The sequence below is a fragment of the Aeromonas sp. R2-2 genome (assembly GCF_040908355.1).
In the GTDB taxonomy this organism is placed as follows: domain Bacteria; phylum Pseudomonadota; class Gammaproteobacteria; order Enterobacterales; family Aeromonadaceae; genus Aeromonas; species Aeromonas veronii.
In genome coordinates, this window is the sequence record NZ_JBFODQ010000008.1 from 1 (window position 1) to 55,396 (window position 55,396).

The 55,396-nt window shown below is 59.5% G+C and carries 54 protein-coding genes and 2 tRNA genes; 31 read left to right on the forward strand and 25 right to left on the reverse strand.

What is annotated here, in order from left to right:
- Positions 1-28: 28 nt before the first annotated feature.
- The 5 genes from rluB to AB5Z09_RS01460 all read right to left on the reverse strand — a co-directional run bounded on the left by rluB (position 29) and on the right by AB5Z09_RS01460 (position 4,113).
- Complete coding sequence (gene rluB / locus AB5Z09_RS01440; protein WP_005347347.1) at positions 29-952, reverse strand: 23S rRNA pseudouridine(2605) synthase RluB; 924 nt, start codon at positions 950-952, stop codon at positions 29-31.
- Positions 953-1,086: 134 nt separating this feature from the next.
- The gene (scpB, locus tag AB5Z09_RS01445; protein ID WP_368194478.1) at positions 1,087-1,659 is read right to left on the reverse strand and encodes an SMC-Scp complex subunit ScpB; all 573 of its coding nucleotides are present in this window, start codon (positions 1,657-1,659) and stop codon (positions 1,087-1,089) included.
- Entirely contained in the window at positions 1,643-2,512 is an 870-nt protein-coding gene (locus AB5Z09_RS01450) for a ScpA family protein (RefSeq protein WP_368194479.1), read from the reverse strand. Before AB5Z09_RS01450 ends, scpB begins: the two co-directional genes overlap by 17 nt.
- Positions 2,505-3,125, reverse strand: a complete 621-nt coding sequence (locus tag AB5Z09_RS01455; RefSeq protein ID WP_021231208.1) for an L-threonylcarbamoyladenylate synthase — start codon at positions 3,123-3,125, stop codon at positions 2,505-2,507. Before AB5Z09_RS01455 ends, AB5Z09_RS01450 begins: the two co-directional genes overlap by 8 nt.
- A 106-nt stretch (positions 3,126-3,231) precedes the next feature.
- Complete coding sequence (locus AB5Z09_RS01460) at positions 3,232-4,113, reverse strand: PHP domain-containing protein (RefSeq protein ID WP_064336955.1); 882 nt, start codon at positions 4,111-4,113, stop codon at positions 3,232-3,234.
- Between the two features lie 436 nt (positions 4,114-4,549).
- On the opposite strand from AB5Z09_RS01460, the gene AB5Z09_RS01465 reads away from it, so the two are divergent.
- The 9 genes from AB5Z09_RS01465 (at position 4,550) to AB5Z09_RS01505 (ending at position 14,420) form a co-directional block, all read left to right on the forward strand.
- Positions 4,550-6,181, forward strand: coding sequence for an anthranilate synthase component 1 (locus AB5Z09_RS01465; protein WP_368194480.1), 1,632 nt, complete (start codon positions 4,550-4,552; stop codon positions 6,179-6,181).
- Complete coding sequence (locus tag AB5Z09_RS01470; RefSeq protein WP_013723977.1) at positions 6,178-6,795, forward strand: aminodeoxychorismate/anthranilate synthase component II; 618 nt, start codon at positions 6,178-6,180, stop codon at positions 6,793-6,795. Before AB5Z09_RS01465 ends, AB5Z09_RS01470 begins: the two co-directional genes overlap by 4 nt.
- Before the next feature lie 10 nt (positions 6,796-6,805).
- Positions 6,806-7,834 carry an anthranilate phosphoribosyltransferase gene (trpD, locus tag AB5Z09_RS01475; protein WP_042054975.1) on the forward strand — a complete coding sequence of 343 codons (1,029 nt, stop codon included), beginning with the start codon at positions 6,806-6,808 and terminating at the stop codon, positions 7,832-7,834.
- Entirely contained in the window at positions 7,834-9,330 is a 1,497-nt protein-coding gene (gene trpCF, locus AB5Z09_RS01480) for a bifunctional indole-3-glycerol-phosphate synthase TrpC/phosphoribosylanthranilate isomerase TrpF (protein ID WP_368194498.1), read from the forward strand. The genes trpD and trpCF overlap by 1 nt, the downstream gene beginning before the upstream one ends.
- Positions 9,331-9,377: 47 nt before the next feature.
- The gene (trpB, locus tag AB5Z09_RS01485; protein WP_368194481.1) at positions 9,378-10,571 is read left to right on the forward strand and encodes a tryptophan synthase subunit beta; all 1,194 of its coding nucleotides are present in this window, start codon (positions 9,378-9,380) and stop codon (positions 10,569-10,571) included.
- Complete coding sequence (gene trpA / locus AB5Z09_RS01490; RefSeq protein ID WP_042032437.1) at positions 10,568-11,374, forward strand: tryptophan synthase subunit alpha; 807 nt, start codon at positions 10,568-10,570, stop codon at positions 11,372-11,374. The genes trpB and trpA overlap by 4 nt, the downstream gene beginning before the upstream one ends.
- 627 nt (positions 11,375-12,001) lie before the next feature.
- Complete coding sequence (locus AB5Z09_RS01495) at positions 12,002-12,934, forward strand: FRG domain-containing protein (RefSeq protein WP_368194482.1); 933 nt, start codon at positions 12,002-12,004, stop codon at positions 12,932-12,934.
- A gap of 288 nt (positions 12,935-13,222) precedes the next feature.
- Positions 13,223-13,798, forward strand: a complete 576-nt coding sequence (locus AB5Z09_RS01500; RefSeq protein ID WP_368194483.1) for a hypothetical protein — start codon at positions 13,223-13,225, stop codon at positions 13,796-13,798.
- 235 nt (positions 13,799-14,033) lie between these two features.
- Positions 14,034-14,420, forward strand: coding sequence for a hypothetical protein (locus AB5Z09_RS01505; protein WP_368194484.1), 387 nt, complete (start codon positions 14,034-14,036; stop codon positions 14,418-14,420).
- 46 nt (positions 14,421-14,466) lie between these two features.
- Here the strand turns inward: AB5Z09_RS01505 and AB5Z09_RS01510 are convergent, their stop codons facing one another.
- A complete protein-coding gene (locus AB5Z09_RS01510) occupies positions 14,467-14,997 on the reverse strand; it encodes a metal-dependent hydrolase (RefSeq protein WP_368194485.1) in 531 nt (176 codons plus the stop codon).
- A gap of 334 nt (positions 14,998-15,331) precedes the next feature.
- Between AB5Z09_RS01510 and AB5Z09_RS01515 the strand changes: the two genes are divergently transcribed.
- On the forward strand, positions 15,332-16,108 hold the full coding sequence (locus AB5Z09_RS01515) for a BPL-N domain-containing protein (RefSeq protein WP_368194486.1): 777 nt from the start codon (positions 15,332-15,334) through the stop codon (positions 16,106-16,108).
- 182 nt (positions 16,109-16,290) lie between these two features.
- Here AB5Z09_RS01515 and AB5Z09_RS01520 read toward each other — a convergent pair whose 3' ends face one another.
- Positions 16,291-16,440: a hypothetical protein gene (locus AB5Z09_RS01520; protein WP_005338159.1), complete on the reverse strand. Its 150-nt coding sequence runs from the start codon at positions 16,438-16,440 to the stop codon at positions 16,291-16,293.
- A gap of 443 nt (positions 16,441-16,883) precedes the next feature.
- On the opposite strand from AB5Z09_RS01520, the gene AB5Z09_RS01525 reads away from it, so the two are divergent.
- Complete coding sequence (locus AB5Z09_RS01525; RefSeq protein WP_110302752.1) at positions 16,884-18,983, forward strand: hypothetical protein; 2,100 nt, start codon at positions 16,884-16,886, stop codon at positions 18,981-18,983.
- Between the two features lie 77 nt (positions 18,984-19,060).
- Here AB5Z09_RS01525 and AB5Z09_RS01530 read toward each other — a convergent pair whose 3' ends face one another.
- The 7 genes from AB5Z09_RS01530 to AB5Z09_RS01560 form a co-directional block, all read right to left on the reverse strand.
- Positions 19,061-20,269 carry a NupC/NupG family nucleoside CNT transporter gene (locus AB5Z09_RS01530; RefSeq protein WP_101529789.1) on the reverse strand — a complete coding sequence of 403 codons (1,209 nt, stop codon included), beginning with the start codon at positions 20,267-20,269 and terminating at the stop codon, positions 19,061-19,063.
- A gap of 358 nt (positions 20,270-20,627) precedes the next feature.
- Positions 20,628-21,053, reverse strand: a complete 426-nt coding sequence (gene arsC / locus AB5Z09_RS01535) for a glutaredoxin-dependent arsenate reductase (RefSeq protein ID WP_219594519.1) — start codon at positions 21,051-21,053, stop codon at positions 20,628-20,630.
- A 75-nt stretch (positions 21,054-21,128) separates the two neighbouring features.
- A complete protein-coding gene (arsB, locus tag AB5Z09_RS01540; protein ID WP_005338173.1) occupies positions 21,129-22,193 on the reverse strand; it encodes an ACR3 family arsenite efflux transporter in 1,065 nt (354 codons plus the stop codon).
- A gap of 109 nt (positions 22,194-22,302) precedes the next feature.
- Positions 22,303-24,066, reverse strand: a complete 1,764-nt coding sequence (gene arsA / locus AB5Z09_RS01545; RefSeq protein WP_368194487.1) for an arsenical pump-driving ATPase — start codon at positions 24,064-24,066, stop codon at positions 22,303-22,305.
- Positions 24,067-24,093: 27 nt separating this feature from the next.
- The gene (arsD, locus tag AB5Z09_RS01550) at positions 24,094-24,462 is read right to left on the reverse strand and encodes an arsenite efflux transporter metallochaperone ArsD (protein WP_139396262.1); all 369 of its coding nucleotides are present in this window, start codon (positions 24,460-24,462) and stop codon (positions 24,094-24,096) included.
- Positions 24,463-24,466: 4 nt separating this feature from the next.
- The gene (locus AB5Z09_RS01555) at positions 24,467-24,835 is read right to left on the reverse strand and encodes a helix-turn-helix transcriptional regulator (RefSeq protein WP_236321604.1); all 369 of its coding nucleotides are present in this window, start codon (positions 24,833-24,835) and stop codon (positions 24,467-24,469) included.
- Between the two features lie 257 nt (positions 24,836-25,092).
- Positions 25,093-25,491 (reverse strand): META domain-containing protein, encoded by a 399-nt coding sequence (locus AB5Z09_RS01560; RefSeq protein WP_368194488.1) that lies wholly within the window; start codon positions 25,489-25,491, stop codon positions 25,093-25,095.
- 157 nt (positions 25,492-25,648) lie between these two features.
- Here AB5Z09_RS01560 and AB5Z09_RS01565 point away from each other — a divergent pair, with 157 nt between their 5' ends.
- Entirely contained in the window at positions 25,649-26,128 is a 480-nt protein-coding gene (locus AB5Z09_RS01565) for a hypothetical protein (RefSeq protein ID WP_201991688.1), read from the forward strand.
- A gap of 1 nt (position 26,129) precedes the next feature.
- On the opposite strand, the gene AB5Z09_RS01570 is transcribed toward AB5Z09_RS01565, so the two are convergent.
- On the reverse strand, positions 26,130-26,609 hold the full coding sequence (locus AB5Z09_RS01570) for a putative 4-hydroxy-4-methyl-2-oxoglutarate aldolase (RefSeq protein WP_005338188.1): 480 nt from the start codon (positions 26,607-26,609) through the stop codon (positions 26,130-26,132).
- A gap of 42 nt (positions 26,610-26,651) precedes the next feature.
- Complete coding sequence (locus tag AB5Z09_RS01575) at positions 26,652-27,059, reverse strand: DUF3293 domain-containing protein (protein WP_199416647.1); 408 nt, start codon at positions 27,057-27,059, stop codon at positions 26,652-26,654.
- Between the two features lie 396 nt (positions 27,060-27,455).
- Here AB5Z09_RS01575 and arcA point away from each other — a divergent pair, with 396 nt between their 5' ends.
- Positions 27,456-28,175 carry a two-component system response regulator ArcA gene (gene arcA, locus AB5Z09_RS01580; protein ID WP_005338193.1) on the forward strand — a complete coding sequence of 240 codons (720 nt, stop codon included), beginning with the start codon at positions 27,456-27,458 and terminating at the stop codon, positions 28,173-28,175.
- Positions 28,176-28,336: 161 nt separating this feature from the next.
- Here the strand turns inward: arcA and AB5Z09_RS01585 are convergent.
- Together AB5Z09_RS01585 and AB5Z09_RS01590 are read right to left on the reverse strand one after the other, a co-directional pair.
- A tRNA-Gly gene (locus AB5Z09_RS01585) sits at positions 28,337-28,411 on the reverse strand.
- Positions 28,412-28,426: 15 nt separating this feature from the next.
- A tRNA-Gly gene (locus AB5Z09_RS01590) sits at positions 28,427-28,500 on the reverse strand.
- Between the two features lie 200 nt (positions 28,501-28,700).
- On the opposite strand from AB5Z09_RS01590, the gene cydD reads away from it, so the two are divergent.
- The 4 genes from cydD to AB5Z09_RS01610 all read left to right on the forward strand — a co-directional run bounded on the left by cydD (position 28,701) and on the right by AB5Z09_RS01610 (position 33,124).
- Positions 28,701-30,470, forward strand: coding sequence for a cysteine/glutathione ABC transporter permease/ATP-binding protein CydD (gene cydD, locus AB5Z09_RS01595; protein ID WP_368194489.1), 1,770 nt, complete (start codon positions 28,701-28,703; stop codon positions 30,468-30,470).
- Positions 30,463-32,193 (forward strand): cysteine/glutathione ABC transporter ATP-binding protein/permease CydC, encoded by a 1,731-nt coding sequence (gene cydC, locus AB5Z09_RS01600; protein ID WP_368194490.1) that lies wholly within the window; start codon positions 30,463-30,465, stop codon positions 32,191-32,193. Before cydD ends, cydC begins: the two co-directional genes overlap by 8 nt.
- A gap of 163 nt (positions 32,194-32,356) precedes the next feature.
- Positions 32,357-32,728 (forward strand): Rcs stress response system protein RcsF, encoded by a 372-nt coding sequence (gene rcsF / locus AB5Z09_RS01605; protein ID WP_013723982.1) that lies wholly within the window; start codon positions 32,357-32,359, stop codon positions 32,726-32,728.
- 9 nt (positions 32,729-32,737) lie between these two features.
- Positions 32,738-33,124: a DUF488 domain-containing protein gene (locus AB5Z09_RS01610; protein ID WP_368194491.1), complete on the forward strand. Its 387-nt coding sequence runs from the start codon at positions 32,738-32,740 to the stop codon at positions 33,122-33,124.
- Positions 33,125-33,283: 159 nt separating this feature from the next.
- On the opposite strand, the gene AB5Z09_RS01615 is transcribed toward AB5Z09_RS01610, so the two are convergent.
- Positions 33,284-34,282, reverse strand: a complete 999-nt coding sequence (locus AB5Z09_RS01615; protein ID WP_368194492.1) for an NAD-dependent epimerase/dehydratase family protein — start codon at positions 34,280-34,282, stop codon at positions 33,284-33,286.
- 213 nt (positions 34,283-34,495) lie between these two features.
- Between AB5Z09_RS01615 and tsaA the strand changes: the two genes are divergently transcribed.
- Both tsaA and AB5Z09_RS01625 read left to right on the forward strand, forming a co-directional pair.
- Positions 34,496-35,200, forward strand: a complete 705-nt coding sequence (tsaA, locus tag AB5Z09_RS01620) for a tRNA (N6-threonylcarbamoyladenosine(37)-N6)-methyltransferase TrmO (RefSeq protein WP_042081000.1) — start codon at positions 34,496-34,498, stop codon at positions 35,198-35,200.
- Positions 35,201-35,488: 288 nt separating this feature from the next.
- A complete protein-coding gene (locus AB5Z09_RS01625) occupies positions 35,489-36,037 on the forward strand; it encodes a cytochrome b (RefSeq protein ID WP_042052684.1) in 549 nt (182 codons plus the stop codon).
- An 87-nt stretch (positions 36,038-36,124) separates the two neighbouring features.
- Here AB5Z09_RS01625 and AB5Z09_RS01630 read toward each other — a convergent pair whose 3' ends face one another.
- Positions 36,125-36,805, reverse strand: a complete 681-nt coding sequence (locus AB5Z09_RS01630; RefSeq protein ID WP_201944526.1) for a polymer-forming cytoskeletal protein — start codon at positions 36,803-36,805, stop codon at positions 36,125-36,127.
- Between the two features lie 199 nt (positions 36,806-37,004).
- Here AB5Z09_RS01630 and AB5Z09_RS01635 point away from each other — a divergent pair, with 199 nt between their 5' ends.
- From AB5Z09_RS01635 to AB5Z09_RS01655, 5 genes are all read left to right on the forward strand, one after another.
- Complete coding sequence (locus tag AB5Z09_RS01635) at positions 37,005-37,679, forward strand: response regulator transcription factor (protein ID WP_040066247.1); 675 nt, start codon at positions 37,005-37,007, stop codon at positions 37,677-37,679.
- Positions 37,679-39,064 carry an ATP-binding protein gene (locus AB5Z09_RS01640; protein WP_005338217.1) on the forward strand — a complete coding sequence of 462 codons (1,386 nt, stop codon included), beginning with the start codon at positions 37,679-37,681 and terminating at the stop codon, positions 39,062-39,064. The genes AB5Z09_RS01635 and AB5Z09_RS01640 overlap by 1 nt, the downstream gene beginning before the upstream one ends.
- Positions 39,065-39,247: 183 nt before the next feature.
- Entirely contained in the window at positions 39,248-39,736 is a 489-nt protein-coding gene (locus tag AB5Z09_RS01645; RefSeq protein WP_042009950.1) for a TIGR00645 family protein, read from the forward strand.
- An 85-nt stretch (positions 39,737-39,821) separates the two neighbouring features.
- Entirely contained in the window at positions 39,822-40,250 is a 429-nt protein-coding gene (locus tag AB5Z09_RS01650; RefSeq protein WP_236269570.1) for an N-acetyltransferase, read from the forward strand.
- Between the two features lie 112 nt (positions 40,251-40,362).
- On the forward strand, positions 40,363-40,611 hold the full coding sequence (locus AB5Z09_RS01655) for a DUF3297 family protein (protein ID WP_005338226.1): 249 nt from the start codon (positions 40,363-40,365) through the stop codon (positions 40,609-40,611).
- A gap of 124 nt (positions 40,612-40,735) precedes the next feature.
- On the opposite strand, the gene AB5Z09_RS01660 is transcribed toward AB5Z09_RS01655, so the two are convergent.
- Together AB5Z09_RS01660 and puuR are read right to left on the reverse strand one after the other, a co-directional pair.
- Positions 40,736-42,013 carry an FAD-binding oxidoreductase gene (locus AB5Z09_RS01660; protein WP_236269569.1) on the reverse strand — a complete coding sequence of 426 codons (1,278 nt, stop codon included), beginning with the start codon at positions 42,011-42,013 and terminating at the stop codon, positions 40,736-40,738.
- 45 nt (positions 42,014-42,058) lie between these two features.
- Positions 42,059-42,661 (reverse strand): HTH-type transcriptional regulator PuuR, encoded by a 603-nt coding sequence (puuR, locus tag AB5Z09_RS01665; protein ID WP_101529797.1) that lies wholly within the window; start codon positions 42,659-42,661, stop codon positions 42,059-42,061.
- A gap of 413 nt (positions 42,662-43,074) precedes the next feature.
- Between puuR and AB5Z09_RS01670 the strand changes: the two genes are divergently transcribed.
- From AB5Z09_RS01670 to AB5Z09_RS01690, 5 genes are all read left to right on the forward strand, one after another.
- On the forward strand, positions 43,075-44,538 hold the full coding sequence (locus tag AB5Z09_RS01670) for an NAD-dependent succinate-semialdehyde dehydrogenase (protein ID WP_368194493.1): 1,464 nt from the start codon (positions 43,075-43,077) through the stop codon (positions 44,536-44,538).
- Between the two features lie 124 nt (positions 44,539-44,662).
- A complete protein-coding gene (gabT, locus tag AB5Z09_RS01675) occupies positions 44,663-45,952 on the forward strand; it encodes a 4-aminobutyrate--2-oxoglutarate transaminase (protein WP_047440593.1) in 1,290 nt (429 codons plus the stop codon).
- A gap of 366 nt (positions 45,953-46,318) precedes the next feature.
- On the forward strand, positions 46,319-47,668 hold the full coding sequence (locus AB5Z09_RS01680) for an APC family permease (protein WP_005359067.1): 1,350 nt from the start codon (positions 46,319-46,321) through the stop codon (positions 47,666-47,668).
- 538 nt (positions 47,669-48,206) lie between these two features.
- Entirely contained in the window at positions 48,207-48,473 is a 267-nt protein-coding gene (locus tag AB5Z09_RS01685; protein ID WP_021230505.1) for a hypothetical protein, read from the forward strand.
- Complete coding sequence (locus tag AB5Z09_RS01690; protein ID WP_005350109.1) at positions 48,473-49,819, forward strand: APC family permease; 1,347 nt, start codon at positions 48,473-48,475, stop codon at positions 49,817-49,819. The genes AB5Z09_RS01685 and AB5Z09_RS01690 overlap by 1 nt, the downstream gene beginning before the upstream one ends.
- Positions 49,820-49,913: 94 nt before the next feature.
- On the opposite strand, the gene AB5Z09_RS01695 is transcribed toward AB5Z09_RS01690, so the two are convergent.
- A complete protein-coding gene (locus AB5Z09_RS01695) occupies positions 49,914-50,288 on the reverse strand; it encodes a hypothetical protein (RefSeq protein WP_005359057.1) in 375 nt (124 codons plus the stop codon).
- A gap of 249 nt (positions 50,289-50,537) precedes the next feature.
- Here AB5Z09_RS01695 and AB5Z09_RS01700 point away from each other — a divergent pair, with 249 nt between their 5' ends.
- Together AB5Z09_RS01700 and AB5Z09_RS01705 are read left to right on the forward strand one after the other, a co-directional pair.
- Positions 50,538-51,686, forward strand: a complete 1,149-nt coding sequence (locus tag AB5Z09_RS01700) for a sodium:phosphate symporter (protein ID WP_005338243.1) — start codon at positions 50,538-50,540, stop codon at positions 51,684-51,686.
- A gap of 174 nt (positions 51,687-51,860) precedes the next feature.
- Complete coding sequence (locus tag AB5Z09_RS01705) at positions 51,861-52,331, forward strand: FKBP-type peptidyl-prolyl cis-trans isomerase (protein ID WP_005347462.1); 471 nt, start codon at positions 51,861-51,863, stop codon at positions 52,329-52,331.
- 143 nt (positions 52,332-52,474) lie between these two features.
- Here the strand turns inward: AB5Z09_RS01705 and ggt are convergent, their stop codons facing one another.
- Both ggt and rdgC read right to left on the reverse strand, forming a co-directional pair.
- Positions 52,475-54,256: a gamma-glutamyltransferase gene (gene ggt, locus AB5Z09_RS01710; RefSeq protein ID WP_368194494.1), complete on the reverse strand. Its 1,782-nt coding sequence runs from the start codon at positions 54,254-54,256 to the stop codon at positions 52,475-52,477.
- 177 nt (positions 54,257-54,433) lie between these two features.
- Positions 54,434-55,345 carry a recombination-associated protein RdgC gene (gene rdgC / locus AB5Z09_RS01715; protein WP_005347467.1) on the reverse strand — a complete coding sequence of 304 codons (912 nt, stop codon included), beginning with the start codon at positions 55,343-55,345 and terminating at the stop codon, positions 54,434-54,436.
- Between the last annotated feature and the right edge of the window lie 51 nt (positions 55,346-55,396).

Genomic DNA, 55,396 nt, shown 5'->3' on the forward strand with positions numbered 1-55,396 from the left:
GGCGCGCAGTTCGCAACGGGTTGTCGGCTTACTTGCTGCCGGTACCGGAGTTGCGGGTAGAGGCTTGCGGCTTGCGACGGGCGGTGGTGGCGCGAGCGCGCGGCTCTTTGCCCTGCATCTCTTTGTGACGCTGCACGGCGCGACGGATCTGGGCGGCCTGCTTGTGACGGCTGGTTTTGCCATCCTGCTGCAGGTCGACCTTGGATTCGGTCTCCGGCGGCAGGTTGACCAGACCGCGCAGGTAGTTCACTTCCGGCAGTTTCAGCTCTTGCCAGCCGCCGCGCGGGATGCCGCGGTCCAGCTTGACATCGCCGTAGCGGATACGCATCAGGCGGCTCACCTGCACTTCCTGGGATTCCCACAGGCGGCGCACTTCACGGTTGCGACCTTCGGTCAGGGTGACGTTGAACCACTGGTTCAGACCCTCACCGCCAGCCGGTTTGATCTTGTTGAACTTGGCGGTGCCATCTTCCAGCTGCACGCCCTTGCGCAGACGCTGCAACATGGCTTCGGTGATCTCGCCAAAGACACGTACCGCGTATTCCCGCTCAACTTCGTGGCTCGGGTGCATCAGGCGGTTGGCCAGCTCACCGTCGGTGGTGAACAGCAGCAGACCGGAGGTGTTGACGTCGAGGCGGCCGACCGCGATCCAGCGGGCACCTTCCATCTTGGGCAGACGATCAAACACGGTGGGACGACCTTCCGGATCGTGACGGGTACACATCTCCCCTTCCGGTTTGTGGTAAGCCAGTACGCGGCAGATCACTTCCTCTGCGGCACGGGTCTTGACCTGGTGACCATCCACCCGGATCACGGCGTTCACTTCGACGCGATCCCCCAGTGTGGCGACCTTGCCATCCACACTGACCCGACCTGCGGTGATCAGGGCCTCCATCTCACGACGGGAGCCGTGACCCGCGCGGGCCAACACTTTTTGCAGTTTTTCACTCATCGGGGTTACCTGATTGTTGATCGCTGCCCACTGGTAAAAGGGGCAACGGGGTTAACTGTAACAAACGCCGGTTGGAGCACTCGCCACAGTTGAAAAATGTATATCTCGGTGACGTCGGCACGCTTGGGCGCCATTCACCGGACATCGCTCTCCCCGTCCACCGCAGAGGGAAACAGGGGTTGCAGTTCAGGCTCCAGCTCGGGGAGCTGCTCCAGACTCTGCAGATTAAAGTAATCCAGAAACTCTCTGGTGGTGGCGAGCAGCTCGGGGCGACCGGCCACCTCTTTGTGACCGATGCTGCGCACCCAGCCACGCTCTTTCAGGGTATTCACTATCTGGCTCGACACCGCCACCCCGCGGATCGCTTCGATCTCGGCTCGGGTGATGGGTTGGCGATAGGCGATCAGGGTCAGTGTCTCCATCACGGCGCGCGAATAACGCGGCGCCCGCTCGCTCCAGAGCCGCGAGAGCTCTTCGGCATACTCCTGACGCGCCTGAAAGCGCCAGCCGGAGGCGACCTCTTTGAGCTCGACGCCTCGCGAGCTGTAATCTTGCCTGATCTCGGCCAACAGCAGCTGAACATAGCGACTGGTCACCGGATAATCGGCCAGCACGCTGCTTTTCAGCTCGCTGACATTGAGCGGACGACCGGCCACGAACAGCGCCGCTTCAATCAGGGTCTTGAGTCGTTCAGTGGGCAGCGCCACGGTTGCCCTCCTCGCTCTGCTCGGCCAATGCGAAATGGATTGGGCCGAGTGGTTCTGCCTGCAGGATCCAGATCAGTTGCTCCTTGCACAGCTCCAGCAGGGCCAGAAACGTCACCAGAACCCCCATGCGCCCCTCTTCGGCGCGCAGCACCTGTTCAAGGCGCAGGGTCTGTCCCAGCGTGAGCATGGCAAGGATCTCCGCCATGCGCACCCGGGTCGGGATCTGTTCGCGGCGGATCTGGTGATGTTCGAAATGAGTCGCGCGTTTTACCACACTTTGCATGTAAAGGGCGAGCTCAACCAGCGAAACATCGGGCGCCAGTGGCTTGAGGGCACCAAAATCGGGGGGCAAGGCAGCGGCGATATAAATCTCCCGCTCCACCCGTGGCAGCTCATTGACCCTCTCTGCACCTACCTTGTAGCGCTCGTACTCCTGCAGGCGGCGGATCAGGGTCACCCGCGGGTCTTCTCCCTCCTCTTCATCCTCCAGCTCCGGCGCCTTGGGCAGCAGCAGGCGGGATTTGATCTCCGCGAGCCAGGCCGCCATCAGCAGATATTCGGCTGCCAGCTCAAGGTTGAGCCCCTGCATCAGCTCCACGTACTCCATGTACTGGGAAGTGATCTGCAGGATCGGCAGGTTGAGGATATCGAGCTGCTGGCGCCGGATAAGGTAGAGCAGCAGATCCAGCGGCCCCTCGAAGGTATCGAGGAACACCTCCAGTGCATCGGGCGGGATGAACAGGTCCTGGGGCAGCTCGTGATAGGGCTGCCCCAGGACTTTCGCGATGGGTTGGGCGGAGCCAGCCCCCGTCTCGGCGGAAGGGACTGTCACCGGTTCAGCGACATCACTCAAACGGGGTTGGATCTCCGGCGCCGCGACGACGCAATACCGGCTCGTCGTCAGAGAAATCGACCACTGTGGTGGGCTGCTCGCCCAGATAGCCGCCGTTGACCACCAGATCGATCTGCTTGCCCAGCTTGTCGAAGATCTCTTCCGGGTCGAACTCGGCCATCTCGGACTCCGGCAGGATCAGTGTGGTGGAGAGCAGCGGCTCGCCGAGGGCTTCCAAGAGCGCCTGAGCAATCTTGTTGTCCGGCACCCGGATGCCGATGCTCTTCTTCTTCTCGTTCATCAGGCGGCGCGGCACCTCTTTGGTCGCCTTGAAGATGAAGGTGTAGGCGCCCGGGGTGTTGTTCTTGATCAGGCGAAACGCGCTGTTGTCGACCTTGGCGTAGGTGGAGATCTCGGAGAGATCGCGGCACACCAGGGTGAAGTCGTGGTTGGCGTCGAGGCGACGGATGCGGCAGATGCGCTCCAGCGCGCCCTTGTCACCCATCTGGCAACCCAGCGCATAACCGGAGTCGGTCGGATAGACGATAACGCCGCCGTTCTGGATGATCTGTACCGCCTGACCGATCAGACGGGCCTGGGGGTTTTCCGGATGTACGTAAAAATGCTGACTCATAGCTTGTTCTCGCAATGGGGGCAGCAATACCTGCCCGCTCGTATGGTCACAGGTCAATCACCCATGACACTACCTTAACCTGTTTGTGGCTGCTTCGCTGGCGCCGTTACCGGCTCGCCAGCAGCTCGGCATGTTGCTCGGTGGTGAGCCCAAAGTGACCGGGATAGGCAAGCCAGACGGGCATCCCCTCTTTGGGCAGCCAGAGGTGGCGGCCCAGCTCGGTCCAGTTGGAGGGAAAGTGAAAATCCGATCCCACCGAGATATAGAGGTCGTGATCCTTGGCCCACTGGCCCAGATTGGCCCGCTCCTGCGGGCTCTGCTGGGGCAATGAGACTTCCATGGCATCGCCACCGGCCGCCTTGAAGGCCACCAGCAGCCGCTTGATCCACTTGGCGGTGAGATCGTAACGGCTGGGGTGGGCCAGCACCGCCAGCCCACCGGCGGCGTGAATGGCAGCGATGGCTTCGCTCATCTCGGGCCACTCGGCCGGGGCATAACCCTTATTGCCACGGCTCAGGTACTTTTTGAATACCTTTTGCATGTTGTCGGCCACCCCGCGTGCCACCAGCACTCGGGCAAAGTGGGCGCGGGTCACGGCGGCGTCACCGGCGAGCGCCTTGGCCTCTTCATAGGTGCCGGGGATGAGGCACTTCTCCAGACGACGCCCGATTTCCAGCGCACGCGCCTCACGGCGTGCCAGCTGACCGGCCAGAAAGTCGGTCAGCTGCGGATTTTTTTCATCCACCCCCAGCGCCACGATATGAATTTCGTGATGCTCCCAGCCGGTGGAGATCTCGACCCCGCTCACCAGTCGCAGCGGCAGTTGCTCGGCGTCGATGGTGCGGCGCACCTCATCAAGCCCGGCAAGGGTATCGTGGTCAGTAACCGCTAACACCTCGACCTGTTTTTCGGCGGCGCGGCGCACCAGTTCGGCTGGGCTCAGCACCCCGTCGGAGGCAGTGGTATGGCAGTGAAGATCGAATCTCATCAGGTTATTCCGCTCTCGTGGTCAGGTCACCATTCATGGCAAATCGGTGAAAGAAGGCTAAAAAGCGACTTGACTTGGCCGCGGCTTTATCGTTTTCTGTAGGCACTTCATTGCAAACATCTTTTTACAGGACTTTATCATGCAAACGACTTCCATCCTGACCATCTGGTGGTGGCACACTCCCTGACATGCGGGCGTGTGGTCGTTGCTGTACCTGTAATCTGACAGCAAATTAAGAACCCAAAGAAAAAGCCCGCTGACCCCAGCGGGCTTTTTTATTATCCGGCAAATGGACCTGTGATGAAACCGAGAATTCAGACAAGCAAGCTGACCTGGCGATGGCGCCCCTGAACCAGCCACCCCAGACCAATTAAATTTCTAAGGAATTCAACGTCATGAACATCGGTAAAACACATCACACGCAAGGGAACGCACTATGACAGCCACACATCGCCTTCCTCTGGGTGAATTCGATACCCTCAAACTCAACGCCCCCTATGTGGCCGATCCGCTGGCACTCTATACCCGCCTCTGTCAGGGCCGCCCCAACAACCTGCTGCTGGAATCGGTCGAGATCGACTCCAAGGCGGGCAAACAGAGCCTGCTGCTGGTGGATGCCTGCCTGCGCATCGAGTGCCGTGGTCGCACCGTGCGGGTTCGCAGCCTCAACGACAACGGCGCCCAGTTGCAAAGCCTGCTGGCCGAACGGCTGCCCGTGGTGGTGGCCCGCTCGCTGGTAGATGGCGAATTGCAACTCGACTTCCCTGCCTCCGATCGGGAGCAGGACGAAGATTCCCGCCTCAAGGGGAGCAGCGTGCTGGACGTGTTGCGCACCCTGCAGCGGGAGCTTGATTGCCAGCTCGGCAAAGAGGCACTGTTTATGGCGGGCAGCTTTGCCTACGACCTCATCGCCTCTTTTGAAGATCTGCCCGAAGTGCCACAGGGGAGCAACGACTGCCCCGACTACTGCTGCTATGTGGCCGAGACCCTGATCACCATCGACCATATCGAACGCACCACTCAACTGCTGGCCTGCATCTTTGGCGGCGATAGCGACGAAAGCCAGGTGGAAGACAGATACACCCGCCTAACCGAGCGGCTCACCGACTTCAAACAGATTTGCCAGCAACCTCTCTGCGCCGAACTGACCACCCAGCCCCTGACCGGTGGCATGAGCGTGGACAAGAGCGACAAACAGTTCTGCGCCGAGGTGGAGAAGCTCAAGGGCTTTATCCGCCGTGGCGATATCTTCCAGGTGGTGCCGTCCCGCTGCTTCTCCCTGCCCTGCCCGAGCCCCCTGGCCGCCTATCGCCGCCTCAAACAGACCAACCCCAGCCCCTACATGTTCTACGTGCAGGATGAGGGCTTCACCCTGTTTGGCGCCTCGCCGGAGAGCGCGGTGAAATTCTGCGCCGCCAGCCGCGATGTGGAGATGTACCCCATCGCCGGTACCCGCCGCCGTGGCTTCAACCCCGATGGTAGCATCAACCGCGATCTCGATGGCCGTATCGAGCTGGAGCTGCGTCAGGACGAGAAAGAGGTGGCCGAGCACCTGATGCTGGTGGATCTGGGCCGCAACGACATCGCCCGCATCTCGGAGCCCGGCACCCGCTACGTCAAGGAGCTGCTGAAAGTGGATCGCTACAGCCACGTGATGCATCTGGTCTCCAAGGTGGTCGGCACTCTGCGTTCCGACCTAGACGCCCTGCACGCCTATCAGGCCTGCATGAACATGGGCACCCTCACCGGCGCACCGAAGATCCGCGCCAGCGAGCTTATTCGCATGATGGAAGGCAAGCGCCGCGGCAGCTACGGCGGCGCCGTCGGCTACATCAACGGCGCTGGCGAGATGGATACCTGCATCGTCATCCGCTCCGCTTTCGTGAAAGATGGCGTGGCCCATGTGCAGGCCGGTGCCGGGGTGGTCTATGACTCCAAACCGCAAGCAGAAGCGGACGAAACCCGCGCCAAGGCGGCCGCCGTGCTGGCCGCCATCGCTGCCAGCCATGGCACCTCTGTGCAAGCCCTGAGCGCCCAGCAGGAGCAACATAAGGACGTGAGCCAATGAGTACCGGATCAACAGCCACTAATATCTTTCTGCTCGACAACTTCGACTCCTTTACCTACAACCTCGTCGATCAGTTCCGCTCCCTCGGTTATCCGGTGCGGATCTACCGCAACAGCCTGCCGGCGAGCCGCATCATGAGCGAAATCGCTGCCTGTGAAGGAGACGCCGTGCTGGTGCTCTCGCCGGGCCCAGGTGCCCCCCACGAGGCGGGTTGCCTCATCGACCTTATCAAGCTGGCCCGCGGTCAGGTGCCCATCCTCGGTATCTGTCTCGGCCATCAGGCCCTGTGCGAAGCCTACGGCGGCACCGTCGGTGCGGCAGGCGAAATTGTCCACGGCAAGCGCTCACTGATTGAGCACAACGGCCACGGCGCCTTCGCCGGTCTGCCGAGCCCGCTGCCGGTAGCCCGTTACCACTCGCTGGTCGCTACCTATGTACCGGAAGAGCTGACGGTGATTGCCCACTATCAGGGCATGCCCATGGCCATCGAGCAGCAGGATGAGCGGGTGCTGGGCTTCCAGTTCCACCCGGAATCCATCATGACCTCGGAAGGGGCCCGTCTGCTGACTCAGGCGCTCGCCCATATCACCCGTCCAGAAAGCAGTGTGCGGTAAGGAGACCAACATGCATCAACATCTCAACACCCTCTATCAGGGTCAGTCTCTGAGCCGTGAAAGTACCCGTGACGCCTTCGGCCAGGTGGTTCGTGGCGAAGTGGATCCCATCGTGCTCGCCAGTCTCCTGACCGCTCTCAAGATCAAGGGGGAGACCCCGGAGGAGATCGCCGGCGCCGCCGAGGCTCTCTTGGCTGAAGCGCGCGACTTCCCGCGTCCGGACTATGAATTTTGCGACATCGTCGGCACCGGTGGTGATGGCCTCAACACCATCAACGTCTCCACCACCTCGGCACTGGTCGCCGCCGCCTGCGGCCTGAAAGTGGCCAAGCATGGCAACCGCTCGGTCTCGAGCAAGTCGGGCTCAAGCGATCTGCTGGACAAAATGGGCATCAAGCTCGACATGAGCCCGGCGCAGGCGCGCCGCTGCCTGGATGAGCTTGGCATCTGCTTCCTGTTCGCCCCCCAGTACCACGCCGGGGTGCGCCACGCCATGCCGGTGCGTCAGGCCCTCAAAACCCGCACCCTGTTCAATGTGCTGGGGCCGCTTATCAACCCCGCTCGCCCCACCTATCAGCTGATGGGGGTCTATGCCCCCGAGCTGGTGCGTCCCATCGCAGAAACCCTGCTGGCACTGGGGCTGAAAACCGGTATGGTGGTTCACGGCGCCGGGCTCGACGAGATTGCCATCCACGGCCCGACCCAGGTGGCCCAGATCCGTGACGGCGAGATCCGCGAATTTCTGCTCACCCCGGCTGATTTTGGCCTCGAGACCTATCCGGTCAGCGCCATTCAGGGTGGTGAGCCTGAAGAGAACCGTGCCATCACCGCCGCCATTCTGGAAGGGCGTGGCACCCCGGCCCACAACGCCGCCATTGCCGCCAATGTGGCGCCACTGCTGCTGATGGCGGGCAAGGCGAAAGATCTCAAGAGCGCGGCGGCCGAGGTGCTGGCGGTGCTGGCGAGCGGCAAGGCAGCGGATCTGGCTGCTCGGCTCGCCACTTTGAGCCATCAGGAAGCGGGCCATCAGGAGGCATGATGTCAGCCACCACGTTGCACAACAGTCATTCAGAACGCCCGCAGGGCAAGAGCCAGCTTCGCAAGGATAACGAGATGTCAGACCTTATTGCCCCCCATGCTTTTCTGAACATGGCCTCCATCAGCCAGACCATTCTCGGCAAGATCGTGGCGGCCAAGCAGGAGTGGGTCGCCGCCCGCAAGCAGGCCCAACCGCTGGAGAGCTTCCAGAGCGCGCTGACCCCAAGCGATCGGGATTTCGTCGGCGCCCTCAAGGCAGGCTCCACCCGCTTTATTCTGGAGTGCAAGAAGGCCTCCCCCTCCAAGGGCTTGATCCGCGACGATTTCAGTCCGGAGGCCATCGCCGACATCTATGGCAAATACGCCACCGCCATCTCGGTGCTGACCGACGAGAAGTTCTTTCAGGGGGATTTCGCCTTGTTGCCGCGGGTGCGCAGCCGCGTATCGCAGCCGGTGCTCTGCAAGGATTTCATGATTGACCCCTATCAGGTCTATCTGGCCCGTCACTATCAGGCGGACGCCATCCTGCTGATGCTCTCGGTGCTCACCGACGAGGGCTATCGCGCCCTGTTCGCGGTGGCCAAGGAGCTGGGTCTGGGCGTGCTCACCGAGGTGAGCAACGAGGAGGAGCTGGCCCGCGCCATCGCGCTGGGGGCGCCGGTGATTGGCATCAATAACCGGGATCTGCGCGATTTGAGCGTGGATCTGAACCGCACCAAACAACTGGCCGCAGACATCCCAGCCGATCGGGTGGTGATCAGCGAGTCCGGCATCAACCACCGCGCTCAGGTAGCGGATCTGCGCCACCACGCCAAGGGCTTTCTGGTGGGCTCATCCCTGATGGCCGAGCCGGATTTGGAAGCGGCTGTGCGCAAGCTGGTACTGGGCCAGAACAAGGTGTGCGGCCTGACCCGCGCCGAGGATGCTGCCGCCGCCCATCAGGCGGGCGCGGTGTTCGGCGGTCTTATCTTTGTGGCCAAAAGCCCGCGCTATGTGGACATCCCCGCCGCCCGCGCCGTGATGGCGGGCGCACCGCTCTCCTACGTCGGGGTATTTCGCAACGCCCAGCCCGCCACCATCGTCAAGACGGTGGAGGCGCTGGGACTCGCCGCGGTGCAGCTGCACGGCGATGAAGATGCCGCCTATATCGAGATCCTGCGCCCACTGCTGCCAGCGGGCTGCCAGATCTGGAAAGCAATTGGCATCACAAGCGGCGAGCCGCTGCCCGCCCTCGACTACCCGGCCGATCGCCTGCTGCTGGATACCAAAGTAGGCAGCCAGAGCGGCGGCACCGGTCAGGCGTTCGACTGGGCCATGCTGGCCCATCTCGATAAAGCCAAGCTGATGCTGGCGGGGGGCCTTAATCCCGACAACGCCCTGCAGGCGGCGCAAGTGGGCTGCCTCGGCCTTGATTTCAACTCCGGGGTGGAGAGTGCCCCGGGCCAGAAGGATGCGCACAAGATAGCAGCCGCCTTCGACACACTGCGCAACCTGTAACGCAATCCTTTTTGATATTTCGATTTAGCTAATACAAGGAAGAAGCCATGACCCTGCTCAACCCGTTTTTCGGTGAATTTGGTGGCATGTATGTGCCCCAAATCCTTATCCCGGCCCTGCTCCAGCTGGAGAAAGCCTTTGTCGATGCCAAGGATGATCCGGCCTTTATCGCCGAGTTTCAGTCCCTGCTGACCGAGTATGCCGGTCGCCCGACTCCGCTCACCCTGACCCGCAATCTGACCAAAGGCACCAAGACCCGCCTCTATCTCAAGCGTGAAGATCTGCTGCACGGCGGCGCCCACAAGACCAACCAGGTGCTGGGTCAGGCGCTGCTGGCCAAGCGGATGGGCAAGAGCGAGATCATCGCCGAGACCGGCGCCGGTCAGCACGGCGTCGCCACTGCGCTGGCCTGCGCTCTGCTCGGCCTCAAGTGCCGGGTCTATATGGGTGCCAAGGATTGCGAGCGCCAGAAGCCCAACGTATTTCGCATGAAGCTGATGGGCGCCACCGTCATCCCGGTGCACTCCGGCTCGTCCACCCTCAAGGATGCCTGCAACGAGGCGCTGCGCGACTGGGCTGCCAACTACGAGTCGGCCCACTACCTGCTCGGCACCGCCGCTGGTCCGCACCCCTTCCCCACTATCGTGCGGGAGTTCCAGAAGATGATCGGCGAAGAGGCCAAGGCCCAGTGCTTCGAGAAAGAAGAGCGGCTGCCCGATGCGGTGATCGCCTGCGTCGGCGGCGGGTCGAACGCCATCGGCATGTTTGCCGACTTTATCGATGAGCCTTCAGTGCGCCTCATCGGCGTCGAGCCGGGTGGTCACGGCATCGAGAGCGGCGAGCACGGTGCGCCGCTCGGTCACGGCAGCAAGGGGGTCTTCTTTGGCATGCACTCCTACCTGATGCAAGACAATCAGGGGCAAATTCAGGAGTCCTACTCCGTTTCTGCGGGGCTGGATTTCCCCTCCGTCGGCCCGCAGCACGCCCATCTGGCCGCCATCGGCCGCGCCGAGTACCCCTCGGTGACCGACAAGGAGGCGCTGGACGCCTTCCAGGAGCTGGCCAAATCCGAAGGCATCATACCGGCGCTGGAGTCCTCCCACGCGCTGGCCCACGCCCTCAAGATGGCCCGCAGTGAACCGGAGAAAGAGCAGGTGCTCATCGTCAACCTCTCCGGCCGTGGCGACAAAGATATCTTCACCGTTTCCGATATTTTCGAGAAAGAAGGAACCTTGTCATGAACCGTTACGCACAACTCTTCTCCCGTCTGGACGCGGCCAATCAGGGCGCCTTTGTGCCGTTCGTGATGCTGGGTGACCCCACCCCCGAATTGTCACTGGCCATCGTCGATGCGCTGGTCGCAGGGGGCGCCGATGCCCTCGAGCTCGGCATTCCCTTCTCCGATCCGGTGGCAGACGGCCCCACCATTCAGGGCGCCGCTCTGCGCGCCTTTGCCAGCCACACCACCCCGGACGACTGCTTCGAGCTGCTCGGCCGCATCCGCGCCAAGTACCCGCAGCTGCCCATTGGCCTCTTGGTCTACGCCAACCTGGTCTATGTGCGCAAAATCGATGGCTTCTACGAGAAGTGCCAGCAGGCAGGCGTGGATTCGGTGCTGGTCGCCGACGTGCCGGTGCAGATGTGCGCCCCCTACAAGGCAGCCGCCGACAAGTTCGGCATCGACAGCATCTTTATCGCCCCACCCAATGGCGACGCCGAAACCCTGAAACAGGTGGCGGAGCTGGGCAATGGTTACACCTATCTGGTGAGCCGAGCCGGTGTCACCGGTGCCGAGACCAAGGCCGGCATGCCGGTTGAGGGATTGATCAATACCCTGCGCGAGTTCAACGCCCCCCCCGCCCTGCTCGGCTTTGGCATCAGCGAACCGGCTCAGGTGCGTGAGGCCATCGCCGCTGGCGCCGCCGGTGCCATCTCCGGCTCTGCCGTGGTGAAGATCATCGAGACCCACCACCAGAACCCGGAACATATGCTGACCCGCCTGAAAGAGTTTGTGGAAGGGATGAAGGCTGCGACCAACCGCTAAGGGATGGCATTAGTCAAATGCCATTTGCCGTGAGTGATCCGGCTGCGTATCCGCCTCACCCATAGGTGTATCGCTGCATCACCACATCAAAGGGAGCCTGACCGGCTCCCTTTCTTTTTATCTCGCTCGCACCCGCTTGCAGCTCTAGACGTCTTGCCCCCTCTCCCTCCGGGAGAGGGCTAGGGTGAGGGCGGCTTTGCATTCCCTGCCAAATGAGTTGTTCACACAGCCACGTCTCAATGACTAATTTATTGATCCAACACAGATTCCCACCAAAACACGCTTCTCAACGCACCACCCTCCCCCTTAAGATACCCGAATGACAATCAACCTCTCGGAAGAGCGCCATGACAGCGATTGTTGCTATCTCGCAGGTGAAAAGCAGCAAACTGGGAACTGTCACTCAGGGGCGGTAGCGTGATTTTTTGTAGGTTGACGCAGCGTGTAGCAAGGCCCAACAGGCGAGCATTATTGCGCCAACCAGATCGGGATAAACAAGGATGTGGTAGATCCGTAAAACAGATTTATAGATATATTCCGCGGTAAACGTTGGGCTTTACTTAGTTCAGCACCAACCTACTATTTTTAGCCCAACATACGAGATGTTAAATCTACATAGAGATAATTATGGAACAAGTAATAGCAAGTAGTTTAAATGAATACATAGATGCAGTTTTATCTTTTAAGCTAAATCCCGATGAAACAATATTTTTTAGAGGGGAACCGGATGATTTCCAAGAAACAGCGTTTCAACCATCAATATATCGTAATAGCATTATTAAAAATGAACACAAATTATATAGAGATATTCAAAGATTTAATGATGCTGAATTTTCTTCAGATCGTTCGACTCTTGATAGATTGAGTAGAATGCAACATTATCGTACCCCTACAAGACTGACTGATTTAAGTGAAGATGCATTAACCGCTTTGTTTTTTGCATTATTACATGAAGCCGATGCAAAAAATATAAAACCCATAGTTTATGTTGTTGCCATAAAAAATGATGAAATAAAATATTACGACTCCGATGCTGTCAGTGTTGTTTCAAATTTAGCTAAATCTCCAATAATCAACAACGATAATATTTATAAATCAAAAACAACATTAGCAAGAGATGCTTTAAAGGCAATAGAAGATAAAGAGGTGAACCCATTTCAATCGTTTAACGAAAAAGAATCTGTTAAATATCTTCTCCATGATATAAAAGAAGATAAGGGATACTTTGAAGGCAAGGTAAATCCTAATCATATATTTTCTATTTTTTGCGTCAAACCAAAACTATCTAACTCACGATTAAATGGCCAGAAGGGCGCTTTCTTAGTTTATGGTTTGAATAAGTCTGATATAACTAAAAGTCCATCATTCATCAAGCGCGTCGGGAATTATTGTTTCCTTGATGAAATTAAATCAATCAATCATCCAGTAGCACGAATTAAAAAAATAACTATTGGCGACAGAATTAATATATCAGATATAAATAAACTTGGTATAACGATGCCGTATATTTACACTGGTTTAGAAAAAATAGCTGATCATTTCAAAAAAATTTATGGCTAAATATAACAAAAATTAATGTGGGGGCATTACGTAACCCCAAAATTAACGAAATGTATTCTCAGAGAAATGATTAGAATAGACAGGTATCGTTCTGGTTTCTTTAAATAACACTCCTTAATAGTCGCGAGGGATAAAAGTTAAATTTTTCTGAAATTTATTATGCTATAAAATCCAACTTCGCTCGATAGAATCTGGGACACCTACCTTTCTGAGCAAGGCGCAGCATAGCCAACATTCAAAAAGATGAGTGTCCCGGCTCTGCTGGTTAGCAATAAAGGATTGTAAGACTTGAACTATATAGAAAGATTAATAAATGCGGTTGACTACACACGCAGCTTAGGATTGAAGGTTGAAAAATCTCCGATACCGCTAGGTAAAAAGATTGAGCATTCAACTATGCAAGATATATTTCAACTATGTGGTGATGCGTTATACCACTATGGCTATCAAACTTCAGAAGATTTAGCTAGTCAATGTACGCCGGTACATTTAATGCTAATGTCTCATCTTAAAAGCGACCTGAACATTGAAAGCTTTATCACTGTAGGTGATAGATATTGGGATGATTACATCTATTGTAAGATATCTAGAGATTATATAGAAAGTGAACTGAAGAAGCCGAATATTGATGGAGACATTAAGGCTCATGTTTGGTTGACCCTTACAGATGGTACGATTTTAGACTGTACTGCAGAGGCACATGCCGATCTCCTTTTCAAGCGCGGCCTACATCCTGCCCACAAATGCATAATGCTCGTTGATCCAATCCAAGAAGAAAGCGCCAAGTCGGGATATCACAGGCCTTATCTAATAGGAACTGATTTTTTAGAAAAGACAGGGATGTGTCGGATTGTACATCCATAAAAAAACATTGCAGCGAACAAGTTGCAAATCTGGGACACCCACATGTCTCAGCAAGGCGTAGCATACGCCAGAACACAAAAGATGGGTGTCCAAGTTTTTATTTGTTTAAAGTAGTCCCCCAACATATGGCATTTTTCACTCCATCATTGGGTTTTGTGTTTACGGTGCAATGATTTAGGTTAGGTGGTAGCGTTGCGTGCTACTTAACCCGGCGTTATGTGAAAATGGAGCGAAGATGAAGAAGTTACTAACGACAATTCTTGGGGTATTAGGGATGAGTGGAGAAAATGCAGATTCAGGAATGAATTTCTCTCATGTAGATTCTCGCGAAAAGGCAATGGCACTTGTTCAGGAAGGCAAGCTTTTCAAAATACTTTTATTCCCATCTGAATTTGGAGGTGAAGATATTCCTCAAAACTCTGTTTACGTGCCTGCTGGAATCCCAGAAATAAAAGACCAAATTATAGGAACACTTATTCGTTTTGTAGAACAAGGCTTTATCGATAACATGCAGGTTAATCCAGAGTACAAGGGAAATAGCTTTGTGCCATCAAAAATCAAAATAAGAACTTCGCATTCAGGTAAAGAGGGGGAATTTAACCCAACAATTGAAATTTGGTAAGCACATAACAAGTGCAGGTTGTCGAACAGGTACTACGTGTACAGATCTAGTTATCACCTGACACCTGCCATCCCATCAACACCAGCATCAATACAACCCCCGGCAGCCAGACCCAGTAGAGCTCGGAGAGGATCACCGCCTCACCTCGGTCGGTGAGATAGGCCTCCAGCTTGAAGGGGGCAACCCGGATCACCTGCCAGGGGGCGAAGAAACGCTCGTCACGCCACGGCCAGAGCCAGCCAACCCCTTTGCCGCCGGTGGTGAGGGAATCGAGCAGGCTGTGGGAGAGCAAAGAGGCCAGCAGAAACGACCAGACGGTGGCGGCGCTGGCCCGAAATTGGCGGTGAAACAGCATGGCCAGAGTGGGCAGGGCAAAGGCAAACAGCAAGGAGTGAGTAAAACCGCGGTGGCCAAAGACGTGGCCGTAGGCAGCCCCCAGTTTAAAGGCGAGCACATCGGCATCGGGCAGCATGGCGATGGCAACCCCTGCCAACAGCAGGCGCGGCGGGATAATCCGGCAACCAAGCCCGAGCCCAAGACAGAGAGGGACGGCGGCGTGAGTGACGATGGTGGGCATAGAGTGAAGCTCCAACTGAAAACGTGAGCCTACCCTACCCCCGCTCGGTGAAGTGAAGGTGAAGTGCCCCCTCTTATGTTGCTGTATTCCCCCTCAAATCCTTAGCCATCAGCCAGAAGAGGCGTCACACAGGAAAGCTGTTGCACGCGCTCCGAAGCAGGGGCCGAAATCCTGTGGTTTGTCCCTCTGTATTGGCTCGTTCGTTGTGTGTCGAACGCAGGCCCAATCAGCCTTGGCGCGTTAACTTGAAATGTTCATTTAACAGCGGCTGACATGCAGAACGGGATCGTGATAAGTAGTCTCTTCGATTCACATCACAGGGATAGTGGCAGCGATGAATGTATCAAAAAGTATCAGGCTGATTGCGAGCGTTATCAGCCTTTGGTTAATGACAGGATGCATGGCAGAGGCCGCCTCTGCGCAGCCGCAGCAAAAGCCGTACGCGCTGATCTATAACGGGCCGGTTTCTGATGGGGATAGCACCAAGGCGATTGCGGATGTGGTCAGGCAGGTGGGCTTGCCGGTCAGGTATCTCTCCAATATCGGGGCGCTGCCTGCAGAGCTTGATAATGCCAGGGTGTTTATCGTTGGCGGCACAGAGGACGATGTTGAGCCGCTCCTCAAGGCCTTCACCGCTGACGCGCGTTCGGCGTTAAAAACCTATTTACAGAATGGTGGCCGCTACCTCGGGATCTGTGGGGGTGCCTTTGTGGCATCCACCGGCTGGTCTGAAGAAGAGGGCTTTGTGCCGGCGCTGGGCCTTGTCCCTGCCACATCCGATGATTATGACGGCGACTTTAGCGCCAAGATCTTCCCGATCACCTGGCTTGGTGAAGAGCGCCAGATGTATTACCAGGCCGGCCCGCAATTTACGCCGGTGCCAAGCCCCGAGCAGGTCAAGGTTATCGCCCATTTTCAAAACCATCAGATTGCCGCGCTGATCAGCTCATATGGCAAAGGCAAGGTGGCGGTTTCCGGGCCACACCCCGAAGCCCCCGAATCGTGGAAAGAGAACGCGGTGGACGGCGACAAGATGGAGTCGAATATTCATTTAGCAGTTGGACTCGTCAACGAGTTGCTCTCCGAAGAGCCCGTCACCCATTCGAAATAGTCGCATCCCTACGCCCCCGGATTTGGCACCATTGCTCTGCCCGGAAGTCAGGGCAACCAATCAGCCGCTATCCATAAAAAAACCACCGACCTGCAAAAGGTCGGTGGTTTTTTTATCGGTGGTAGATAACGGGTAGCCGATACGAAGCGTTCGCTACCTCAACTTTCGCCCGGGAACGAGCACTACTCCTCCTGCTCCTCCGGTTGTCTCTCCTCACCCCGTATCTGTAGCAGCTCCTCGACCCTGGCTTGCCACTTGTCGTGGGCCTGTTTGCGCTCCTGCTGCATAAATGCTTCTCGCATGGTGTCGATTTTCTGGTCAAGTGTTTCCATCAGAGTGTCTCCTTGTGTGACCGCGTAAAGACTGGCTGACGGCGCGTTGGCCAACCTGCTCCCCTAATCTGACACCGCTAATGCCGTTACTGCCCAATCAAATAATCGATTGGAAATGCTAAAACCAATCTAAAAATTCTTTTTCGTGTTTATTCCACCACGTCAGCGCGAGGGAAACAGGCCACTCAGAGCGGGATAATCCGGCACGGGGTCAACACGTTGTTGAGTCTGGTAGTCCCCCTTTTCAGGGAAATGGGGCACCGTCACCTAATCCGTCCGTTGAGGAGTACCGGCTGATTTCCGGGGTGTTGCTGTGCCCATGATCACACAGTCACAACTCTCGCCCTCCTCTCACCGCGCCCCCGCTTTTTATCATCTAGAGTTAGCGGGCAGTCCAAAGCTGCTGATTTATATACATTCGCCGCCAAGAGGGATCTTTTTTCATGACCGAGCATATCGATCTGCTACCTATCAACACGGATGATGAGCAGGACGCAGGCAACCGTTACCTCTACTACACCGAAGGGGATCTGGCCCGCATTCTCGCCAATCTGGAACAGCTGCGCCACGCGGTGTTTCCGGCCGCCATCGGAGAGAGCGAAACGGGCGCCGCCGTGCCCCACAACTTTCCGTCCGTCTGTCTGGTGGGGCTGGGGCGCTGCGGCTCCAACATCGCGCAGGATGTGGCCTCGCTGGTCTACAACGCCCGCAGCTTTTATCTCAATGAGTTCAATAGTGAAGAGCAACGCAAGCGGGAGAAGGAGTTTGGTCCGGTAAGCTGGATCCGGCGCAATCTGCGGCTGCCAAACAACGGGGCTCGACCGGTCTTTCTGATCGAGCCTATGGTGATGCTGGGGGATCTGGACAAGGACATCGATGGCCGCATCCGCCACTCCAATCGCAGCGGCGAAGGTGGCTCCTTGCGTGACTATGCCAAGATGCGGGTGATGGACTTGTCGGAGATCCACGCGGGGGGCGCGGGTAACGCCCCCATCCTTGGCCAGTATCTGGCCAAGATCATCCTCAACAAGAGCCCTCACTACTTCGCCAACTCCGAGTGGCAGGCCATTCATACCTATCTGGTGGACTCCTGCGGCATCAAGGCCAACCAGTCCCGCCTCTATTTCTACATCTTCAGTGCCGGGGGCGGCACCGGCTCCGGCATGGCCTCCGAGTTCGGGCTGGCCCAGCAGTACTCCTACATGAGCAAGACCTTTTCGCCCCCGTCAGAAAAGGAGGAGCACCTCTCCCTCGGGGAGCACTTCATGTTCGATCCCATCTTCACCAGCGGCATCTGCATCCTGCCCAATATCTGTGATCGGGGTATCGAGATCTCGGAAGCGCTGCACATCAACGCCGGGCGCCTGCTGTGCAAGTATCTGGCCGAGGAGTGGGACTTCTCCTATCACTTCGACAACGAGCAGGCGTGCGATGCCAGCATGCTCAAGCGGATCAGGCCCTGGAATGCCATGATGCTGATCTCCAACGACATCATGCGCTACGCCGAAGAGAGCGACGATGGCGAGATCCAGCACGTTGACGTCAACACCATGGAGAAGTACGCCAACCAGTACATCTCACAGCAGATCTTCAACATCCTCACCGCCCAGGCCGTCACCACAGACTACGACGAGAACTACTTTCGCCGGGCGGGCATCGACATCAGCGAGACCATTCGACTCGATGCCAACGACCTCTTTATGAGTCTGGCGGGGCCGGTGGCGGTGGCGTATGCCGAGTCCATCTCCCCCCCCGGCGGCCTGTTTGACAAGGAGGACGGGCTCAATGTGGACGATCTCTTCACCCGTTCCATCGAGCTGCCCCACTTCAACAAGATGACCCAGGCCATCGAGGGGATCAGTCTGCTGCCCATCGAGGCGGGCAACTATCGGGAGTATCTGGACGACTATGTGAAAAGTGGCCATGACCCGGCCCACCTCAACGAGCTGCACTTCTTCAAGAACTGCTCATCGGTGGTGTCGATCATCTCCCTGCCCAAGGAGTACAAGCTCTCCTATATGGATCTCAACCGGCTCAAGTCTCACCTCAACGGACTCTTCCCCAATACCACCCTCAAGCGATATGCGCTGGTCATCGGGGCGTCGGCCAACATCTCCCTCACCACCCTGATCGTCAAGAGCCCCTGCCTGAGCGATGACTTCCTGACCCTGATCGTGGCCTTTATCAAGCGCTGCTTTGCCAAGGATCATTATCGCTTCGATGAACATCTGGACAAGGCGGTGATCGAGATGATCTGCAATGAGGAGTGGAACGATGCGCTGCTCGACAGCATGCTCAACGAGTTCGAGAACCCGGCCAAGATCCTCGATACCAACTGGTACGCCATCAAGCCCATGTATGAGAAGAAATATCGGGAGCTTATCCGCGAGAAGGAGAAGTTCGTCTCCATCAACGATATTCGCCTCAGCCGTGAATCGGTGAAAAAGGCGCTGCTCTATCTGCGGGAGATCTATCGCCACCGGGTCAGCAAGACCCGCATTCTCTCCCTCAACCCAAGGTTGGGGGAAGCGAACGCTCGCTAGCACCCTGCCCATAAAGCAAAGCGCCCGCCCCAGATGGGGCGGGCGTTTTTTTACTGGCACAGCCTGGCTTTATCTCATCAGAGGGAGACAAAGATCCCGGCCAGGGTGGCGCTCATCAGGTTGGCCAGGGTCGCCGCCAACACTGCCTTGAAGCCCATATTGGCCACATCGTGACGGCGTTCCGGCGCCATGGTGCCGATGGAGCCGAGCTGCACCGCAATGGAGCCCAGATTGGCAAAACCACAGAGGGCGAAGGTGATGATGATCTGGGTGTGGGCGCTCAGACCTGCCTTGATATTGGCAAAATCCAGATAGGCAACGAACTCGTTCATGATCACCTTCTGACCGATCAGGGAGCCTGCCGCCATCATCTCGCTGGCAGGCACGCCAATCAGCCAGGCCACCGGAGCAAACAGATAGCCCAGCAGCTGCTGCAGGGAGAGATCGGCCCAGCCGAACCACTCGCCGACTGTGGTGAGACCGGCGTTGATCATGGTGATCACGCTGACAAAGGCGAGCAAGATGGTGCCGATGGCCACGGCGATCTTCATGCCGCCCATGGCACCGCCCGCCAGCGCGTCAATGGCGTTGCTGTAGTCGCTCTTGTCGAGGGTGATCTCGGTCTGATCGCTCACCTGCTGCTGCTCCGGTACCAGCAGTTTGGCCATCAGCAGGCCACCGGGCGCCGCCATAAAGGAGGCGGCGATGAGGTATTTCAGATCCACACCCAGACCGGCGTAACCGCCCAGCACCGAGCCCGCCACCGAGGCCATGCCGCAGGTCATCACCGCAAAGAGTTCGGAGCGGGTCATACCGGCGAGGAAGGGACGAATAAGCAGCGGCGACTCCCCTTGCGACAGGAAGATGTTGCCGGTGGCCACCAGCGACTCGGCGCGGCTGGTGCCGAGCAGACGGTGAATGGCGCCGCCCAATACCCGGATCACCCACTGCATGATGCCGAAGTGGTAGAGCACGGCGATCAGCGCGCTGATAAAAATCACCAGCGGCAGCACCCGCACGGCGAAGATAAAGCCGTTGCTGGCCAGATCGCCAAACACGAAACGGATGCCGCTGTCGGCAAAGCCGAGCAGGGCGGAGACGCCATTGCTCATGGCACCGAGCATGATTTGTCCGGGGGGAAAATAGAGCACCAGCGCAGCAAAACCGGTTTGCAGGGCGAGCGCACCCAGCACGGTTCGCCAGCGGATGGCTCGGCGGTTTTCACTGGCCAGCCAGGCGATAAACATCAGGGCCAGCATACCGACCAGACTCAATAACAGTGTCATCTTGCACCTATGAAGAGAGGAGTTTCATATGGCAAGTCTGCAGACAGGCGTCGCGGGAGATCCGGCGGGAGAGGTGCCGACCCACGCGACACGCAGACCACAAACCTACAGGTTAGTGGCGGGTCCCATCCTGGGGTCATTCACGTTCCGGGTGACAGCATGTATCGGGTGACGCCAGCGCCGTCGCAGGGGGAGATGCGGCCGGGTGGCAGGTCGGGCGGCGATGGTACAGTGATCATCGTCACAGAAAAAGCGGTAAAACGATTGGCCGGAGTAACTTTTTCAACTTGTTCACACAACGAAACAGGGCCAGCGTGAAGCTGGCCCTGTTTCAATCCGTACTTGAGCGTTCAGATGATTACTTGAGGCGCTTGCCGCTCGCATCCACCACCTGCTCGCCATCCTCCTTGGTGAAGGCCCCTTTTTGCTGATCGGGCAGAATATCGAGCACCACTTCCGACGGACGGCACAGCTTGGTGCCAAGAGGCGTGACCACGATAGGCCGGTTGATGAGGATGGGGTGGGCCAGCATGGCATCGATCAGTTCATCATCGCTGAAACGATCTTCCGCCAGCCCGAGCGCCTCGTAGGGTGGCACGTTCTTGCGCAGCAGATCCCGCACCGGCATGGCCATGGCGGCGATCAGCGCCACCAACTGGTCACGGGAGGGGGGCGTCTCCAGATAGTGGATCACGGTGGGCTCCACGCCGCTGTTGCGGATCAGCTCCAGGGTGTTGCGGGAAGTACCACATTCCGGGTTGTGATAGATGGTGATTGCACTCATTTGCGTGTCTCTCATTAATCAAGTGAATAGAAAATGGATAGCATCAGTTCGCGGCCAGCTGTTAGCGGCCATCAGTTAACGGCTCAGCCCCGCTTCGTACCAGGGTTTGCTGGCGTTAACCACCCGCACCACCAGCAGCATGACCGGCACTTCGATCAGCACCCCGACCACGGTGGCGAGCGCCGCGCCGGAGTGAAAGCCGAACAGGCTGATGGCGGCGGCCACCGCCAGCTCGAAGAAGTTGGAGGCGCCGATCAGGGCGGAAGGACAGGCGACCGAGTGCTTCTCCCCCACCTTGCGGTTGAGCCAGTAAGCCAATCCCGAGTTGAACAGCACCTGGATCAGGATCGGCACCGCCAACAAGGCGATGACCAGCGGCTGCTCAATGATGGCGTTGCCCTGAAAGGCGAACAGCAGCACCAGAGTGAGCAGCAGGGCCGCCACCGACCAGGGCTGGATGCGGGTCATGACGCCGTCAAAATGGGCCTCTCCCTTTTTCAGCAAAGCCTTGCGCAGCAGTTGGGCGATGATCACCGGGATGACGATATAGAGCACCACAGAGGTAAGCAGGGTATCCCACGGCACTATGATGCTGGAGACCCCGAGCAGCAGCGCCACCAGAGGGGCAAAGGCAAACACCATGATGAGGTCGTTCACCGCCACCTGCGACAGGGTGAAGTAGGGATCGCCGTTGGTGAGGCGACTCCAGACAAACACCATGGCAGTGCAGGGAGCCGCCGCCAGCAGGATCAGACCCGCTACGTAACTGTCGAGTTGATCCGCCGGCAGCCAGTCAGCAAACAGCACGCGGATAAAGAGCCAGCCGAGGAAGGCCATGGAGAAGGGCTTGACCAGCCAGTTGATAAAGAGGGTGACCCCAATCCCCTTCATGTGGCCCTTCACCTGATGCAGGGCGCCAAAGTCGATCTTGAGCAGCATGGGGATGATCATCACCCAGATCAGCAGCCCCACCGGCAGGTTGACCTTGGCCACCTCCATGGCACCGATCGCCTTGAAGAGATCCGGCAACCCCTGCCCAAGCCCAATTCCCACCAGAATGCAGAGGGCGACCCAGGCGGTCAGATAACGTTCAAAAAAGCCGATGGCAGGCACGGCCTTGGCATCACATGTTGCAGACATCACAGCTCCCGATGCGGCGCAATTTCGCATCTTCTATTGGTTCAAAACACGGGTTTATAACAAGTAACGGCATATTCAAGCCGCCCCGGCAGCAGACCGGGGTGGCGACTCAATGGTGCTGGCAGAGGCGGCGCAGGGCATCGGGCCCTACCGGCTCCTCGGCGAGCAGCGGCACCACGGCGTAGCGGCTGGCGTGTTGCTGCTCGACCGCTTCGATATGGGGCAACTGGCGCTCGGCCCGCAGTTGCAGCAGCGGCGAGCTGACCGCAGCTTGCTGCAAGCTGTGGTTGATGAGCCAGCCCCAGGGCTCGATGCCAGCCCGGCGCAGATCGGCCTGCAGATTGGCCGCCTCCTGCACTGGCGTCGGCTCGGGCAGCGTCACGATCAGCACCTTGGTCTGTTTGGGGTCCTGCAACTGCATCATGGGGGTGGTGAAGTGCAGCCCCTTGTTTCCCATCTGGCGAGCGATCTCCCTGTGGTAGGCGCCGGTGGCGTCGAGCAGCAGCAGGGTGTGGCCGGTAGGGGCTGTATCCATCACCACGAAGCGCTTGCCCGCCTCGCGAATGATGCGCGAGAAGGCCTGAAACACGGCGATCTCCTCGGTACAAGGGGAGCGCAAGTCCTCCTCCAGCAGTGCCCGCCCCTGCTCATCCAGGGCTGCTCCCTTGGTGGCCAGCACCTGGGCGCGGTAACGCTCGGTCTCGGCGTGGGGGTCGATGCGGCTCACCTCAAGATGGGGCAGACTAGCTGCCAGCGTCTCGTTCAGGTGCGCGGCGGGATCCGAGGTGGTGAGATGCACCGGCAAACCGCGGCTCGCCAGCTCCACCGCCACGGCGGCCGCCAGCGTGGTTTTGCCCACCCCGCCCTTGCCCATCAGCATGATGAGGCCGTGACCATCGGCGGCCAGCTCGTCTACCAGCAAACTCAACTCGGGCTGGGCTGGCAGATGGGCTAACGTTGCCAGTGATACCTGCGCACCAGCATCCTGTGGTTGCAGTAGCAGCCGCAAACTGTCGAGCCCCACCAGATTGGTGGCCAGCAGCGGGATATGATCCTGCGCCAGCCCCTTTATCCCTTGCGGCATCTGGGCGAGAGCCTGTTGCTCGCGCTGCCAGAGCGCCATTGCCAGCGGATCTCCGGCAATGGCGCCTTCGGGGAAGAGGCCATTGATCACCAGTTGCTGATTCAACAAGCCGATGGCGGCCAGCTCCTCGTGGGTGCGAGCCACTTCCCGCAGAGTGGATTGCTGGGCGCGCGCCACCAGCACCAGACGGGTGCGAGCAGCATCAGCCAGGGCGGCGACCGCCTCGCCATACTGACTGCGCTGTTTCTCCAACCCCGCCAACGGGCCAAGGCAGGAGGCATCCCCCTTGCCCTGTTCCAGAAATTCGCTCCAGGCTCCCGGCAGTTGCAGCAACCGGATGGTGTGACCGGTAGGCGCCGTATCAAAGACGATATGGTCATACTCGGCCAGCAGCGTTTGGTCGGTCAGCAGGGCGGTGAATTCGTCAAAAGCGGCGATCTCGGTGGTGCAGGCGCCGGAGAGCTGCTCCTCGATGCTGCGCACCACGCTCTCGGGCAACTTGCCGCGTACCGGCCCGACAATCCGCTCCCGATAGGCTTTGGCCGCCGCGGGGGGATCTATCTCCAGCGCCGACAAACCGGGCACAGCGGCGATGGCGGTGACGCGATTGCCGATCTCGGTGGCAAACACCTGCCCCACGTTGGAGGCAGGGTCGGTGCTGACCAGCAGTACGCGCTTGCCAATATCACAAAGAGCCACCGCACTGGCGCAGGCCAGCGAGGTCTTGCCCACCCCGCCCTTACCGGTGAAAAAGAGAAACGGCGGTGGATTGGTCAGAAAATGGTACATAGCCTCTCCCGAATGGTGCGTCACGACTCAGCAGCAACCGCTGCCAGAGCAGCAGCCGCCCTTGACGATCCCCTTGATGGCCGCTTGCGGCGCAGGCAGCCCGGCATAACGGGCCAGCTCGCTGCGGTTCGGGTAACGGCCGGTCAACACCACCTGCCCCTCTACCAGCACCAGTGGCAACCCCTCCTCCCCGGCGTGAGTCAGAAAAGCGCTGACGGCAGGCGTCTCGGCAAACTGCATCGGCTGCTGGGCCAGATTGAAACGCTCGATGACAACTCCCTGCTCCTTGGCCCAGGCAAGGTCGGCTGCGAAGGTGACCAGTGCCTGATCAACCTCGGTACCGCAGACACCGCTGGAGCAGCAGAGGGCGGGATCAAAAATCTGAATGGAGGACATGGCATTACTCCTTGTTGCAGCAGGGCTGCGTAGGCAGAACATGGGGGGAGCAGGCTGACTCGGCACGCATCACGCCGCACGCCTCGGGATGACCGGCGCAGCACTCCTCGGTGAGGTAGGCGATCACATCCAGCATCAGGGGAATATTGGCGCGGTAGCGCAGAAAGCGCCCCTCCTGCTCCACCGACAGCAGACCGGTGTTGAGCATCGCCTTGAGGTGAAACGAGAGGGTATTGGGGGCAATATCGAGCTCGCTGGCCAGTTCACCGGCGACCCGCCCCTCCAGCCCGGCCTTCACCAGCAGCCGCCATACATCGAGCCGGATGCCGGATGCCAGCGATTCAAAGACCTTGGTGGCCATCTCTTTGTTCATCTTCACTCCCCTTGGTGCGACTTTTCATTTCAACTATACAAGAATTATTGAAATGATCAAGATACGTACCAAACCGAAGATACGAGATTCTGGTATCAAACCGGGCTGACTGGAGAATCGACGAGTGAACAACAGTAGCGGACGACCACGCAGGGTTCATCGCAGATAAACAGACGCCCTCCAGAGGGAGGGCGTATCAGAGCGTTTGATCCGCCTGCACTGTCAGCGCTGTCGGGGCAATCAGACGAACGCGTGCCTTATTTGGCAGCAGACACGGCGTTAAAGGTGAGCAGGGCCGCCTTGTTGGCATCGCTCAGAGTCAGCTGGTTGCCGTTGATGGAGTAGGTTGCCACCTTCTCCAGCTTTTGCAGGAACTCGGTCTCTTTGCTCATGGCGTCGCCGATGCACATCATGCGAGTGGAGCCCATGGCACCCAGCGTCAAGACACCGTCACCCTGCTTGGTGATACCGCCAAAATAACGGTTGCAGCCGCCCTTGCCCGCCACCTTGCCGTCGACCACTTGCAGGGTGAAGGTATCGCCGGTGGCGCCTTGCAGCTGCCAGCTGGATGCTTGCAGTTGAGCCATGCTGGAACCTGTTGCCATTGCGCAGCCTCCCAGTGCCAGCGCGGCCAGCAGAGTCAGTTTCTTGTTCATGGATTCACCTCTTAATGATTAGAGCCATCAATACGGCAGCCTGTTTATCATGGCTGGCGCCCATGCAAAAGGATTTTATTGTGATCTCCCTTCACTTTACTACCAGCTGGCATGTGCCATGCTTAGGCTCAGTTCCGGACCCAGGGAGGGGAAACGAATGGTCAAATCACTCATCATCACACTGCTTGCAACCTGCGCCAGCTTGGCTGTTCAGGCCGCCGACTGGGCAGTGGTTCAGCCGCAATCCAACCCGTCTCTCTATGTCAAAAGTTACTCGGGTGTGCTGCTCAATGGCCATAGCCATCACAGCGACAGTTTTGATCTCTGGCTGGTCAATAGCGGCTATCAGTATCCGGTGGTGGATGATGTGACCCTCTTTATGGAAGCGGGCCCGGCGGTGGCGGATCAGAATCGCACATCCGGTTTCAATATGAGTTCGGGGGTACGCTACCAGCTCTCTCCGGCATTCAATATCGGCAGCCAGATCAAGCATCTCGATCTCAACAAGGCCAGCACCCTGCTGGAGCTCAACTCCAGCCTGCTGCTGACCCCCAGACTCTCCCTCACCGCCAACTACGGCGTCAGCGCCATCACTGCCGATCAGGCACTGAGTCTGGGGGTCGGTTTCAACTTCTGAATCAGATCAGCGGCGTGGCACTCACCACCACGCCGTTGCGATCCGCATAGACGTAATCCCCTTCGTGGATGGTCACCCCGGCAAAGCTGACCACGGCCCCCAGCTCTCCCAATCCCCGCTTCTCGGTCTTGACCGGACAGGCCGCCAGCGCCTTGACCCCGAGCGCCAGTGTCGCCAGGGTGCCCACATCCCGCGCCGCGCCGTGGATCAGGATCCCCTCCCACCCCTGCTCCACCGCCTTGACCGCCAGTTGATCGCCAAGCAGCGCACGGCGCAGCGAGCCGCCGCCGTCGATCACCATCACCTTGCCGTGACCGGGGCGGGTCACCAGATCCCGCACCAGGCTGTTGTCTTCATAACAGGAGAGCGTTACGGCGCGACCATAAAAGAGGGCCTTGCCGCCAAAATCCTGAAACACCGGGTCGGCCACTTGCAGCAAGTCGCCATGTTGATCGCAGAGGTCGGGCAGGAGATCCAGCATGATTTGATTCCTTTCAGATGCATGAAGGTGTTCATTCTTTCATCAGGCAAGGTTTCTGGCAATCCAGAAGGATTCAATATTGCCCAGACAAACTGCTGATTTATCCGTCAATACTGGTGTCAGCCAAAGCTGGCCATCCTCCACCCAGTAGATGGCGTTCTGGCCAAAACGCGCAGCCAGCTGACGGGCTTGTGGCAGGGATAGCGCCACCGCCAGCGATGACTCCTGCCAGCGTTCGTCCGGGTCAGATCCCCAAAATGGCCCCACCACGGGCACCTGCAAATCCACGGTCAGATGGCGCCACAGCACCCGTTCCCGCCGTATATTGCATCGTTCTGTGACCCACTGGCTGGCCGGATTCCAGGCTGTGATGATGGCAAAAGCAGACCAATCTGGTGGCTCAAATGGCGCGATAAAGCAGATTTTCTTGTAGTTTTCCCACAAATTCATGTCAATCACATGTTACATTCCATTACATTTTGTAGGGGCGAAAACCCGGTTCAGGCCAAGTATGATGCTGCTGTACCAGGGTTTGACCTATATCAAATCAGAGTTAAAAAGTTGCTATCTGACGGCAAAGAGTGTTGTTATGCTCCTGTTAACTGATAAAATGCGGCCACTTTCGTAATGGACGACCTTTCCAGGCTCTGCTCGACCAGACTTGTCGGGAACCTATAAGTGGCACAGGGATACTTGCCGGTACTGATGCCTAATTCGCGATATTCCGACCTGACTCTCATACCCAGGATGACGTAATAAATTTTCAGGATCAGTCAGGAAATCGGTTTGAAACGCCAAAGAGTGTTAAATTTAAGATAATTAACTGATAAGAATCTGGGAATACTCATGCAAACACCACACATTCTGATCGTCGAAGACGAGCTGGTCACACGCAATACCCTGAAAAGCATTTTTGAAGCCGAAGGCTACATCGTGCTCGAAGCCAACAACGGCGACGAGATGCATCAGGCCCTCACTTCCCACACCATCAATCTGGTGATCATGGACATCAACCTGCCGGGCAAGAATGGCCTGCTGCTGGCCCGTGAGCTGCGTGAGAACGACAACATCGCCCTGATGTTCCTGACCGGTCGTGACAACGAAGTGGACAAGATCCTGGGTCTGGAGATCGGCGCCGATGATTACATCACCAAGCCGTTCAACCCGCGCGAGCTGACCATCCGTGCCCGCAACCTGCTGAGCCGCACCATGAACGTGGCTGCCGGTGGCGAAGAGAAAAAGCTGGTTGAACGTTATCTGTTCAACGGCTGGGCGCTGGATATCAACAGCCGCGCACTGGTCAGCCCCACTGGCGACATGTTCAAGCTGCCGCGCTCCGAGTTCCGCGCCATGCTGCACTTCTGCGAAAACCCGGGCCAGATCCAGACCCGTGCCGAACTGCTGAAGAAGATGACCGGCCGTGAGCTCAAGCCCCACGACCGTACCGTTGACGTGACCATCCGTCGCATTCGCAAGCACTTCGAAAGCGTCAACGATACTCCGGAGATCATCGCCACCATCCACGGCGAAGGCTACCGTTTCTGTGGTGAGCTGGAGCAGGAATAAGCTCCCGCTACGCTGTTGATCTGAAAAGGCGCCTCGGGCGCCTTTTCTGTCTCTGCGGTTTGCCTTAAAGCTGAGAAACCGTGAGCGTGACGTCGAACGGCGCACAGGATAGATGAAAAACAAAAAGCCCACTCGCAGGAGTGGGCTTTTTGTTTTGAAGCTGGAGCGGGCAGCGGGAATCGAACCCGCATCATCAGCTTGGAAGGCTGAGGTAATAGCCATTATACGATGCCCGCCTGGCATCTGAAATTTGGAGCGGGTGATGGGAATCGAACCCACGTATGCAGCTTGGGAAGCTACCGTTCTACCATTGAACTACACCCGCGTCAGGGCTCTTACTATATGCATTTTGCCGCCGAGCGCAATGGCGCCTTTGCCACTTTTTCAATAAATCAATCTGTTCGGACAAGGATTGAACAGACGGTTGCTTTTTCAATCAAACATTTTCAACACAGATAATTTACAAGGTTGCCAAGGCCAAACGGCAAGGATAGTCTTGCGCCACTCGACGCGAGGATGGTGGTAATGGATAAAAAAACGCAAAAACGTCTCTATGGCTGGTTGCGCAAGCAATCGAGTCACGGTCGCCGCTGGATCACGATATCCATCGCTTTTGGCCTTGGCCAGGGCATTCTGATGGTGGCGCAAGCCTGGCTGCTGGCGACCCTGTTGCACGGCTTTATCATCGAAGGCTCAACGCCTGAGCAATCCATCACGCTCTTTATTACCCTGCTGCTGGTGACGCTTGGCAAAGCGGCGCTGGCCTACGGCCGCGAAGTGGCCAGCTTTAAGGCGGGCAGTGCGGTGCGCCAGACCATCCGCCAGCTGGTACTCACGCGCTTGAGTCGTCTCGGCCCTGCTTATATTCAGCGCCGTCCGGCCGGTAGCTGGGCCAGCCTGTTGCTGGAACAGATTGAAAACATGCAGGATTTCTTCTCCCGCTATCTGCCGCAGATGGCCATCGCCGTCTTTATTCCGGTGGTCATTCTGGTGGCCGTGTTCCCGGTCAACTGGGCGGCAGGTCTGATCCTGCTGGGCACAGCGCCCCTCATTCCCATCTTTATGATCCTGGTGGGTGTGGGCGCCGCCGATGCCAACCGCCGCAACTTCCAGGCGCTGGCCCGTCTCTCCGGTCACTTCCTCGATCGCCTGAAAGGGCTGCGCACGCTGCAGCTGTTTATGCGCACCCAAGCGGAAGGTGACGCCATTCGCGATGCCTCGGAAGATTTTCGCGAGCGCACCATGGAAGTGCTGCGCCTGGCGTTTTTGAGCACCGCCGTGCTGGAGTTCTTCGCCGCCATCTCGGTAGCGCTGGTTGCCGTCTACTTCGGCTTCTCTTATATCGACCATCTGAACTTTGGTAGCTATGGGGTCAAGGTCACCCTCTTTACCGGCCTGTTCGTGCTGTTTCTCGCCCCCGAGTTCTACGCCCCGCTGCGAGAACTCGGCGCCCACTACCACGCCAAGGCGCAGGCTATCGGCGCTGCCGAGCAGCTGCTTGAATTCCTCGAAGCCGAGGTGAGCGAGCCGGCCGCAGGTACGGCACCGTTCCATGCCGACAGCTCGGTCAAGGTAGAAGCCAAAGCCCTTGAAGTGCTGAGCGCCGAAGGCAAGGTACTGGTCGGCCCCATCGACTTCACCCTGGAAGCCGGTTCGCGCACCGCCCTCATCGGCGTCAGCGGCGCCGGCAAGAGCTCGCTGGTCAACGCCCTGCTCGGCTTTGCCCCCTATCGCGGCGAGCTCAAGGTCAACGGGCAGGAGCTCGCCACCCTCGACATGAGCCAGTGGCGCCTGCAACTGGGCTGGCTCTCGCAAAACCCGCAGCTGTTCCACGCCTCCTTGCGCGACAACCTGCTGCTGGCCAAGCCAATGGCCAGCGATGCCGAGCTGGAAGATGCCCTGAAACGGGCACAGGCGTGGGAATTTGCCATGGAGAAGGGGCTCGACTATCCGGTCGGCGATCAGGCCGGTGGCCTCTCGGTCGGTCAGGCCCAGCGCCTCGCACTGGCGCGAACCCTGCTCAAATCAACCCAGCTGATGGTGCTAGACGAACCGACCGCCAGTCTGGATCGCCACTCCGAGCGCGCCATCATGACCACCCTCGAGCAAGTGATGGCTGGCCAGACCCTGCTGATGATCACCCACCGCCTCGACCAGCTCACCAAGATGGACAATATCCTGGTGCTGGCCCGCGGCCAGCTGGTGGAGCAAGGCAACTTCCAGCAACTTAGTTCTGGGCAGGGGCCTTTTGCCCGCCTGCTCTCCCAACGTTCCGGAGGTTCTCTCGATGAGTGATCTGTTGCCGTTTCTGCGCCTCTATCGCCAACACTGGCTCAGCCTCACCATTGGTTTGCTGCTGGCGCTGGTGACCCTGGCCGCCGGCATGGGGCTGCTCTCCCTCTCCGGCTGGTTCCTCTCTGCCGCCGCCGTGGCAGGGATGACAGTTGCGACGACCCATGCCTTTAACTACATGACCCCTGCAGGCGGGGTGCGCTTCTTCTCCATCGTCCGCACCGCCGGTCGCTGGGGTGAGCGGGTCGTGAGCCACGACGCCACCTTCCGGGTACTGACCCGACTGCGGGTCTGGTTCTGGCAGAAACTATCGCCGCTCTCCACAGGTACCCTGGCCGGTTTCCGTCAGGCGGATCTGCTCAACCGACTGGTGGCAGACATCGATGCGATGGATCACGTCTATCTGCGGCTGATCACCCCCATAGGCGCGGCCCTGCTCAGCACCGCCGGACTGGTCTTCTTCCTGTCGTTTTTCGACAGTCGCCTCGCCCTTACCCTGGGTGCCATTCTGCTGTTTGGCATGATTGCCCTGCCGCTGGTGTTCTACTTCCTCGGCCGTCGCCCCGGTCAGGCGCTGATTGCCGAAAAATCGACCCTGCGTACCCGGATGGTGGATTATCTGGATGGTCAGGCCGAGCTGCAGATGTTTGCCGCCGCCCCCAAGGCGCTGGTTGAGCTGCAACAAGCCGAACAGGCGCTGCTCGTCGCGCAGGCCCGGATGGCCAAAGTGAGCGGGCTGGCCAACTTCTCGGTGCAACTACTGAGCGGCTGGACCCTGACCCTGATGCTCTGGCTGGCCGGTCATGGAGTGGCGGGCGCTGCGCCCGACCCCATTACCGCGTTGATGGTCTTTGCCACCCTGGCCAGCTTCGAGGCACTGATGCCGCTGGCGGGGGCTTTCCAGCACCTCTCCACCAGCCTCACCTCGGCACGCCGCCTGAACGAGATCCTGCAAGAGGCAAAAGCCCCCGTGTGGGGCGGCGAACAGACCCATGCCACCGCTGGCACGCTGCAGATCAATGACCTCTATTTTGGCTACCCGGGCAATCCCCAGCCGGTGCTGCGTGGCTGCACCCTGCAACTGCACGCTGGGGAAAAGCTGGCCCTGCTGGGCCAGACCGGCTGCGGCAAATCGACCCTGATGGGGCTGCTGACCCGTGAGTGGAGCCCGCAGGCTGGCAAGATCCTGCTGGGTGGCAAGCCGCTCACAGACTACAGCGAAGGGGCGCTGCGCGCCTCCATCTCGGTGGTGAGCCAGCGGGTGCATCTGTTTGCCGATACCTTGCGGGGCAACCTCAAACTGGCCGCCCCGACCGCCACTGACGAGCAGCTGATTGCTGTGCTGACCCAGGTCGGACTGGCCAATCTGCTGGAAGATGAGGCGGGCCTTGACGCCTGGCTCGGTGACGGCGGCCGCCCCCTCTCCGGTGGTGAGCGTCGTCGTATCGGCATCGCCCGCGCCCTGCTGCACGATGCACCGCTCTGGCTGCTGGACGAACCGACCGAAGGGCTCGACAGCCAGACCGAGCGGGAGATCATGGAGCTGCTGTTCCGGCTCGGGGCAGATCGCACCTTGCTGCTCATCTCCCACCGCCTGCTGGGGATGGAGCAGATGGACCGGATTGCCCTGATGGAAGAGGGACAGATCCGCCTCTGCGCCCCTCACAACGAGCTACTGGCGGATGATCACTACCGCAGCCTCTATCAGCGACTGGCTCCGGTTTGATATCAGGCTGATGGGGGTCACACCCTGACAACAGGGCGCAAAACGGGGCTGGTCGCCGCAGGCGGCTGGCCCCTATAATGTCCCCCTCATTATTCAACAAGATGCCGACATGGAGCGCCTGCGCATTTCTACTGTCCTCATCACCGACACAAGATACGAGACGATGAAACGCCTGATCCTGATGATGCCCCTGATTGCCTCCGGCTGTGCCAACTACGCCTTCAACAGCAATCTGGATAAAGAGAACTTCGACGAATACTTCAAACCCGGTAGCGTGCGCATCTATGAACAGGATGAGCTGGCGGACCTCAACTACCTCTACCTCGGCACCATCGAGGGTGAATCCTGCCAGGCCGACGCCAACCAGCCGGTGCCCAACGCAGGTGAAGCGCGCACCCTGGCCCGCCGTCGCGCCGCCGACATGGGTGGCAACGGCGTCACCATCGACAAATGCGCCGAGTTCAGCGACACCCCGGGCTGCCTGAAACAGGTGATCTGCTACGGGCAGGCGCTGAAAGTGGCCGAAGAGAAGTAACCCGCTGTCATGGCCCTCGCTATCGTTCGCCTTGGCAGCCCGCGCCTGCCCGATGAGGGGCTGCGGATCGGCACGGTGCGCCGCCCGCCCCGCGGCGTACCCAAGAGTGAATTTGCCAGCCAGCATTGGTACGATGTCTGGTTTCCCAACCTCGCCCCCAGCAGCGAGACCATGAAGCTGGGGCAGGCAGCCGAGACACCCGCCCAGTGGGCGGCGTTTGGCAAGCAGTACAAGACCGAGATGGCGCAACCTGCCGCCAGGCACGATCTGGCGCTGCTGGCCGCCCTCTCCCACACCACCAATCTATCGGTGGGTTGTTACTGCGCGCAGGAGTCCCGCTGCCATCGCACCATTTTGAAAGAGCTGCTAGTAGCCGCGGGGGCCGCCATTCGCTAACTCGGTGAGCGACAGCAATGTGATGGGGAATCGCGTCAGCCTGTATTCGGCAACCATCAGACATTGGATAGACAGAGAGGGCATCCCGCTGGATGCCCTCTCTCGTTGTATTCACACCTGCCGCGCCACGCTCGGCAGCAGCGGCTCGATGCACCTCTCCTATTGCAGACTGGGCTCCAGCAACTGCTGCCGCAGCGAAGTCTCCTCGGCCTGAGTCATGGCATTCGCCGCCCCCCCGGCGGCAGGCTCGATGGCCAGCCAGTGGGCAAGGTCGGCGGCGGTCTCCTCCAGCGGCCGAAAGTTCAATCCCTTAACGATGGCCGCCTCGGCGCTTATAGAGCCGTAACCGGCAAATTCCGCCTGCGCGCAGGGTAGCAGGGTGGGATAGCTCTGCCAGGGCTCGATACCGGCCGCCATCAGGGTCGACCAGGGCAACCACTCGGGCTGGATGGGGCGGGCGGGCTGCAACCGGGCGCTCAGCCGCTCCAGCCAGTCACTCAAGGTAATACCGGATTTGAGCAAGTTGAATGTGCCCCCCAACTGCTGCTCGGCCGCGCGCAACACAAACTCGGCGCAGTCGCGCACATCGAGATACTGCAAGCGATCCTCGCCACTGCCCGGCAGCAACCAGGGCCCGCCCTGCTGTACCCGCTTAATCCACCAGGCCATGCGACCGGTAGGATCATGGGGGCCGCACAGCACGCCCGGGCGCAGGATACAGAGCCGATCGTCCCAGCGGGCGCGATACTCCTGCTCGCACAACACCTTGAGTGGGCCATAATCAGTGGGCATTTCCCCTTCGGGGATAGCATGCAGCGGCGCCGACTCATTCATCCCGGGCATTGAGAAATCGCGATAGACGCTGATGGTGGAGATAAAGATCAGCCGCGCGCAGCGCCCGAGCAAGGCGGCCGAGAGGCTCGCTGCCTGCTCGGGGCGATAGCAGCAGGTGTCGATGACGAGATCCCACTGCCACCCGGCCTCTTGCAGGGCGCTCAGGCTCTTGTCCCTGTCGCCGGTGAGCTGCACCAGATCGCGCCAGTCCGGATGCTGGTGCAGGCCACGGTTGAACAGGGTCACTTCATGGCCCCAATCCAGCGCCAGCGCGGTGAGGTGACGCCCCAAAAAGCCGGTGCCACCGATAATCAGCAGTTTCATCCCTCTCCCTCCCCCTTCGGCGCGAGTGCGCACATTTCATCCTGACACGCCAGTTGCCTCCACCCTACGCAACTTGACGGTATGGCACAGCCCCCGACTGGCCGGGATGGGACAGGGATCACGGCAGCGCCGCAAAAAAGGGCGTATTGAGGCCAAGCCTGCGTTTTGGGGCCGCCTGTGCTAAATTGCCGGGGTTTTCAGTCAGGATCCGCCATGAAGTTCGAAATCGACACCCTCGGGATCATCCGCTCTCCCTACAAGGAGAAGTTCGCCATCCCCCGCCAGCCCGGTCTGGTCAAATCGGCCCGCGCCCGCCTCGAGCTGCTCCCCCCTTACGATCAGCCGGATGTGCTGCGCGGCATCGAGCAGTTCTCCCATCTGTGGCTCAGCTTCGTCTTTCACCAGACCATGGCGCAGGGCTGGCACCCGACGGTGCGCCCGCCGCGCCTTGGCGGCAACGAGCGGGTCGGCGTCTTTGCCACTCGCTCCACCTTCCGCCCCAATCCGCTAGGTCTCTCGGTGGTCGAGCTGCACGGGGTCGGCCGCGAACGGGGCAAGCTGTGGCTGGAGCTGGGGGCGGTGGATCTGCTCGATGGCACCCCCATCGTCGATATCAAGCCTTATATTCCCTATGCCGACAGCCTGCCTGATGCCCGTGGTGGCTTTGCCCCCGACGCGCCCACCCCGCCGCTGGCGGTGAGCTTCAGTGCCGAGGCAGAACAGCAGTTGCAACCCTGGCTCAAGGCTCATCCCGAGCTGCGCCAGCTGGTAAGCGAAGTGCTGGCACAAGATCCTCGCCCCGCCTACAAGAAAGGCAAGCCCGATGAGAAGGAGTACGGGGTGCGGCTGTTTGACTGCAACGTCCGTTTTCGCATCAGCGAGCCGGATTGCGTGGTGCTGGCCATCGAGCCCGCCTGAACCTGGGCGGGCCGACATCGCTGATGCTATTTCACGCCTTCTTCACGTCACAAGGGGCTTAATCAGCCTGTAAATTGTGTGGCATTGATCAGACTATCCACCCGGTTGCCAGTGATACCATGCAGACAGCAGAGGGCATCTCCTCTCTGACTGATGCCAGCAGCAGGCTATCGATGTATGGCAAGCATGGTAGCTCTGCTGTTGCCGCCAAAGGATCTGGCCTCGCCCCGACACGCTTGAGTGCGGGGATGCCGCACGGATGTGACAGCACTTCGAAGGAACAAACCTATGCTGATGAACAGTGAACAACGTTATGGCACCCTGAATATCGGGCTGCACTGGCTGACCCTGTGGGCCATGATCGCCGTCTACGCCCTGATCGAATTTCGCGATATTTTCCCCAAAGGGGACCCTGGCCGTGATTTGATGAAGGAGTGGCACTTTATGCTGGGGCTGCTTATCTTCGCCCTGGTGTTTGTCAGACTGGCGCTGCGCTGGATGAGCCCGACGCCCCGCATCGTGCCCGAGCTCTCCCCGATCATGCACAAGCTGGCAAAACTGGCCCACCTCGCCCTCTACGGTTTTCTGATTCTCACCCCGCTGTTTGGCTGGCTGCTGCTGAGCGCCGCGGGCAAGCCCATCCCCTTCTTCGGGCTTGAGCTGCCTGCCCTGCTCTCCCCCAGTCCAGACCTCAAAGGGCTGATCAAGGAGGTGCACGAGACGCTGGGCAATATCGGTTACGCCCTGATCGGCCTGCACACGCTGGCCGCCCTCTATCATCACCATATTCTCAAAGACAACACCCTCACCAATATGCTGCCGCCGCGCCGCAGCTAACGGGTAACGGGGAAATGCAGAGGGGGCCATCGTGGCCCCCTCTCTGTTTTCCTGAACAACCGTCATCTGCACTGCTGGCAAACGGCATCACGCCTGCTTGGCCAGCTCCTCGGTAGGCTTGCCTTTCGGCTCGTGCGGCAGCTTTTTCACATTGTTCTTGCTCTCCGGCTGCTTGCTCCCGGACGCACTGTTTTCAGACAAGGCTTGCAACACGGGATCGGCCTTGCCGGCCACGGTGGGCTGGGACTGGCCAACAAAGTTGCCGCCTTTGCAGATGGAGAGACTGCCCCCCTTGAAGATCCCCTGCATCTTGCCGCTCTCCAGGATCTCCACCTCGGCGGAGGTACAGGTGCCTTCCAGCAGACCATTGATGATAACGTGGGGCGCACTCACCTCTCCCTCAACGCTACCGCCCTGCATGATGCGCAGCACACCACCGATAAGCTGGATGGTGCCATTGATCTGACCGCGCACCTCCAGATCCCCCTCCACCTGCAACTCGCCCTTGAAGCGGGCACCGGCTGCAATCACAGTGGCGCCGGCCGACCCAGTAGCCGTACCACCTTTGTTTCTTCCAAACATCCGTACTCTCTCCACCAACCACACAAGCAGAACCAGCGGCATCGGCGCCACTGGCCACAGAAAACAGGGCGACCCCAGCACGTAGAGCAGCAAGGCTGCCCCCCAGCAGAGCCAGACAATATAGAGGAGGTCGCTGCGCTCACGCTGTTGCAGTCGCGCCAGCAGCCTCCCGGCCATCTCTCTCATCACATCAAACCTTTCGCAACATGGCTGCCGACCAGCATGCCATCGACAACCCGGACCATGGTTAAACGACCAGTTGGCGCGAACTCTGAAGTCCCGCTGATTCAGTCCCGATACAGCCGGGATGCATTAGGATTCGAATTGACTCGAAGCGACATACACTTTCTAATTGACAGCCTGGATCCCTATGACCGCTCACATCATGAAAATTCTGTTGGTCGAAGACGACAAGCTGCTCAATCACCACCTCTCCTCTCTGCTGACCGAAGCCGACAATCAGGTCTACAGCACCGACCAGGCCGGGATTGCACTGCACTACGCCGCCGACTATCCCATTGATGTGGCCATCATCGACCTCGGTCTGCCCGATATGGACGGCCTGCAACTGATCCGGCAACTGCGTGAACGGCAGATCCCCTTCCCCATCATTGTGCTGACCGCCCGTGGCAACTGGCAGGACAAGGTCGAAGGACTGGAAGCAGGTGCTGATGACTATCTGGTCAAACCGTTCCAGAAAGATGAGCTGCTGGCCCGACTCAATGCGCTGGTGCGCCGTAGCGCCGGTTTTATCTCGCCCAAGGTGAAAGCCGGTGATTACGAGCTGGATCTCTCCCGCAAGGAGCTGACCATCGCCGGTGAAGTGGCGGTGCTCACCAGCTTTGAATACCTCATTCTGGAGTACCTGATGCGCAACGCTCGTCAGGTGGTCTCCAAGCAGCAACTGCTCGACCAGCTCTACGGCGATGGCGAAGGGGATCCCAACACCATCGAGGTGATGGTGAGCCGCCTGCGCAAGAAGCTGGATCCGGAGGGAACGATTCAACCCATCTCCACCATCCGGCGTCAGGGTTACATCTTCAACCTCTCCTGTAACTGATGCAGTTTCATCTGCCGCGCCCCATCAAGATGATCCGCAGCTCACTGCATATCAAACTGCTGCTCAGCTCGCTGCTGGTCATCGCACTGATCATGGGGTTTGCGGTCTACGCCCTCTACCTCGGCCACGTCGAGGAGCAGACCCAGAAGGCCAGCGCCCGGATGCAGGAGAACCTGGCCAAGCTGTTTTCCTCCACCGAGCCGGATGACAAGGGGTCGAACGTCGAGCTGGGGCGGATATCCCGTGGTGCAGGGGATCGCAACCTCGATACCCTGATCTGCCGCGCCGATGGCGATCTGGTCTGGTCGAGCCTCCATATGCCGGAGGTGATCAAGGCCAAACAGACCATCTGCGGCGATCTGATGAAGTATCTGGGGGGGATGGATCTCGACTACTTCTTCAAGAAGCACACCATCAAGAACGGCGAGAGCTACTTCGTCTACAGCCTGCGGTTTATCCGCAATCCCGGCAGCGGCACCACCGCCTACTACGTGGTGATGATCGACTCGGCCAAACGCTACCACGAAGAGTCCCGCACCTACCTCTACCAGACCGCCAAACAGGCACTGCTCGCCTATATGCTGCTGGCCGGGCTGCTGCTGCTCACCACCTTCTGGAGCCTCAGCTCCCTGCGCACCATCGCCCGTCAGATCGACGATATCCGGGCCGGCAAGCGCGATGACCTCTCGAGCGATTTTGAGCGGGAGCTGGCCCCGCTGACCGACTCCATCAACCAGCTGCTGGAAAACGAACGCCAGCAGACCCAGCGCTACCAGCACGCCCTCAACGATCTCGCCCACAGCCTGAAAACCCGGCTGGCGCTGATCCAGATCACTACCCGCGAAGTGAAGCTGGGGCGGGAGATCCACGACAACATCAACGAGCAGATCCTCACCATGGATCAGATGATCCAGTATCAGCTCAGACGGGCCGTTACTGGCCGCCAGCGCCTTGCCAGCAAGGGCACCGAGCCGGTGCCGCTGATTGAAAAACTGCTGGCCAGCCTGACCAAGGTCTATCGCCACAAGAAGCTGCAAACCCACTTCAAGTTCGACGATGACGCCCTCTTCCACGGCGAACAGGGCGACCTGATGGAGCTGATGGGCAACCTGCTCGACAACGCCTGCAAGTTTGCCATCAGCGAAGTGAAGGTGACGGTGCGCCGTCATCTCGAGCGGCTGCGCATCGAAGTGGAAGATGATGGCCCGGGTATCGATCCGGCCAAATCGGAACAGATCTTCCAGCGCGGCGTGCGGGCAGACAGTTCACCCGGTCAGGGCATAGGTCTGGCGGTGGTGACCGAGATCGTCCACAGCTACGGCGGCCAGATCCGAGTCGATGAATCCCCCCTCGGCGGCGCCCGCTTTACCCTGGATCTGCCCTGACACCGGATAGGCCCGACCACGGGCCCTCTGCCACCCGCTGCACTGCCCTACACAGTGTTAAATACTCCTGCCTGACACCACCCAATTCAGCAATATGCTATCCAGATGCTTGAGATGTGAGGCATCTCGGTTAAGCTATGGCCGACTCGTTTGTTAACCATTTGATGGACCTGTAATCGCACTATGGAAAACATGTTTGAAAGATTGATGTACGCATCCCGCTGGATCATGGCCCCCATTTATCTTGGGCTCAGCCTCATACTGCTGGCACTGGGAGTGAAATTCTTTCAGGAGATCCTCCATATCCTGCCCAACATACTGGAGATGAAAGAGGTGGATCTGGTGCTGGTCACACTGTCGCTGATCGATATCACCCTGGTGGGGGGACTTATCGTGATGGTGATGTTTTCCGGCTATGAGAACTTCGTCTCGCGCCTCGATGTCGGGGATGAGGGCGACAAACTGGTGTGGCTCGGCAAGCTGGATGCCGGCTCTCTGAAAAACAAGGTCGCCGCCTCCATTGTCGCCATCTCCTCTATTCACCTGCTCAAGGTGTTTATGAATGCCGAAAATCTCCCCAACGACAAGATCAAGTGGTACCTGCTGATCCACATCACCTTTGTCCTCTCGGCCTTCGCCATGGGCTACCTCGACAAGCTGACCCGCAAATAGTAGCCAGCCTGCGATAGACGATATGCCCGATAACACGACATGGATCGGGCATATCGTGCGACCACTCTTCACAGTCGAGGCCAATATGATCCGCCCATTATCTGCCACCGATCTGGATGCCGCCGTCGAGCTCTGGTATCAGGCATCGGTACAAGCCCACGACTTTATTCCCACCGCCTTTTGGCACGAGCAACGGGCGGCGATGCGCGATAGTTATCTGCCCGCCAGCCAGAGCTGGGTCTATGAGGAGGATGGACAGCTACTGGGCTTTATCTCCTGGTATCAGGGGTCTGTTGCCGCGCTGTTTATTTCCCCTGATCACCAATCACACGGGTTGGGTCGCCAACTGCTCGAACACCTCAAAGCCCAATATGACCGGCTCGAGTTGACGGTCTACGCCGAAAATGAGCAGGCGCGGCGCTTCTATTCCCGCAACGGTTTCAAAGAGGGTGAGCAGCAGTTGTGCGAGCATAGCGGTCGCCCCGAGCTGGTGATGCATTGGCAACGAGGATAAGCGGGTCGCCCATAGCGATGGCGAGCACGCTTTGCCTGTTTGGTGGCCGCCTTGAATGCCATGGCGGCATTCTCTACAATGACCCACTTTTTATTCATTTCGGGTTATATCGATGAGCGATACCAGCACCAAACCGGCTCTGCCGGATCACCTCTCCTGCAATCCCCGCAGCCCTCACTATGTGGCCGCCTGCTTCGAGCACCCGATCGGTATTCGCCTGAACGGCAAAGAGCGCACCGATGTCGAGGAGTACTGCATCAGCGAAGGTTGGGTGAAGATCCCCTCCCCCAAGGCGCTGGATCGCCGTGGTCAGCCCATCCTGATCAAGCTCAAGGGCACCGTTGAAGCCTTCTACAGCTAATCAGCGCGCTGCAGCGTGATAAACAAGGCCACCCTCGCGGTGGCCTTGTTGTTTCCGGTATTGGTGCTGGCGTCAGCGTTATCTAAGCGGCAGCCACCAGCCCACATTTCTCGCAGAGCGGCTCTTATACCCCCAACCGATCGCGCAGGGTGTACCAGGCGGCGCCCGCGGCGGTAAAGGGGATGCGGAACAGGCGGCCACCCGGGAAGGGGTAGTGCGGCAGTTTGGCGAATGCATCGAAGCGCTCCGCCTGACCGCTCAGCACCTCGGAGAGCAGCTTGCCCGCCAGATGGGTACAGGTGACGCCGTGGCCGCTGTAGCCCTGCATGTAGTAGATGTTGGGGCCGATGCGACCAAACTGTGGCAGCCGCGACAGGGTAAGCAGGAAGTTGCCGGTCCAGGTGTACTCCACCTTGACGTCGGCCAGTTGCGGGAAGGTTTTCAGCATCTTGGGGATGATCAGCCGCTCGATATCCGCCGGATCCCGCGCGCCATAGACAACGCCGCCGCCATAGAGCAGCCGGTGATCGCCGGAGGTACGGTAGTAGTCGAGCAGGTAGTTGCAATCCTCCAGACAGTAGTTCTGCGGCAAGAGAGACCGGGCCCGCTCCTCTCCCAGCACCTCGGTGGCGATCACCTGGGTGCCACAGGGCATGCTCTTGCTGGCCAGTTCCGGCACCAGATTACCGAGGTAGGCATTGCCCGCCACCACCACAAAGCGCGCCTTCACCGACCCCTTGGCGGTCTTGACCAAGGCTGGCTGCCCCGGGGTGATACTGGTGACGGCGGATTGTTCGAAGATCAGCCCACCCTGGATGCGGATGGCTTCAGCCTCGCCGAGGGCCAGATTGAGGGGGTGGATATGGCCGCCGCTCTTGTCGAGCAGGGCGCCGATGTAGCGATCGCTCGCGACCACCTCGCGCACCCCCTTGGCATCGAGCAGCTCCAGCTGCTCATTGCCCCACTTCTCCCAGCGCGCCTTCTGCGCCTTGAGCTCGTGGAACTGCTTCTCGGTCTCGGCGGCAAAGACGCCCCCCTCCTGCAGATCGCACTGGATGTTGTAGCGCTTGATCCGCTCGCGGATGATCTGGCCCCCCTCAAACAGCATGGAACCGAGCAGCCTGGCCTGATCCGGTGGGCAGTTCGCTTCTATGGTGTCGATGTCGCGGCTGTAGGAGTTGACGATCTGGCCACCGTTGCGACCGCTGGCGCCAAAGCCGACTCGTGCGGCCTCCAGCACCACCACCTTGTAGCCTTTTTCTACCAGATGCAGCGCGCTGGAGAGGCCAGTATAGCCCGCCCCGATGACGCAGACATCGCACTCCAGCTGCTCGGTCAGTGTCGGATAGGGCGCGTGTTTATTGGCGCTGGCTGCGTAGTAACTGTTTACATGTTCGGTCATGATCCCTGTTTCCTTACCGGTTCGGTTGCCAAACTACTGTCAGGATTAAAAGCTCGCCGGGGTGTGGGCGCTGACGATGCGACAGGTCTCCCCCGACGGATTGCTGAAGCTGTGGGGCTCGCCGGTGTCGATCACATAGCTGTCGCCCGCCTCCAGCTGATAACTCTGGCCCGCCACCGTCAGGATCACCGACCCCTCCAGCACAGTGCCGACCTCCTCCCCCTGATGGGTCACCTGACCGCCAGTGTCGGTGCCGGGGGGATAGGTCTCCAGCATAAAGCCGAGCTGGCGGCGGTTGTTGCCGTTGTGCACCAGCTTGAGGGAGACCCCCTGACTGCCCAGCTCGATCAGCTGATCCGCCTTGATCACCACTTCCGGAGTGCGGCTCTCCTCCTCGGCGAAGAAGCGCGACAGCGGCAGGCCGTAGATGGTGAGCAGCTTTTGCAGGGAGGCCACAGAGGGGCTCACCTTGTCCTGCTCGATCATGCAGATGGCGCCATGAGTCAGGCCGCTCAACTCGGCCGCCCGCCGCTGGGAGAGCCCCAGCTGATGGCGCACCGCCGCCAACCGTTCCCCCATGGTGCGCGCCCCGGCGTCAGCCCCACTCAACGGCCGAGCCACGCTCTCCCGACTCTGCGGCCCGCTCATGACAAGCCCCCTGCTGCGCCATGTCTGCATCCTTGCATCATCAGCCTCTCCTGCTTGCGCGTGATCGCATCGGATCAGGCGCTGCCTGTTTACCCTGCTGGTTAAAATAGCCGACCAGCTTTCCCTTGCCGTTCACTATGTTACACAGCGAAACCGTTCATTATTTTGCACACCTGATTTACCATCCCCCGGTCGTCTGCCCACTTGCAGCCTGCAAGCGAACCGGAGAAAGCGCGCTACACAGCCCATTTTCTAGCATGGCGCCCCCCAGCAATTCAAATATATTTAACACTTGAAAAACATTTCAGCTCAAATTATGGTCTTCCTGTGCTTATTATTTTATACGGCAGCGGCGCAGGAAGGGTCAGCTCACTCCGGCAACCAGCTGCTCTGACCCACACTCGAGGCTTCTCATGTCAGGAACAACATCCCACTCCAGCTTGATCACATCCCGCGCCTATATAGATGGACAGTGGTGCGAGGCCGCCAGCGGCCGCACCTTCGAGGTCACCAACCCCGCCAGCGGTGCCGTCATTACCCAGGTGCCCGACATGGATGCCGAGGATACCCGCCGCGCCATCGCGGCCGCCCACGCGGCGCAACCCGCCTGGGCGGCGCTGCCCGCCAAGGAGCGCAGCAACAAGCTCTACGCCTGGTTTGCCGCCATCACAGCCCACAGCGACGAGCTGGCCCGCATCATGACCTGCGAGCAGGGCAAGCCGCTGGCGGAAGCCAAGGGGGAAGTGGCTTACGGCGCCAGCTTTATCCAGTGGTTCGCCGAGGAGGGCAAGCGCGCCTATGGCCGCACCATCCCGGGCTTTAGCGGCGATCGCCGGTTGGCCACCATCAAGCAGCCGGTGGGCGTGGTCGCCGCCATCACTCCGTGGAATTTCCCGATAGCCATGATCACCCGCAAAGCGGGCCCGGCGCTGGCCGCAGGTTGCACTATCGTCATCAAACCTGCCGCCGAAACCCCGCTCTGTGCGCTGGCGCTGGCGCTGCTTGCCGAGCTGGCGGGCATCCCCGCCGGTGTCATCAATATCGTCACCAGCCATCAGGCGAGCGCGGTGGGCAACGAGCTGTGCAGCAATCCGGTGGTGCGCAAGCTCTCCTTCACCGGCTCCACCCGCATCGGCAAACTGCTGATGCGCCAGTGCGCCGACACCATGAAGAAGCTGTCGCTGGAGCTGGGCGGTAACGCCCCCTTTATCGTCTTTGACGACGCCGACCTCGACGCCGCCGTGGCCGGGGCGCTCGCCTCCAAATACCGCAACGCCGGGCAGACCTGTGTCTGCGCCAACCGGATTCTGGTGCAGGCCAGCGTCTATGACGCCTTCGCCGAGAAGCTGACTGCCGCCGTCAAAGCCTTCAAGGTGGGAGATGGCATGGCGGAGGGCACCCAGATCGGCCCGCTCATCAACCCGGCCGCCGCCAGCAAGGTGGCCGAGCTGGTGCAGCAATCGGTCGCCGCCGGTGCCGAACTGCTGCTGGGGGGTGAAGCTCACCCCGCCGGTCCCCTTTTTTACCGCCCCACCATTCTGGGCAAGGTGGATAAAACCAACCCCATCCTGCAGGAAGAGATCTTCGGACCGGTGGCTCCGCTGGTACGCTTCGAGACGGAAGCCGAAGCCATCGCCATTGCCAACGACACCCCTTATGGCCTGGCCGCCTACTTCTATGGCCGCGATATCGCACGGGTGTGGCGCGTCGCCGAGCAGCTCGAATACGGCATGGTCGGCATCAACGAGGGGATCATCTCCACCGAGCTGGCCCCCTTTGGCGGCATCAAGGAGTCGGGTCTGGGCCGGGAAGGGGCCGCCGAGGGGCTGGAAGAGTATCTGGAGACCAAATACCTCTGCTTTGGCGCCATTCGCTAGGGCTGCAACAGAGAGACAAGGCGCCGCCGATCTGGCCCGATGGGCTGATCGGCGGTGATGGGCGCCAAAACGCCTGCCACATTTTCAGGGAATATCGGGGGCTGCGGCCCCTCAGGGAGGAAAGATGAGTCAGTCAGAATCAAACAAGGCGTGGCAAGCGCGCCGCGAAGCGGCCGTGGTCAACGGCGTTGGCACCCTGCTGCCGGTCTTCATCGACCGGGCGCAAAATGCCGAGTTGTGGGATGTGGAGGGCAACCGCTACATCGACTTTGCCTCCGGTATCGCCGTGCTCAATACCGGCCACAACCACCCGAAAGTGGTGGCGGCGGTGCGCGAGCAGCTGGAAAAATTCAGCCACACCTGCTTTCAGGTCACCCCCTACCCGGGCTATATCGAGCTTGCCGAGAAGCTCAACGCCCTGGTGCCCGGCCCGACCCCGAAGCGCACCCTGTTTCTCTCCACCGGCGCCGAGGCGGTTGAGAACGCCATCAAGATTGCCCGTGCCCACACCGGTCGCAGCGGCACCATCGCTTTCAAGGGGGGCTTTCACGGCCGCACCATGATGGGGATGGCGCTCACCGGCAAGGTAGTCCCCTACAAGACCGGCTTTGGCCCCTTCCCGGGGGAGGTCTACCACATCCCCTTCCCCGCCGATTATCTGGGGGTGAGTGAAGAGGATGCCCTGCACGCCCTCGAGCTCTGCTTCAGTGCCGACATAGAACCCTCCCGCGTTGCCGCCATCATTATCGAGCCGGTACAGGGCGAAGGGGGCTTCTATCCCGCCTCCCCGAGCTTTATGCAAAAGCTGCGCAGCGTCTGCGACCAGCACGGCATTCTGCTGATCTGCGACGAGATCCAGAGCGGTTTTTGCCGCACCGGCAAGACCTTCGCCACCGAGTATGCCGGCATCGAGCCGGACATCATGACGTTGGCCAAGAGTCTGGCGGGTGGCTTCCCCCTCTCAGCCGTGGTGGGCAAGGCGGAGATCATGAACTCGGCCAAACCGGGTGGTCTGGGTGGCACCTATGCCGGTTCCCCCATCGCCTGCGCCGCCGCGCTGGCGGTATTGCAGGTGATAGACGAGGAGAAACTCAACCAGAAAGCGCTGGATCAGGGGGAGCAGATCAAGGCGGGGCTGGAACGCATAGCCGAGCGTTTTGACTGCATAGGTCAAATTCGCGGCCCCGGTGCCATGGTGGCCATGGAGCTGGTGAAACGGCGTGATGCCAGCCAGCCCGATCCCGACCTCACCAAACGTCTGGTGGCCGAGGCGGGCAAACGCGGTCTGGTCCTGCTCTCATGCGGGGTGCGCGCAAATGTCATCCGTTTTCTCGCCCCCCTGACAGCCCCTGCGGCAGTGATTGACGAGGGGTTGCAACTCCTTGAAAAATCACTGGAGGCCGTGCTGGCCTGACCAGCAGGAAAGTGACCACTCACCTGTGCAAATAAATGCAATTTTGCCCCCTTTTTTTCTTGTCAAGGGGGCCCTGCAAATGCACAATGCGCCGCCACTGAAAGAACCGATGTAAAACAATGGCATCGGTTCTTTTTTAGACAGTGAACAAACCCATAAACGAGGCCGGATCACCCCCGGAAAAGATAGCGAGATTGGCAGCAGTCTCCCGACACCAAGTCTAGTGAGGAACAACATGGGGCATCTCAATGCTTTCCAACCGGTCATGGCCGGTGTGCGCCGCCCTGGCGCCCTTGATTCCCGGGCCTCTCTCCCGGTTTCGTTGATGGACCGTGCAACTCTGGCACTGCATGAGGAACATGCATAATGGCGGCCCAGCAGGTTGGTCTGAAAAAGACCCTCAAACTGTGGCAGGTCGTGGTTATGGGACTGGCGTACCTCACCCCCATGGCGGTGTTCGACACCTTCGGCATCGTTACCGAGATCACCGAAGGCCATGTGCCGACCGCCTACCTGTTTGCCCTCATCGGCATGCTGTTCACTGCCCTGAGCTACGGCCATCTGGTGCGCAAGTTCCCGTCAGCCGGCTCCGCCTATACCTATGCCCAGAAGGTGTTTCACCCCTATGTCGGCTTTATGGTGGGCTGGACCTCCTTGCTCGACTACATGTTCATGCCGATGATCAACATGCTGCTGGCCAAGATCTATCTCGAAGCCCTCTTCCCGAACGTGGAGCCCTGGACCTATATCTTCGGTCTGGCGGCGGTGATGACCGCCCTCAACCTGCGCGGCATCAAGCTGGTGGCCAACTTCAACAGCCTGATCGTGGTGATGCAGTTCAGCATCATCGCCATCTTCATCGGCCTGATCGCCTGGGGCGTTCACAACGGTGAAGGGTTGGGTACCGTGGCCAGCAGCCGTCCCTTCTTCTCCGAGCAGATCCAGGTGTCACCGCTGCTGATGGGGGCCTCCATCCTCTGTCTGTCGTTCCTCGGTTTTGACGCCATCAGTACCCTGTCGGAAGAGACCCCGGACGCGGATCGGGTGATCCCCCGCGCCATCGTGCTGACGGCGCTGATCGGCGGTGTGCTGTTCGTCACTACCTCCTACTTCCTGCAGCTCTACTTCCCGGACATCTCCCGCTTCCAGCATCCGGATGCGGTGCTGCCGGAGATCGCCCTCTATGTCGGCGGCAAGCTGTTCCAGGCGGTGGTGTTGGTCTGCACTACTGTGGCGGTGCTGGCCTCTGGGCTCGCCTCCCACGCCGGTGTATCGCGCCTGCTCTACGTGATGGGTCGCGATCGCGCCCTGCCTGCCCGCTTCTTCGGCTACATCCATCCGAAGTGGCAAACCCCGGCGTTCAACGTGCTGCTGGTCGGCCTGCTGGCCCTCTCTGCGGTGTCGCTGGATCTGGAGATGGCGCTGGCGCTGATTAACTTCGGCGCCCTGGTGGCCTTCACCTTCGTCAATCTGGCGGTGATTGCCCACTTCTATGTGAAGCTGGGCCGCAACAAGTGTCTCAAGGATCACCTGATGTACCTGCTGTTGCCGCTCTGTGGCGCCGCCTGCATCGGGGTACTGTGGCTCAACCTCGAGCCCTCCTCCTTCGAGCTGGGGCTGATCTGGGCGGCGCTGGGGGCCATCTATCTGTTCCTGCGCCTGACCGTGTTCCGCATCCCGCTGCATACCGCCGACAAGGTGGAGATCGCCCAGTAACCGCTGGCGCCCCTCCCCCCGATAGCGAACAAGGAGCCTGCGGGCTCCTTGTTGTTTTTGCGGTGTTCTGGTTGCCAGCAGCACGGGTTGCCAGAAACGCGGTTTCTGCAGGAAGTGTGACTGATTTCAAATAACTACCCAGCCGGACTGCTCGCAATGCCATGGCCCGAGCCGCGTTGCCTTCTATCCTCAGTCATTAATGTGAATGGATATGCAATAGATCTTTTTCCACTTCACCCCCTCCCATCCCCCGCCAGCCGATAAGCTCGCAGGACTCGATCCCGGGGGAACGCCGGCAAATATGATCAGGATCAATGTTGAGGCGCTATGCACCCTGCAGCCCCGATTTGCCGATTTTTCATACGCCATGACAGGGTTCTCTTCCCCCCCGAAAAAGGGGGAGCGGCTCGGGGACGGCTGCAGGGGGCGAGTGACCACTTACCTGCCCCGTGCGTATGCAAAAAAATGCGTTAATCCGCCCTTTTTTGCTTGTCAAGGGGGCTGACCGAATGCACAATACGCCGCCAATAAAGGACCGATGTTCACTGCGACATCGGTTTTTGTATTTTTGAAGTGCAGTACAAACCCACCACAAGAGGCCGGAACGTTTCCGGAAGTGATATTCGAGATTGCCAAACAATCTCCCGACGTTGAGAGGATAACAATGGGGCGTTTTAATGCTTTCCTGCCGGTACAGCCCGGTATGCGCCTCCCCGGCGCCCTTGATGTACAGGCTTGCGAATCCATCGTATCCCTGCGCTCGTTGCAAGCACGTGCTGCGGCACTGATTGAGGAGAAAGCGTAATGGCATCGCAAAACGCCAAGCTGCTCAAGACCCTTACCCTGACACAAGTGATTGTGATGGGTCTGGCCTATCTGACCCCCATGGCTGTCTTCGACACCTTCGCCATCGTCGGTGACATCACCGATGGCCGGGTCGCCACCGCCTATCTGCTGGCTCTGGGTGGCATCCTGCTCACCGCTTTCAGCTACGGCCATCTGGTACGCAAGTTCCCCTCTGCGGGCTCTGCCTATACCTATGCCCAGAAGGTGTTCAACCCCTACGTCGGTTTCATGGTCGGCTGGTCATCCCTGCTCGACTACATGTTCATGCCGATGATCAATATTCTGCTGGCCAAAATCTACCTGACCGCCATGTTCCCGGGCGTCGAGCCCTGGGTGTTCATCTTCGGTCTGGTGACCGTGATGACCTTCCTGAACCTGCGCGGCATCAACCTGGTAGCCAACTTCAACGGTCTGATCGTGGTGATCCAGCTGGCCATCATCACCCTCTTTATCGGCCTGATGGCGTGGGGCATCTACCACGGTGAAGGGGCTGGCACCCTGATGAGCAGCCGTCCGTTCCACTTCGAGTCAGCACAGCTGGTACCGCTCTTTACCGGTGCGACCATCCTCTGCTTCTCGTTCCTAGGCTTTGACGGTCTGAGTTCCCTCTCCGAAGAGACTCCGAACGCCGGCAAGGTGATCCCCAAGGCGATCGTGCTGACTGCCCTTATCGGCGGCATCATCTTCGTGGTGGTCTCCTACTGCCTGCAGCTCTACTTCCCGAGCCTCTCCCGCTTCCAGCATCCGGATGCGGTACTGCCGGAGATCGCCCTCTACGTTGGCGGCACCTTCTTCCAGTCCGTGGTTCTGGTCTGCACCACGGTCGCGGTACTGGCCTCCGGCATGGCGGCTCACGCCGGTGTGTCGCGCATCCTCTACGTGATGGGGCGTGATCGCATGATCCCGGAGCGGGTGTTTGGCTACATCCACCCGAAATATCGTACTCCGGCTATCAACGTGCTGATGGTGGGTGGTCTGGCCCTCTCCGCCGTGTCGTTTGATCTGGATACCGCACTGGCGCTGGTCAACTTCGGCGCACTGGTGGCCTTCAGCTTCGTCAACCTGTCGGTGATCGGTCAGTTCTGGGTACGCGAGAAACGCAACAAGACCCTCAAGGATCACGTCATCTACCTGTTGATGCCGCTGCTCGGCGCCGCCACCATCGGTGCTCTGTGGATAAACCTGGAGCAGAGCTCGCTGGAGCTGGGCCTGATCTGGGCGGGCCTCGGCGCAACCTATCTGTTCCTGCGTCTGGCGGTGTTCCGCATCCCGTTCCGTCAATACGAGGAAGCGGCTGACGCCTGATCCTTTGCGGATAATGGATAGACAGAAGGGGAGCCATGGCTCCCCTTTTTGCTGCCGGTCTGTGGCCGGTCACACGGGCTTGGGCCCGGTCTGCTTACTGCTTATCCAGTACGGCGGTCGCCGCAGCCTTGAGCGGATCGCGAGCGATGGTCTTGGCATCCTGCTCCGCCTTGTGCAGCTGCTGGTTTGCCTTGTCCATCTTCTGCTGCATACCGTTGCCGCTCTCCTTGAGGTCGGCACGCTTCTCGCCCAGCAGGTCGTTGCGGCCTTTTTGCACCTCAGCTTTCACCTTCTCTTTCTCCTGCTTCACCAGCTTGCTGGTATCACAGTTGCCCTTGACTCCCAGAGTGGCATTCACCGCTTCGTTTTTGAGGGCCTTGTCGAGGTTGCAGTCGGTTTTCAACAGGCTGGCCTGTGCCCCTGCCGAGAGCAGCCCCAGCGACAGAGAGAGGATCCATGCACGCATCATCTTGTTTACTCCTGCTTGCCAATAAAGGGGCGCAGTGTAGCGATCACATTCCGGCTGACAAGGCGGCAGTGCTTTCGTCCCCCCTTTTGCCACCCCAGAGCCAACCGGCTCGGTCAGCGCCTGTCGCCGCAGTTCGTCGTCATAAAAACATCATCGAAATGTCACGTTGTCATATTTCTGTCATTAACCATTGATTAAATGCGCGGGTCATCAACAACCCAAGACGGAACGACCGTCTCAAGAGGCTTTATGCAACACCATCACTCCTTGTCACAGCCGCCCGCGACCCGCGCCCTGTTCAACTGGATGAGTGTCATCGTACTGGTCTACCTGATCCTGGTTGCCGTGGGCGCCATCTCCCACGGCTTCAAAGATTTCTCCGGCGGCGCCGAGGGCGCAGCCCAGATCTTCGCCTTTGCCAACAACCCCTTTGTCGCCCTGCTGCTGGGTATTCTCGCTACCGCGCTGGTGCAATCCTCCAGCACCGTCACCTCGGTGATCGTTGGTCTGGTGGCTGGCGGCCTGCCCATCAGCATGGCCATCCCCATGGTGATGGGTGCCAACCTCGGCACCACCATCACCAACACCATCGTCTCCATGGGCCATGTGCGGGATCGCGCCGAGTTCCGCCGCGCTTTCGCCGCCGCCACCGTGCACGACTTCTTCAACCTGCTGGCGGTGTTCATCTTCCTGCCGCTGGAGCTGATGTTCGGCCTGCTGCAACATAGCGCCGAGTGGCTGGCCAACCTGCTGGTAGGCTCCGCCAATATGTCGATGAAGGGCATGGACTTCATGAAGCCGCTGACCGCACCGGCCCAGCAGCTGATTGACAGCGCCGTGGCCTTCCTGCCGGGCAAGGGCGCCGCCATCGCGACCATCATCATCGGTATCCTGCTGATCCTCGCTTGCGTCACTTATCTCGGCAAAGTGCTGCAACAGGTACTGGTTGGTCGTGCCAAAGAGGTGCTGCACAAGGCGCTGGGCCGTGGCCCGCTGACCGGCATCACCTCCGGTGCGCTGGTGACCATCATGGTGCAGTCCTCCTCCACCACCACCAGCCTGATGATCCCGCTGGCCGGCGGCGGCGTGTTCAGCACCCGTCAGCTCTACCCTTTCACCCTGGGAGCCAATATCGGGACCACCATCACTGCCCTGCTGGCTGCAACAGCCATCAGTGGAGCCGGTGCCCAGCTGGCCCTGACCATCGCGCTGGTCCACGTGCTGTTCAACCTCTTTGCCGTGGTCATCATCTATGGCATCCCCTTCCTGCGCGACCTGCCGGTGCGCGCCGCCGAGGGGCTGGCCCGGGTAGGCAGCGAGAACAAGCTGCTGGCTCTTGGTTATGTGACGGGTCTCTTCTTCGCCCTGCCCGCCCTGATGATGGTAGCCGCCAAGTAATCGCCGCCGCCATGATAAGGGGCGAGTCACCGACTCGCCCCTTTTTGCATCTGCGTCTCCGAGCTTTGCCTGCCCGCTCACATCCTCCCGCCCTGTGGCTCGCCATCAGGTGCGGTGCGCGATAAGATGGCGCCCTCATTGCACTTTTTACATGTCATGGAACAGGGAAAACCGATGAAATTCATACTGATCGCGCTGCTCATTGCCGGTGTGGCCTACTACTTCTACTCCAGCAGCAACAACAAAAAGCTGGCGGCTGACAACGTGCGGATTGGCGCCGAGTTCCTCGCCAGCAACAAGGAGAAGCCGCTGGTGACCACCACCGCCTCCGGCCTGCAGTACGAAGTACTGACCCCGGGCACCGGCACCGTTCACCCCACCGCCACCAGCAAGGTGAAGGTGCATTACGAGGGCAAGCTGCTGGACGGCACCGTCTTTGACAGCTCGGTCGCCCGTGGCGAGCCCATCGAATTTGGCCTCAATCAGGTGATCGCTGGCTGGACCGAAGGGGTGCAGCTGATGGTGGAAGGTGAGAAGACCCGTTTCTACATCCCCGCCAACCTCGCCTACGGCGACCGCGCCGCGGGCAAAATCCCGCCGGGATCAGTCCTGATCTTTGACGTGGAGCTGTTGGGTATCCAGTAACTGCGCAGGATGCTCCAGTGGCAATATCCCACTGAGCGCCCGTCCTGATCTTTGAAGTGGAGCTGTTGGGCATCCAGTAACCGCGCAGAACGCTCCATCAACAACAAGGCCAGCATTATGCTGGCCTTGTTGCTATGGGAACCTCACTCCCCCTTGGCGATCCCTTCCCGGCGCGGATCCGCTGCGCCAAACCAGCCACCGCCATTGCGCTCAACCCCTTGCAGGCCGGAGGTTTGCTCGTTCAGTACCACCTCATGTCCCCTCGCCTTCAATCCCTCGACCACCGACATGGGGGTGCGTCCCGCTTCCAGCTCGGTGGGGCCGTTGCGGCTGCCAAAGTTGGGCAGGTTGATGGCCTGTTGCAGGTTCAGGCCCCAATCCTGGGTGCCGAGCAGGGTCTTGCCCACGTAGTTGATGATGGCGGAGCCCCCCGGCGAGCCCAGTGTCATGGTCAGCTCGCCGCTTGGCTTGTCAAACACCAGCAGGGGTGACATGGAGGAGCGGGGCCGCTTGCCCGGCTCCACCCGGTTTGCCACCGGCAGACCGGCAGCATCTACCGAGGTGAAGGAGAAATCGGTGAGCTGGTTGTTGAGCAGGTAGCCGTTGACCATCTGACGCGATCCGAAACCATCCTCGATGGAGCTGGTCATGGAGATGGCCATCCCTACCTTGTCGACGATCGAGACATGGCTGGTGGAGGGGAGTTCCGGGGTCGCATCCTTGCCGCGCGCCAGCGCCAGTGGCGGCGTACCGGGCTTGGCAATCCCCATGGAGAGCTGACCGACAAGCTTGCCGCGTTCGGCCAGATAGCCCTTGTCCAGCAGCCCCTGCACCGGCACGCTGACAAAATCGCTGTCGGCGACGTACTGGTTGCGATCGGCGAAGGCCAGACGCGCCGCTTCGCTGTAGAGGTGGATAGCCTCGCTGGAAGCAGCCAGTCCCCCCTCCTTCGTGGTGATCGGCTTGAGGGCCGCCATATCGCGGCTCTCCAGCATGCCGAAGATCTGGCCGAGCGCCAGGGTGCCGGACGAGGGAGTGGGAAAGCCGCAGATCTTGCTCTGGCGATAGTCAAAGCAGAGGCCATCACGCACTTTGGCCTGATAGCTGGCCAGATCGGTGGCCGCCAGTACCCCGGGGTTGGTGGGATGTTGGCGTACCTTGGCCACCATGGCATCTGCCAGCGCCCCCCGATAGAAGGCATCCGCCCCCTCTGTGGCCAGAGTGCGCAGCACCTTGGCCAGCGCCGGGTTGGTCAGCCGGGAGCCCGCCGTTTTGGGGCTGCCATCCGCCTGATAGAAGTAGGCTCGCGCCTGCGGATCCCGTGCCAGATAGGGATCCTTGGCCAGCAATGTGGCCAGCCGTGGACTTATCACAAATCCTTGTTCTGCCAGCGTGATGGCGGGCTGGAACAGCGCAGCCCAGGGTAGTTTGCCATAACGTTGATGGGCCAGTGCCAGAGCGCGCAGGGTACCGGGAACGCCGACCGAGCGGCCACCCACCACCCCATCATAAAACGCCAGCGGCTTGCCATCTTGCATAAACAGCTGGTCGGTGGCGGCAGCCGGCGCCGTCTCGCGGCCATCCACCGCACTCACCTTGCGGCCATCCCACACCAGCAGCAGCGTTCCGCCACCGATCCCGGAGGATTGCGGCTCCACCAGCGTCAATACCAGCTGCACCGCAATGGCGGCATCGACGGCACTGCCACCGGCCTTGATGATTTGGTAGCCCGCATCCACCGCCAGCGGGTTGGCGGCCGCCACCATGAAGTCATGGCCCTGCCAGCCCTGCTTGTCGGTCCAGCCACTGGCCGCCTCCGGCGCAATCAGGGTCTGGGCTGGCGGGGTGTAGTGAAAGCCGTTGTCACTGGCACAACCGGCCAGCAGGGCAAGGGCGACAGCCAGCCCCAGAGGTTTGCGCAACATGACACTCTCCTTGTCTGTTTTATGACCATAAAGAAGGACTATGTCACGATTGGCGCTGATAGCTCAAGTTATTGAACAAGATCAATATCTTACTCATCTATCAATAATGGCTATACGTAACAGACATAAAAAAACCGCCCGAAGGCGGTTTTTTTCGATCAGGTAGAGCCAGTTCGCTTAGATGGACTGCTCTTCGCCACCCAGGGCGGCAAACAGCGCCGGGATAAACTGGGACAGCTCGGCGGTGACCAGCGCGAAGTCTGCATCCAGACGGGCGGCCGGATCTTCGCTGGTGACGTCGTCGTTCTGCTCACGCAGCTCTTCGCTGAATTTCAGACGCTTGATGGAGAGATCATCCCCCAGCACGAAGCTGACGGTCTCGCCCCAGTTGAGAGCCAGCTTGGTCACCAGCTTGTCGTTGGCCAGGTGGTTCTTGATTTCATCCGTCATCAGATCCTGCTGCTTGCAGCGGATGATGCCGCCGTGCTCCATGGCACTGCGCAGCTCGGCTTCATCTTCCAGCGTGAAGGAGGCAGGCAGGTTGCCCTCGTTCAACCACTCGGTCATGGTGATCTCCGGCGGGTTCTTGAGAGCCACCGGCACCACCGGCAGGGAGCCGATGGATTTGCGCAGCAGCGCCAGCAGATCGTCTGCCTTCTTGGCAGAACCTGCGTCCACCACCATCAAATTGTCGGCCGGATTGATCCAGGCGAAGGTCTGGCTGGTACGACTAAAGGCACGGGGCAGCAGGGTGTGGAGGATCTCCTCTTTCAACGCTTCCTTCTCTTTCTTCTTGAGGGCGCGTCCCTGTTCGAACTCGATCGCTTCTACCTTCTCGGCCAGCATCTCCTTGACCACGGTACCGGGCAGCATCTTCTCCTCTTTGCGGGCGCAGATGAGGATGTGGCCGGAGGCAGAGTGGGTCAGGGTTGAGCCGAATTTGCCAAGGGGCTTGACCCACCCGAAACGGGAGATGTCCTGACTGCCGCAAGGGGTGAAGGCACAGGCTTCCAGCTGGGTTTCCAGCTGATCCACGGTCAAGTCAAAGGGGCGGGTAAAGCGATAAATCTGCAGGTTTTTAAACCACATGGCGTCCTCGGTCTCTAGATTGTCCGGCGGGCATTGTACTAGAGAGGCGCT

What these genes read in the sequence shown, in the direction of transcription:
- rluB (WP_005347347.1), bottom strand. Translation starts at nt 952, where the DNA reads ATGAGTGAAAAACTGCAAAAAGTGTTGGCCCGCGCGGGTCACGGCTCC.
- AB5Z09_RS01455 (WP_021231208.1), bottom strand. Translation starts at nt 3,125, where the DNA reads ATGAGTCAGCATTTTTACGTACATCCGGAAAACCCCCAGGCCCGTCTG.
- AB5Z09_RS01460 (WP_064336955.1), bottom strand. Translation starts at nt 4,113, where the DNA reads ATGAGATTCGATCTTCACTGCCATACCACTGCCTCCGACGGGGTGCTG.
- AB5Z09_RS01465 (WP_368194480.1), top strand. Translation starts at nt 4,550, where the DNA reads ATGACAGCCACACATCGCCTTCCTCTGGGTGAATTCGATACCCTCAAA.
- AB5Z09_RS01470 (WP_013723977.1), top strand. Translation starts at nt 6,178, where the DNA reads ATGAGTACCGGATCAACAGCCACTAATATCTTTCTGCTCGACAACTTC.
- trpD (WP_042054975.1), top strand. Translation starts at nt 6,806, where the DNA reads ATGCATCAACATCTCAACACCCTCTATCAGGGTCAGTCTCTGAGCCGT.
- trpCF (WP_368194498.1), top strand. Translation starts at nt 7,834, where the DNA reads ATGTCAGCCACCACGTTGCACAACAGTCATTCAGAACGCCCGCAGGGC.
- trpB (WP_368194481.1), top strand. Translation starts at nt 9,378, where the DNA reads ATGACCCTGCTCAACCCGTTTTTCGGTGAATTTGGTGGCATGTATGTG.
- trpA (WP_042032437.1), top strand. Translation starts at nt 10,568, where the DNA reads ATGAACCGTTACGCACAACTCTTCTCCCGTCTGGACGCGGCCAATCAG.
- AB5Z09_RS01495 (WP_368194482.1), top strand. Translation starts at nt 12,002, where the DNA reads ATGGAACAAGTAATAGCAAGTAGTTTAAATGAATACATAGATGCAGTT.
- AB5Z09_RS01505 (WP_368194484.1), top strand. Translation starts at nt 14,034, where the DNA reads ATGAAGAAGTTACTAACGACAATTCTTGGGGTATTAGGGATGAGTGGA.
- AB5Z09_RS01510 (WP_368194485.1), bottom strand. Translation starts at nt 14,997, where the DNA reads ATGCCCACCATCGTCACTCACGCCGCCGTCCCTCTCTGTCTTGGGCTC.
- AB5Z09_RS01515 (WP_368194486.1), top strand. Translation starts at nt 15,332, where the DNA reads ATGAATGTATCAAAAAGTATCAGGCTGATTGCGAGCGTTATCAGCCTT.
- AB5Z09_RS01520 (WP_005338159.1), bottom strand. Translation starts at nt 16,440, where the DNA reads ATGGAAACACTTGACCAGAAAATCGACACCATGCGAGAAGCATTTATG.
- AB5Z09_RS01525 (WP_110302752.1), top strand. Translation starts at nt 16,884, where the DNA reads ATGACCGAGCATATCGATCTGCTACCTATCAACACGGATGATGAGCAG.
- AB5Z09_RS01530 (WP_101529789.1), bottom strand. Translation starts at nt 20,269, where the DNA reads ATGACACTGTTATTGAGTCTGGTCGGTATGCTGGCCCTGATGTTTATC.
- arsC (WP_219594519.1), bottom strand. Translation starts at nt 21,053, where the DNA reads ATGAGTGCAATCACCATCTATCACAACCCGGAATGTGGTACTTCCCGC.
- arsB (WP_005338173.1), bottom strand. Translation starts at nt 22,193, where the DNA reads ATGTCTGCAACATGTGATGCCAAGGCCGTGCCTGCCATCGGCTTTTTT.
- arsA (WP_368194487.1), bottom strand. Translation starts at nt 24,066, where the DNA reads ATGTACCATTTTCTGACCAATCCACCGCCGTTTCTCTTTTTCACCGGT.
- arsD (WP_139396262.1), bottom strand. Translation starts at nt 24,462, where the DNA reads ATGTCCTCCATTCAGATTTTTGATCCCGCCCTCTGCTGCTCCAGCGGT.
- AB5Z09_RS01555 (WP_236321604.1), bottom strand. Translation starts at nt 24,835, where the DNA reads ATGAACAAAGAGATGGCCACCAAGGTCTTTGAATCGCTGGCATCCGGC.
- AB5Z09_RS01560 (WP_368194488.1), bottom strand. Translation starts at nt 25,491, where the DNA reads ATGAACAAGAAACTGACTCTGCTGGCCGCGCTGGCACTGGGAGGCTGC.
- AB5Z09_RS01565 (WP_201991688.1), top strand. Translation starts at nt 25,649, where the DNA reads ATGGTCAAATCACTCATCATCACACTGCTTGCAACCTGCGCCAGCTTG.
- AB5Z09_RS01570 (WP_005338188.1), bottom strand. Translation starts at nt 26,609, where the DNA reads ATGCTGGATCTCCTGCCCGACCTCTGCGATCAACATGGCGACTTGCTG.
- AB5Z09_RS01575 (WP_199416647.1), bottom strand. Translation starts at nt 27,059, where the DNA reads ATGAATTTGTGGGAAAACTACAAGAAAATCTGCTTTATCGCGCCATTT.
- arcA (WP_005338193.1), top strand. Translation starts at nt 27,456, where the DNA reads ATGCAAACACCACACATTCTGATCGTCGAAGACGAGCTGGTCACACGC.
- cydD (WP_368194489.1), top strand. Translation starts at nt 28,701, where the DNA reads ATGGATAAAAAAACGCAAAAACGTCTCTATGGCTGGTTGCGCAAGCAA.
- cydC (WP_368194490.1), top strand. Translation starts at nt 30,463, where the DNA reads ATGAGTGATCTGTTGCCGTTTCTGCGCCTCTATCGCCAACACTGGCTC.
- rcsF (WP_013723982.1), top strand. Translation starts at nt 32,357, where the DNA reads ATGAAACGCCTGATCCTGATGATGCCCCTGATTGCCTCCGGCTGTGCC.
- AB5Z09_RS01610 (WP_368194491.1), top strand. Translation starts at nt 32,738, where the DNA reads ATGGCCCTCGCTATCGTTCGCCTTGGCAGCCCGCGCCTGCCCGATGAG.
- AB5Z09_RS01615 (WP_368194492.1), bottom strand. Translation starts at nt 34,282, where the DNA reads ATGAAACTGCTGATTATCGGTGGCACCGGCTTTTTGGGGCGTCACCTC.
- tsaA (WP_042081000.1), top strand. Translation starts at nt 34,496, where the DNA reads ATGAAGTTCGAAATCGACACCCTCGGGATCATCCGCTCTCCCTACAAG.
- AB5Z09_RS01625 (WP_042052684.1), top strand. Translation starts at nt 35,489, where the DNA reads ATGCTGATGAACAGTGAACAACGTTATGGCACCCTGAATATCGGGCTG.
- AB5Z09_RS01630 (WP_201944526.1), bottom strand. Translation starts at nt 36,805, where the DNA reads ATGAGAGAGATGGCCGGGAGGCTGCTGGCGCGACTGCAACAGCGTGAG.
- AB5Z09_RS01635 (WP_040066247.1), top strand. Translation starts at nt 37,005, where the DNA reads ATGAAAATTCTGTTGGTCGAAGACGACAAGCTGCTCAATCACCACCTC.
- AB5Z09_RS01640 (WP_005338217.1), top strand. Translation starts at nt 37,679, where the DNA reads ATGCAGTTTCATCTGCCGCGCCCCATCAAGATGATCCGCAGCTCACTG.
- AB5Z09_RS01645 (WP_042009950.1), top strand. Translation starts at nt 39,248, where the DNA reads ATGGAAAACATGTTTGAAAGATTGATGTACGCATCCCGCTGGATCATG.
- AB5Z09_RS01650 (WP_236269570.1), top strand. Translation starts at nt 39,822, where the DNA reads ATGATCCGCCCATTATCTGCCACCGATCTGGATGCCGCCGTCGAGCTC.
- AB5Z09_RS01655 (WP_005338226.1), top strand. Translation starts at nt 40,363, where the DNA reads ATGAGCGATACCAGCACCAAACCGGCTCTGCCGGATCACCTCTCCTGC.
- AB5Z09_RS01660 (WP_236269569.1), bottom strand. Translation starts at nt 42,013, where the DNA reads ATGACCGAACATGTAAACAGTTACTACGCAGCCAGCGCCAATAAACAC.
- puuR (WP_101529797.1), bottom strand. Translation starts at nt 42,661, where the DNA reads ATGAGCGGGCCGCAGAGTCGGGAGAGCGTGGCTCGGCCGTTGAGTGGG.
- AB5Z09_RS01670 (WP_368194493.1), top strand. Translation starts at nt 43,075, where the DNA reads ATGTCAGGAACAACATCCCACTCCAGCTTGATCACATCCCGCGCCTAT.
- gabT (WP_047440593.1), top strand. Translation starts at nt 44,663, where the DNA reads ATGAGTCAGTCAGAATCAAACAAGGCGTGGCAAGCGCGCCGCGAAGCG.
- AB5Z09_RS01680 (WP_005359067.1), top strand. Translation starts at nt 46,319, where the DNA reads ATGGCGGCCCAGCAGGTTGGTCTGAAAAAGACCCTCAAACTGTGGCAG.
- AB5Z09_RS01685 (WP_021230505.1), top strand. Translation starts at nt 48,207, where the DNA reads ATGTTCACTGCGACATCGGTTTTTGTATTTTTGAAGTGCAGTACAAAC.
- AB5Z09_RS01690 (WP_005350109.1), top strand. Translation starts at nt 48,473, where the DNA reads ATGGCATCGCAAAACGCCAAGCTGCTCAAGACCCTTACCCTGACACAA.
- AB5Z09_RS01695 (WP_005359057.1), bottom strand. Translation starts at nt 50,288, where the DNA reads ATGATGCGTGCATGGATCCTCTCTCTGTCGCTGGGGCTGCTCTCGGCA.
- AB5Z09_RS01700 (WP_005338243.1), top strand. Translation starts at nt 50,538, where the DNA reads ATGCAACACCATCACTCCTTGTCACAGCCGCCCGCGACCCGCGCCCTG.
- AB5Z09_RS01705 (WP_005347462.1), top strand. Translation starts at nt 51,861, where the DNA reads ATGAAATTCATACTGATCGCGCTGCTCATTGCCGGTGTGGCCTACTAC.
- ggt (WP_368194494.1), bottom strand. Translation starts at nt 54,256, where the DNA reads ATGTTGCGCAAACCTCTGGGGCTGGCTGTCGCCCTTGCCCTGCTGGCC.
- rdgC (WP_005347467.1), bottom strand. Translation starts at nt 55,345, where the DNA reads ATGTGGTTTAAAAACCTGCAGATTTATCGCTTTACCCGCCCCTTTGAC.